The 57,671-nt window shown below is 46.9% G+C and carries 54 protein-coding genes (1 of these 54 only partly in view); 31 read left to right on the plus strand and 23 right to left on the minus strand.

The genetic code is table 11. The features are described 5' to 3' along the window. Together ispH and ICN37_RS04115 are read right to left on the minus strand one after the other, a co-directional pair. Positions 1–553 (minus strand): 4-hydroxy-3-methylbut-2-enyl diphosphate reductase (ispH, locus tag ICN37_RS11530; protein WP_255538460.1); only part of this gene is annotated, 553 nt, incomplete at its 3' end. A 3-nt stretch (positions 554–556) separates the two neighbouring features. Beyond that, positions 557–1,003, minus strand: coding sequence for a peptidylprolyl isomerase (locus tag ICN37_RS04115; RefSeq protein ID WP_215320866.1), 447 nt, complete (start codon positions 1,001–1,003; stop codon positions 557–559). A 3-nt stretch (positions 1,004–1,006) separates the two neighbouring features. Between ICN37_RS04115 and radC the strand changes: the two genes are divergently transcribed. From radC to rpmG, 3 genes are all read left to right on the plus strand, one after another. Beyond that, positions 1,007–1,729 (plus strand): DNA repair protein RadC, encoded by a 723-nt coding sequence (gene radC, locus ICN37_RS04120; RefSeq protein WP_215320869.1) that lies wholly within the window; start codon positions 1,007–1,009, stop codon positions 1,727–1,729. Positions 1,730–1,873: 144 nt separating this feature from the next. Then, positions 1,874–2,107, plus strand: coding sequence for a 50S ribosomal protein L28 (gene rpmB, locus ICN37_RS04125; protein ID WP_011903570.1), 234 nt, complete (start codon positions 1,874–1,876; stop codon positions 2,105–2,107). A gap of 11 nt (positions 2,108–2,118) precedes the next feature. Beyond that, positions 2,119–2,286, plus strand: a complete 168-nt coding sequence (rpmG, locus tag ICN37_RS04130) for a 50S ribosomal protein L33 (protein ID WP_015421876.1) — start codon at positions 2,119–2,121, stop codon at positions 2,284–2,286. 89 nt (positions 2,287–2,375) lie between these two features. Here rpmG and ICN37_RS04135 read toward each other — a convergent pair whose 3' ends face one another. Genes ICN37_RS04135 through purN form a run of 3 tightly spaced genes read right to left on the minus strand, consistent with a single transcriptional unit; the run spans position 2,376 to position 5,783 of the window. Then, on the minus strand, positions 2,376–3,569 hold the full coding sequence (locus ICN37_RS04135; RefSeq protein ID WP_216155099.1) for an acyl-CoA desaturase: 1,194 nt from the start codon (positions 3,567–3,569) through the stop codon (positions 2,376–2,378). Between the two features lie 28 nt (positions 3,570–3,597). After that, positions 3,598–5,157, minus strand: a complete 1,560-nt coding sequence (locus ICN37_RS04140; protein WP_216155101.1) for an RsmB/NOP family class I SAM-dependent RNA methyltransferase — start codon at positions 5,155–5,157, stop codon at positions 3,598–3,600. Then, positions 5,154–5,783: a phosphoribosylglycinamide formyltransferase gene (gene purN, locus ICN37_RS04145; RefSeq protein WP_215320875.1), complete on the minus strand. Its 630-nt coding sequence runs from the start codon at positions 5,781–5,783 to the stop codon at positions 5,154–5,156. The genes ICN37_RS04140 and purN overlap by 4 nt, the downstream gene beginning before the upstream one ends. 39 nt (positions 5,784–5,822) lie before the next feature. Between purN and ICN37_RS04150 the strand changes: the two genes are divergently transcribed. Genes ICN37_RS04150 through dut form a run of 5 tightly spaced genes read left to right on the plus strand, consistent with a single transcriptional unit; the run spans position 5,823 to position 11,821 of the window. Continuing rightward, a complete protein-coding gene (locus ICN37_RS04150; RefSeq protein ID WP_216155103.1) occupies positions 5,823–6,773 on the plus strand; it encodes a bifunctional riboflavin kinase/FAD synthetase in 951 nt (316 codons plus the stop codon). Next, positions 6,748–9,627, plus strand: coding sequence for an isoleucine--tRNA ligase (gene ileS, locus ICN37_RS04155; protein WP_370623814.1), 2,880 nt, complete (start codon positions 6,748–6,750; stop codon positions 9,625–9,627). The genes ICN37_RS04150 and ileS overlap by 26 nt, the downstream gene beginning before the upstream one ends. A gap of 11 nt (positions 9,628–9,638) precedes the next feature. Continuing rightward, complete coding sequence (lspA, locus tag ICN37_RS04160) at positions 9,639–10,130, plus strand: signal peptidase II (RefSeq protein WP_216155107.1); 492 nt, start codon at positions 9,639–9,641, stop codon at positions 10,128–10,130. 9 nt (positions 10,131–10,139) lie between these two features. After that, positions 10,140–11,351, plus strand: a complete 1,212-nt coding sequence (gene coaBC, locus ICN37_RS04165) for a bifunctional phosphopantothenoylcysteine decarboxylase/phosphopantothenate--cysteine ligase CoaBC (protein WP_216155109.1) — start codon at positions 10,140–10,142, stop codon at positions 11,349–11,351. 20 nt (positions 11,352–11,371) lie between these two features. Beyond that, a complete protein-coding gene (gene dut, locus ICN37_RS04170) occupies positions 11,372–11,821 on the plus strand; it encodes a dUTP diphosphatase (protein ID WP_216155111.1) in 450 nt (149 codons plus the stop codon). Positions 11,822–11,831: 10 nt separating this feature from the next. Here the strand turns inward: dut and ICN37_RS04175 are convergent, their stop codons facing one another. The 4 genes from ICN37_RS04175 to clpS form a co-directional block, all read right to left on the minus strand. After that, the gene (locus tag ICN37_RS04175; RefSeq protein ID WP_255538461.1) at positions 11,832–13,211 is read right to left on the minus strand and encodes an APC family permease; all 1,380 of its coding nucleotides are present in this window, start codon (positions 13,209–13,211) and stop codon (positions 11,832–11,834) included. 137 nt (positions 13,212–13,348) lie between these two features. Further along, the gene (locus ICN37_RS04180) at positions 13,349–13,582 is read right to left on the minus strand and encodes a hypothetical protein (protein WP_072582836.1); all 234 of its coding nucleotides are present in this window, start codon (positions 13,580–13,582) and stop codon (positions 13,349–13,351) included. Between the two features lie 42 nt (positions 13,583–13,624). Then, the gene (clpA, locus tag ICN37_RS04185; protein WP_215320888.1) at positions 13,625–15,931 is read right to left on the minus strand and encodes an ATP-dependent Clp protease ATP-binding subunit ClpA; all 2,307 of its coding nucleotides are present in this window, start codon (positions 15,929–15,931) and stop codon (positions 13,625–13,627) included. Next, positions 15,928–16,284, minus strand: a complete 357-nt coding sequence (clpS, locus tag ICN37_RS04190) for an ATP-dependent Clp protease adapter ClpS (protein ID WP_072582834.1) — start codon at positions 16,282–16,284, stop codon at positions 15,928–15,930. Before clpS ends, clpA begins: the two co-directional genes overlap by 4 nt. 276 nt (positions 16,285–16,560) lie before the next feature. Here clpS and ICN37_RS04195 point away from each other — a divergent pair, with 276 nt between their 5' ends. Continuing rightward, positions 16,561–16,764 carry a cold-shock protein gene (locus ICN37_RS04195; RefSeq protein WP_011903586.1) on the plus strand — a complete coding sequence of 68 codons (204 nt, stop codon included), beginning with the start codon at positions 16,561–16,563 and terminating at the stop codon, positions 16,762–16,764. Positions 16,765–16,848: 84 nt separating this feature from the next. Further along, positions 16,849–17,313: a DUF192 domain-containing protein gene (locus ICN37_RS04200; protein ID WP_215320890.1), complete on the plus strand. Its 465-nt coding sequence runs from the start codon at positions 16,849–16,851 to the stop codon at positions 17,311–17,313. 83 nt (positions 17,314–17,396) lie between these two features. Here the strand turns inward: ICN37_RS04200 and ICN37_RS04205 are convergent, their stop codons facing one another. The 3 genes from ICN37_RS04205 to argF form a co-directional block, all read right to left on the minus strand. After that, positions 17,397–17,702 carry a pyrimidine/purine nucleoside phosphorylase gene (locus tag ICN37_RS04205; RefSeq protein WP_216155113.1) on the minus strand — a complete coding sequence of 102 codons (306 nt, stop codon included), beginning with the start codon at positions 17,700–17,702 and terminating at the stop codon, positions 17,397–17,399. A gap of 53 nt (positions 17,703–17,755) precedes the next feature. Next, positions 17,756–18,988, minus strand: a complete 1,233-nt coding sequence (locus tag ICN37_RS04210) for an argininosuccinate synthase (protein ID WP_215320894.1) — start codon at positions 18,986–18,988, stop codon at positions 17,756–17,758. 79 nt (positions 18,989–19,067) lie between these two features. Beyond that, a complete protein-coding gene (gene argF / locus ICN37_RS04215; protein ID WP_215322353.1) occupies positions 19,068–20,015 on the minus strand; it encodes an ornithine carbamoyltransferase in 948 nt (315 codons plus the stop codon). A gap of 152 nt (positions 20,016–20,167) precedes the next feature. Here argF and ICN37_RS04220 point away from each other — a divergent pair, with 152 nt between their 5' ends. Then, positions 20,168–20,482: a DUF3579 domain-containing protein gene (locus ICN37_RS04220; RefSeq protein WP_215320896.1), complete on the plus strand. Its 315-nt coding sequence runs from the start codon at positions 20,168–20,170 to the stop codon at positions 20,480–20,482. A gap of 73 nt (positions 20,483–20,555) precedes the next feature. Here ICN37_RS04220 and rpsT read toward each other — a convergent pair whose 3' ends face one another. Next, complete coding sequence (gene rpsT, locus ICN37_RS04225) at positions 20,556–20,822, minus strand: 30S ribosomal protein S20 (RefSeq protein WP_071466054.1); 267 nt, start codon at positions 20,820–20,822, stop codon at positions 20,556–20,558. Positions 20,823–20,973: 151 nt separating this feature from the next. Here rpsT and murJ point away from each other — a divergent pair, with 151 nt between their 5' ends. Both murJ and ICN37_RS04235 read left to right on the plus strand, forming a co-directional pair. After that, complete coding sequence (gene murJ / locus ICN37_RS04230; RefSeq protein WP_216155115.1) at positions 20,974–22,527, plus strand: murein biosynthesis integral membrane protein MurJ; 1,554 nt, start codon at positions 20,974–20,976, stop codon at positions 22,525–22,527. 5 nt (positions 22,528–22,532) lie between these two features. Next, positions 22,533–23,375: a SirB1 family protein gene (locus tag ICN37_RS04235; protein WP_215320899.1), complete on the plus strand. Its 843-nt coding sequence runs from the start codon at positions 22,533–22,535 to the stop codon at positions 23,373–23,375. Between the two features lie 45 nt (positions 23,376–23,420). On the opposite strand, the gene ICN37_RS04240 is transcribed toward ICN37_RS04235, so the two are convergent. Beyond that, positions 23,421–24,065: a VTT domain-containing protein gene (locus ICN37_RS04240; protein WP_216155117.1), complete on the minus strand. Its 645-nt coding sequence runs from the start codon at positions 24,063–24,065 to the stop codon at positions 23,421–23,423. Between the two features lie 58 nt (positions 24,066–24,123). On the opposite strand from ICN37_RS04240, the gene miaA reads away from it, so the two are divergent. Next, complete coding sequence (gene miaA / locus ICN37_RS04245) at positions 24,124–25,131, plus strand: tRNA (adenosine(37)-N6)-dimethylallyltransferase MiaA (protein WP_216155119.1); 1,008 nt, start codon at positions 24,124–24,126, stop codon at positions 25,129–25,131. Positions 25,132–25,142: 11 nt separating this feature from the next. On the opposite strand, the gene purM is transcribed toward miaA, so the two are convergent. After that, positions 25,143–26,195: a phosphoribosylformylglycinamidine cyclo-ligase gene (gene purM / locus ICN37_RS04250; RefSeq protein ID WP_216155121.1), complete on the minus strand. Its 1,053-nt coding sequence runs from the start codon at positions 26,193–26,195 to the stop codon at positions 25,143–25,145. 72 nt (positions 26,196–26,267) lie between these two features. Here purM and ICN37_RS04255 point away from each other — a divergent pair, with 72 nt between their 5' ends. Genes ICN37_RS04255 through panB form a run of 6 tightly spaced genes read left to right on the plus strand, consistent with a single transcriptional unit; the run spans position 26,268 to position 31,533 of the window. Then, the gene (locus tag ICN37_RS04255; RefSeq protein WP_215320906.1) at positions 26,268–27,257 is read left to right on the plus strand and encodes an AI-2E family transporter; all 990 of its coding nucleotides are present in this window, start codon (positions 26,268–26,270) and stop codon (positions 27,255–27,257) included. An 11-nt stretch (positions 27,258–27,268) separates the two neighbouring features. Beyond that, a complete protein-coding gene (hda, locus tag ICN37_RS04260; protein WP_216155123.1) occupies positions 27,269–28,024 on the plus strand; it encodes a DnaA regulatory inactivator Hda in 756 nt (251 codons plus the stop codon). Positions 28,025–28,042: 18 nt separating this feature from the next. Next, entirely contained in the window at positions 28,043–28,723 is a 681-nt protein-coding gene (locus ICN37_RS04265) for an HAD family phosphatase (RefSeq protein ID WP_072582822.1), read from the plus strand. Further along, on the plus strand, positions 28,720–30,120 hold the full coding sequence (pcnB, locus tag ICN37_RS04270) for a polynucleotide adenylyltransferase PcnB (RefSeq protein WP_216155125.1): 1,401 nt from the start codon (positions 28,720–28,722) through the stop codon (positions 30,118–30,120). Before ICN37_RS04265 ends, pcnB begins: the two co-directional genes overlap by 4 nt. Positions 30,121–30,172: 52 nt before the next feature. Then, positions 30,173–30,700 (plus strand): 2-amino-4-hydroxy-6-hydroxymethyldihydropteridine diphosphokinase, encoded by a 528-nt coding sequence (gene folK / locus ICN37_RS04275; RefSeq protein WP_216155127.1) that lies wholly within the window; start codon positions 30,173–30,175, stop codon positions 30,698–30,700. Between the two features lie 17 nt (positions 30,701–30,717). After that, the gene (panB, locus tag ICN37_RS04280; protein ID WP_216155129.1) at positions 30,718–31,533 is read left to right on the plus strand and encodes a 3-methyl-2-oxobutanoate hydroxymethyltransferase; all 816 of its coding nucleotides are present in this window, start codon (positions 30,718–30,720) and stop codon (positions 31,531–31,533) included. A gap of 26 nt (positions 31,534–31,559) precedes the next feature. Here the strand turns inward: panB and dnaJ are convergent, their stop codons facing one another. The 5 genes from dnaJ to hrcA all read right to left on the minus strand — a co-directional run bounded on the left by dnaJ (position 31,560) and on the right by hrcA (position 37,671). Further along, positions 31,560–32,696 carry a molecular chaperone DnaJ gene (gene dnaJ / locus ICN37_RS04285; RefSeq protein ID WP_216120391.1) on the minus strand — a complete coding sequence of 379 codons (1,137 nt, stop codon included), beginning with the start codon at positions 32,694–32,696 and terminating at the stop codon, positions 31,560–31,562. A 100-nt stretch (positions 32,697–32,796) separates the two neighbouring features. After that, positions 32,797–34,734 (minus strand): molecular chaperone DnaK, encoded by a 1,938-nt coding sequence (gene dnaK / locus ICN37_RS04290; protein WP_216155131.1) that lies wholly within the window; start codon positions 34,732–34,734, stop codon positions 32,797–32,799. 165 nt (positions 34,735–34,899) lie between these two features. Beyond that, the gene (grpE, locus tag ICN37_RS04295) at positions 34,900–35,448 is read right to left on the minus strand and encodes a nucleotide exchange factor GrpE (RefSeq protein WP_216155133.1); all 549 of its coding nucleotides are present in this window, start codon (positions 35,446–35,448) and stop codon (positions 34,900–34,902) included. A gap of 66 nt (positions 35,449–35,514) precedes the next feature. Further along, positions 35,515–36,609, minus strand: coding sequence for a ferrochelatase (hemH, locus tag ICN37_RS04300; RefSeq protein ID WP_216155135.1), 1,095 nt, complete (start codon positions 36,607–36,609; stop codon positions 35,515–35,517). 51 nt (positions 36,610–36,660) lie between these two features. Continuing rightward, on the minus strand, positions 36,661–37,671 hold the full coding sequence (hrcA, locus tag ICN37_RS04305) for a heat-inducible transcriptional repressor HrcA (RefSeq protein WP_216155137.1): 1,011 nt from the start codon (positions 37,669–37,671) through the stop codon (positions 36,661–36,663). 37 nt (positions 37,672–37,708) lie between these two features. Here hrcA and ICN37_RS04310 point away from each other — a divergent pair, with 37 nt between their 5' ends. Together ICN37_RS04310 and recN are read left to right on the plus strand one after the other, a co-directional pair. Next, a complete protein-coding gene (locus tag ICN37_RS04310) occupies positions 37,709–38,614 on the plus strand; it encodes an NAD kinase (protein WP_215320928.1) in 906 nt (301 codons plus the stop codon). Positions 38,615–38,640: 26 nt separating this feature from the next. Beyond that, on the plus strand, positions 38,641–40,311 hold the full coding sequence (recN, locus tag ICN37_RS04315; RefSeq protein ID WP_216155140.1) for a DNA repair protein RecN: 1,671 nt from the start codon (positions 38,641–38,643) through the stop codon (positions 40,309–40,311). Positions 40,312–40,324: 13 nt separating this feature from the next. On the opposite strand, the gene glnE is transcribed toward recN, so the two are convergent. Further along, positions 40,325–43,138: a bifunctional [glutamate--ammonia ligase]-adenylyl-L-tyrosine phosphorylase/[glutamate--ammonia-ligase] adenylyltransferase gene (gene glnE / locus ICN37_RS04320; RefSeq protein ID WP_216155142.1), complete on the minus strand. Its 2,814-nt coding sequence runs from the start codon at positions 43,136–43,138 to the stop codon at positions 40,325–40,327. A gap of 77 nt (positions 43,139–43,215) precedes the next feature. On the opposite strand from glnE, the gene ICN37_RS04325 reads away from it, so the two are divergent. From ICN37_RS04325 to ICN37_RS04340, 4 genes are read left to right on the plus strand one after another with little or no spacing between them, the layout of a single operon-like run. Continuing rightward, positions 43,216–47,367, plus strand: coding sequence for a YhdP family protein (locus tag ICN37_RS04325; RefSeq protein WP_216860892.1), 4,152 nt, complete (start codon positions 43,216–43,218; stop codon positions 47,365–47,367). Between the two features lie 6 nt (positions 47,368–47,373). Further along, positions 47,374–48,207 (plus strand): carbon-nitrogen hydrolase family protein, encoded by an 834-nt coding sequence (locus ICN37_RS04330; protein WP_216155144.1) that lies wholly within the window; start codon positions 47,374–47,376, stop codon positions 48,205–48,207. Between the two features lie 20 nt (positions 48,208–48,227). Further along, positions 48,228–49,718, plus strand: coding sequence for a metalloprotease TldD (tldD, locus tag ICN37_RS04335; protein ID WP_255538464.1), 1,491 nt, complete (start codon positions 48,228–48,230; stop codon positions 49,716–49,718). 30 nt (positions 49,719–49,748) lie between these two features. Then, the gene (locus tag ICN37_RS04340) at positions 49,749–50,873 is read left to right on the plus strand and encodes a 3-deoxy-7-phosphoheptulonate synthase (protein WP_216155146.1); all 1,125 of its coding nucleotides are present in this window, start codon (positions 49,749–49,751) and stop codon (positions 50,871–50,873) included. 42 nt (positions 50,874–50,915) lie between these two features. Here the strand turns inward: ICN37_RS04340 and ICN37_RS04345 are convergent, their stop codons facing one another. Next, positions 50,916–51,485, minus strand: a complete 570-nt coding sequence (locus ICN37_RS04345) for a cob(I)yrinic acid a,c-diamide adenosyltransferase (protein ID WP_215320937.1) — start codon at positions 51,483–51,485, stop codon at positions 50,916–50,918. 42 nt (positions 51,486–51,527) lie between these two features. Between ICN37_RS04345 and ICN37_RS04350 the strand changes: the two genes are divergently transcribed. The 5 genes from ICN37_RS04350 to proC are packed head-to-tail and all read left to right on the plus strand — an operon-like array spanning position 51,528 to position 57,037. Next, positions 51,528–53,018: an FAD-linked oxidase C-terminal domain-containing protein gene (locus tag ICN37_RS04350; RefSeq protein WP_216155249.1), complete on the plus strand. Its 1,491-nt coding sequence runs from the start codon at positions 51,528–51,530 to the stop codon at positions 53,016–53,018. Continuing rightward, the gene (gene glcE / locus ICN37_RS04355; protein ID WP_216155148.1) at positions 53,018–54,163 is read left to right on the plus strand and encodes a glycolate oxidase subunit GlcE; all 1,146 of its coding nucleotides are present in this window, start codon (positions 53,018–53,020) and stop codon (positions 54,161–54,163) included. The genes ICN37_RS04350 and glcE overlap by 1 nt, the downstream gene beginning before the upstream one ends. An 8-nt stretch (positions 54,164–54,171) precedes the next feature. Beyond that, positions 54,172–55,449, plus strand: a complete 1,278-nt coding sequence (glcF, locus tag ICN37_RS04360) for a glycolate oxidase subunit GlcF (protein ID WP_215320941.1) — start codon at positions 54,172–54,174, stop codon at positions 55,447–55,449. Further along, positions 55,446–56,171, plus strand: a complete 726-nt coding sequence (locus tag ICN37_RS04365) for a YggS family pyridoxal phosphate-dependent enzyme (protein ID WP_216155149.1) — start codon at positions 55,446–55,448, stop codon at positions 56,169–56,171. The genes glcF and ICN37_RS04365 overlap by 4 nt, the downstream gene beginning before the upstream one ends. Further along, on the plus strand, positions 56,168–57,037 hold the full coding sequence (gene proC / locus ICN37_RS04370) for a pyrroline-5-carboxylate reductase (RefSeq protein WP_216155151.1): 870 nt from the start codon (positions 56,168–56,170) through the stop codon (positions 57,035–57,037). Before ICN37_RS04365 ends, proC begins: the two co-directional genes overlap by 4 nt. On the opposite strand, the gene ubiA is transcribed toward proC, so the two are convergent. Then, positions 57,034–57,671 carry the 3' portion of a 4-hydroxybenzoate octaprenyltransferase gene (gene ubiA, locus ICN37_RS04375; RefSeq protein ID WP_215320947.1) on the minus strand. 226 nt of this gene lie beyond the right edge of the window, so 638 of the gene's 864 nt are visible here — the last part of the coding sequence; the start codon falls outside the window, past its right edge; the stop codon is at positions 57,034–57,036. The two genes, proC and ubiA, sit on opposite strands and share 4 nt — an antisense overlap.

Consider the following 57,671-nt stretch of genomic DNA (forward strand, 5'->3'; position numbering starts at 1 on the left):
TTAGCGCATCGACAATTTCTTTTGTCTCATCTACTGAGAGTGTTGTCTGGGTAACAAATGCAATCTTTTCATCGGGCGGGAAAGGCAAAGAACCCACATCGCCAACTTTTTCGATTAAGAAAACGCCTTCTTTCACCTGCCCCATCGTTCCTTCAACTTCAGGATGTCCAGCATGACCAATCATCAATACCGTGAAGCCATCTTTACACATCTTGACAACCTCAAGGTGAACCTTGGTAACCAGCGGGCATGTAGCGTCATACACCTGCAAACCTCGCGCTTCAGCATCCCTACGAACTTCCTGAGAAACGCCATGAGCACTAAATACAACAATGCCCCCTTTGGGAACATCATGCAATTCATCTACGAATACCGCACCCTTCTCGCGCAACTCATTGACTACATAAGCGTTGTGCACAATTTCATGACGCACATATATTGGCGCGCCAAACCGAATGAGTGCCTCGTTGACGATATTGATAGCACGATCTACGCCCGCACAAAAACCACGCGGCTGAGCCATCAAAATTTCTGGGTTATTAAAGTCGCTCATGGTTTACAAAATCGCCACAATCTCTGCTTCAAAAGTTACCGGTCTGCCTGCCAATGGGTGATTAAAGTCAAACCAAGCGCCCTCTTCATTGATCGATTGCAGCACGCCTGCATATTGAGCGCCACCAGGCGCGTTGAACTCAATCACATCCCCCGGATTAAATTCCACGTCGTCATCGCGACCTTCTTTAAGCGCCTTCAAAGATACCCATTGCACTAAATCCTCTTTGCGCTCACCAAAACTTTCTTCCGGCGCTAGCAATGCACTTTTTTTCTCACCAATACCCAAGCCCAACAATACATTCTCAAAGCAAGGAGCAAATTGTCCAGACCCCATCAAAACCGTCGCAGGACGATCGACAAAAGTGTTGATGTAATCCTCCCCACTGGGCAAAGTGAGCCGATAGTTGAGGGTCAGATAGGAATTAGGCAAAACAGTAAGCTTAGTCATAAGGTGATTGTATCTAGGCCTGCGCTGGCTGTGCATTCCCCCATTACGGGCTGGCCAAAAAATGAGCAGCCTCGAGAAAAACTGCGCTTAAATGGCGCAGCGTCACTTTCTGATGCAGAACTACTTGCCATCTTTTTGCGGGTTGGGGTTAAGGGTAAAAGTGCTGTTGCACTAGCTAAAGATCTACTGCATCACTTTGGGAGCCTCCCTCGACTATTGGCCAGCACCCCCGAAGAATTCACGCGCCTACATGGCATGGGGCTTTCCAAATGGTCTCAAATTCAGGCGGCATATGAGCTAGTTAAGAGAAGTCTAGAGGATGGCTTGACCCATGACCCTATCTTTTCATCGCCCAACCATGTCAGGGAGTTCTTGCAGGCCAAAATTGGCCGTCTCCCCCATGAGGTCTTTCTGTGTCTCTACTTAGACTCCCGGCTTCACCTGATTGAGTGTGATGAGCTTTTTAGGGGGTCTATTACCCAAACAGCCATCTACCCCCGTGAAATCCTAAAAGAAGCCCTTGCTAAAAATGCTAGCGCCCTCATCGTGGCCCACAACCACCCCAGTGGCAATCCATTACCGAGCGAAGCAGATCAAAAACTCACCAAAGTATTAGCAAATGCCTTGCAACTGGTAGATATTCAGCTCTTGGATCACTGTATTGTGAGTGGCAGCGGTTTTTTCTCTTTTTCTGACTCTGGGCTTATGGATATTGGTCTTAAATGATAGTAAATGCTAACTTGATAGGTAATTTTCTACCTAGATACCCCCTTTATACTGAATTCCCCCCAAACAAAGCCATTTAGGGCTAGCCGAAAATAGGCTGAGGCTGATACAATCTTCTTTTTTCGCAATTAATGGAGTTATGTCATGGCAAAAGTTTGCCAAGTCACTGGGAAGAAGCCGATGGTTGGCAACAATGTATCCCATGCAAACAATAAAACGAAGCGTCGCTTTTTGCCGAATTTGCAAAATCGTCGTTTCTGGGTTGAATCTGAAAACCGTTGGATTAGCTTGCGCTTAACCAATGCTGGTTTGCGCGTTATCGACAAGAACGGCATCGATGCTGTGTTGTCTGATCTTCGTGCACGTGGCGAAATTTAAGGAGCGCACAAATGGCTAAAGGCGGCAGAGAAAAAATCAAGTTAGAGTCATCAGCAGGTACTGGTCACTTCTATACAACTTCAAAAAACAAGCGTACAAAGCCTGAGAAAATGGAGATCATGAAATTCGATCCAACTATTCGCAAGCACGTTGCTTACAAAGAAACAAAGCTGAAGTAATTTTTACTTCAAGCAATAAAAAACCCGCTGAAGTAGCGGGTTTTTTATTGCCTAGAAATTCTTCCAAGCGCTTGGTTTGCAATTTATCTTTAGGCGTAACGACGCAATCTCAAAGAGAACTCACGCAGACTTGTTAAGCCACTGTCTTCAGCGCGCTGACACCAAGCATGCAGCTGAGAAAGCAATTGCTCTTTAGTGGCGTTAGAGCGACCCCAGATAGCCTGTAGCTCACGACGCATCTCAATCATTTTGCGTAGCTGAGCATTACTCGCCATGAGCTCTTCAAGCTTTGCTTTCTCTTGCTCAGTTAAACGAGATTCATCCTTAGCTAGCCAAGTACGCGCATCACTTAAATGCGTTGCCAAGACTTGCATGTGCTGCACTTCATTGCCAAAGAAGTTACGCAATGTCTTGCTATAACGAGCCATGATTTCATAACGGTTTGCAATGATAGCCTCTAGGGTGCTTTGATCAGCAGGACGCAAATCGCTTAGTACCGGCTTAGGCGGCGTCTTCTTCACAGTAGCCAAGCCAACTGCGCTCATGATCTGAATATACATCCAACCAATATCGAACTCATACCACTTGTTCGACAGCTTCGCACTCGTTGCAAAGGTGTGATGATTATTGTGCAGCTCTTCGCCACCAATCAAAATACCCCAAGGCACAATGTTTCGGGAAGCATCTTCGCAATCAAAATTACGATAGCCCCAGAAGTGACCAACACCATTAATGATGCCGGCTGCGGTAATTGGAATCCAGAGCATTTGCACTGCCCAAACTGTTAGGCCAACCGCGCCAAACAAAAACACATCGATGATGAGCATGATGGCAACGCCCTGCCAAGAAAACTTAGAGTAGATGTTGTGCTCGATCCAGTCATCTGGAGTACCGTGACCAAATTTATTCAAGGTCTCTTGATTGGCCGCTTCTTTTTTATAGAGCTCAGCGCCACGAGAGAGCACTGTATTGATACCCAAAACCTGTGGGCTATGAGGATCATCAACTGTTTCACATTTAGCGTGATGTTTGCGATGGATGGCCGCCCACTCTTTGGTAACCATGCCGGTTGTTAGCCAAAGCCACAAACGGAAGAAGTGAGAAACAATGGGATGCAGATCCAAAGCCCGGTGGGCTTGGCAGCGGTGCAAGAAAATCGTTACCGCAGCAATCGTGATGTGCGTAACGATTAAGGTGAAAACAACTATCTTCCACCAAGACCAATCCAAATATCCATTAGCAAGCCAATGGAGGAACAAATCAAAACCTGAAGCTGTATTCAAAAGGGAATCCCTAAAGAGGTCTAAAACTTTATTTTAGTTCTTTAGGGGCCTTCTTGTTTTTGACCTTAGTCTCTTTTTGAGGGTCTTTTTCTGACTCGGCAACTGGGGCAGCAGCTTTTTTCTGGAATACAGCCCCAAAAAAGCCATCGGTTCCATGAATATGGGGCCATAACTGCCACCAAGGATTATCCGAGCTACAACCTACTGGTAATTTATCCTTAGGAAACAATGGCTTAAGAACTTCAGCTGCCGGAACAGCCTCAAATTGAGGATGTTTTGCCAGAAAATCTTCGGCAATAGCTTGATTCTCCTGGGGTAACAGGCTGCAGGTGGCATAAACCAAGCGTCCGCCTGGTTTTAGCAAGCGCGCAGCAGAGGCCATGATATTCATCTGCTTCTGATTGAGCTCCAAGACTCCAGCGGGGGTCTGGCGCCATTTCAGGTCGGGATTGCGGCGCAAGGTACCCATGCCACTACAAGGGGCATCCACTAGGACACGATCAATCTTGCCGGCCAAGCGTTTGATCTTGGCGTCATTCTCACTATCAATCCACACTGGATGCACATTAGAAAGGCCACTACGGGCCTGCCTTGGCTTCAAATTCGCTAAACGACGCTCTGATGTATCTAAAGCATACAAACGCCCTGTAGAGCGCATGATCGCCCCAATCGCCAAAGTCTTGCCGCCAGCTCCAGCGCAAAAGTCAACAACCATCTCACCACGTTTAGGTGCAAGTAAGTAAGCCAAAAGCTGACTACCCTCATCTTGAACTTCAAACATACCGGCTTTAAAACCAGCAGTATTTTGCAGAGCAGGTTTGCCCATAATGCGCACGCCATCAGGCGCGTAAGGAGTTGGAATTGCTTGATAGCGACCGCCCAATGCATTCATCTGCACAAGCAGTTCTTCGCGATTGGTTTTCATGGTGTTCGCACGTAAATCTAACAGTGCTGGATGCATTAATGACTTAGCCAACTCTTCACGAGTCTCTTCACCAGGATATTTTCCAAATGCATCCCATAACCACTCTGGCAAATTGTTGCGCACGAGAGGATTTAATGCCGAAGGATCAACCGTTGCAAAACGTTGCAGCCACTCATATTCACCAGGCTTAAGAACGTGTGCCAAGTCGGCGATAGCGCTCTCTGCACGATTAGCAGAACCCAATCCACCCTCCGACAGAGCAGACAGCAAACCCAATAGGGCTAAGCGTCTAGGCTGAGAGCCTTCGCCGCTCGAAGCAAATTGAGAGAACTCATTTTTACGACGCAAAATGGCGAACGCACTCTCAGCAATCAAAGCACGATCGCGATTTCCTAGTTGTTTTTCTTCTCTGAAATAACGACTGACTACTCGGTCAGCTGGCTGTTCAAAACTCAGCAATTCGGGAAGTAAGCGCTCAAGATGAATTGCATGCTGCGGCAATGCTTTTGCATTGGAAAAATTCTTTTGGCCTTCTGGCGCAATTAAATTACCACTGGCATTGCGACGCTCAGGACGACGCAGCGGATCTTTCGATTTCGTTGCATAACTTTTATGGGGGGCTAGTCTGCTGCCAGATCTGCGGGGTGGACGTTCTGCACTCATAATTTAAAAAATTGCGACTCCGGGGGTTGTAACTTCACTTGATTACCTTCTATGCGCAATCGTCCATCGAGGAACCATTTTACGGCCCGCGGGTAAATTTGATGCTCAGCAGCTAAAACACGAGCGGCCAAGGTGTCTGCATCGTCACTTTCCAGCACTGGAACTGAGGCCTGACAAATTATCGGACCCTCATCCACACCCTCATTCACGAAGTGAACGGTGGCGCCATGCTCCTTCACGCCAGCCTCCAGAGCCCGCTCGTGGGTATGTAAACCAGGGAAGGCAGGCAATAAAGCTGGGTGGATATTGATCAAGCGGCCCTCAAAATGGCGAATAAAGCCTGGAGTCAAAATTCTCATAAAGCCTGCAAGAACCACCAAATCAGCCCCTAAGGCATCAATCTGCGCAATTAAGGCAGCATCAAAGGATTCACGGGTCGCGTGCTCTTTATGCTCAATGGTAAAGGCCGGAATACCCTGCGAGCGAGCAAAATCAAGGCCCTTAGCCGCCGAGTGATTCGCTATAACCCCAGCAAAAGTGACTGGCCATTGCTCTTTTTGAGCTATTTTGACGATGGCCTCGAAATTAGATCCGCGGCCGGAGATTAAGGTGACGATAGAAGGCATGCCCACAATATAATTGATGGCTACCCTGAAAGCGATTTTGTGAACGTATTCCGTGGCCCCACCCAGTTTTCTGCAGGACCTGCTTGTGCCCTAACCATCGGTAATTTCGATGGCGTGCACAGGGGTCATCGCGCCCTGCTCAAGGAGTTGGTTGATGGCGCCAAGGATCAAGGTCTGGTCAGTTGCGTAATGACCTTTGAGCCACATCCAAAAGAATTCTTTTCACCCGAACAAGCCCCTCCCCGCATTCTGAATTTGCGAGACAAATTAGCCGCACTTGCCGAACTTGGTATGGATCGTGTTGTTGTAGAGCACTTCAACTCTGCTTTTGCCAAACTGTCGCCCGAAGAATTTGTTTCAGAAATTATTGTCAAACGGCTGAACGCTAAATGGATTTTGATTGGTGATGATTTTTGCTATGGCGCAAAACGTGCAGGGAACTTTGCCAGCTTGAAAGCTGCTGGTGAAAAATATGGCTTTAAAGTCTCTAGCATCCAAACCATTCAAGAAAATGGTGAGCGTATTTCTAGTTCTGCACTACGCACTGCGCTAGCTTGTGGTGATATGCAGTTAGCGGAAAAATTGTTAGGTCGTCCTTATGGAATTTCTGGCCACGTGATTCATGGTCAACAGCTTGGACGTCAGCTTGGATTCCCCACTTTGAATTTAGCAGTTGCCAATCATCTCCACCATCGCAAGCCAGCAACCACTGGGATATTTACTGCACAGGTTTTAGGTCTAACCGATAACCCCCTTCCAGCAGTGGCTAGCCTGGGCGTCAGACCAACAGTAGAAGATGAAGGCAGAGTGTTGCTGGAAACTCACATCTTTGATTACAACGCGGATGTTTACGGAAAAATTATCACCGTAGAGCTATTAGAAAAAATCCGTGATGAGGCGAAGTACCCAGACCTCGAAACCCTTACACAAGCGATTGCAGCAGATGCAGCGCATGCCAGAAATTATTTCCAGAAAAAAGCTTATGTCTGAAAAAGAAAACTCTTATCCCGTTAATCTTCTAGATACCTCCTTCCCAATGCGAGGAGATTTAGCTAAGCGCGAACCACAATGGGTCGCTGGCTGGCAAAAGAATAAGCTCTACGAAAAGATTCGTGCGGCCCATGCCAATCAACCAAAGTTCATCTTACATGATGGCCCTCCTTATGCAAATGGCGATATTCATATCGGACACGCAGTAAACAAGATTTTGAAAGACATGATTGTCAAGTCACGCTGGCTCATGGGCTTTGACTCTGTTTATGTACCCGGCTGGGATTGTCATGGCATGCCGATTGAAATTCAGATTGAAAAAGAATTTGGCAAGAACTTACCAACCGCTGAAGTGCAAGCTAAAGCGCGTGCCTATGCTCATGTTCAAGTTGAAAAACAGAAGAAAGATTTTGAACGCTTAGGTGTATTAGGTGATTGGAATAACCCCTACCTCACTATGAACTTCCGCAATGAGGCTGATGAAATTCGTGCCCTTGGGAAAATCTGGGAAAAAGGATATGTCTTCCGTGGCTTGAAACCAGTGAACTGGTGCTTTGATTGTGGCTCCGCACTAGCTGAAGCCGAAGTAGAGTACCAAGATAAAACCGATCCCACGGTGGATGTAGGTTTTGCCTTTGATGATGCGCAGCGCCCACAGCTGGCAAAAGTATTTGGACTTGCCGAGCTATCAAATAAACCAGGTCAAATTGTCATCTGGACAACAACCCCTTGGACCATTCCCGCCAACCAAGCAATGAATGTCCACCCAGAACTAACTTACGCTTTAGTAGATGTTGGAAACAAGTTATTAATTCTGGCAAAGGACCGAGTTGAGATTTGTTTGCAAGACTATGGCCTAGAGGGCGAAGTGATTGCCACTTGCCAGGGTGCTCAATTGGCAAACATTTCTTTCTGGCATCCGCTAGCACCATTACACGAAGGCTATAAAAGACTCTCACCAATTTATCCCGCAGAGTACGTTACGCTCGATACGGGTACCGGCATTGTTCACTCAGCGCCCGCCTATGGTGAGGAAGACTTTAAATCCTGCAAAGCCAATAAGCTTGCCGATAAAGACATTCTGAATCCAGTCATGGGCAATGGAGTGTACGCATCATGGTTGCCGCTATTCGCCAATGAATACATCTGGAAAGCAAACCCGAAGATTGTTGAAGCAATGCGCGAAGCAGGCAGCCTTCTGCGTGATAAAACGTATACCCACTCTTATATGCATTGCTGGCGTCATAAATCCCCAATTATTTATCGCGCAACCTCACAATGGTTTGCAAGCATGGATAAGAAGCCGTCTGATGGCAAAGCCAGTTTGCGCGAGACTGCATTAGCAGGGATCGATAGCACTGAGTTCTTCCCAGCATGGGGCAAACAACGCTTAAGCAGCATGATTGCCAATCGCCCTGATTGGACTTTGTCACGTCAGCGCCAATGGGGCGTGCCAATGGCGTTCTTTGTACACAAGGAAAGTGGTGAGCCACATCCACGCACTGTTGAACTGCTCGAAGAAATCGCTAAGCGCGTGGAAAAAGAAGGTATTGAAGCCTGGCAAAAATTGGAAGTTGCCGAGCTTCTGGGCGAAGAAGCTGCACAGTATGAAAAGAACCGTGACACCCTAGATGTCTGGTTTGATTCTGGAACAACCCATTGGCATGTCATTCGTGGATCGCACCGTGATGAGTTATTAACCGCTGACGCAGAAACACCCAACGGTCGCTTGGCTGATTTATATCTCGAGGGTTCAGACCAACATCGCGGCTGGTTCCACTCCTCCTTGTTAACGGGCGCCATGCTCGATGGCAAACCACCATATAAAGCACTCCTTACGCATGGCTTTACCGTCGATGGTCAAGGCCGTAAGATGAGTAAATCGGTGGGTAATGTCATTGCGCCCCAACAAGTTGCCGACAAGCTTGGTGCTGAGATTATTCGCCTCTGGGTTGCCTCTACAGACTACTCTGGCGAAATGACGATCTCAGACGAGATTCTCAAACGCGTTACCGAGAGCTATCGTCGTATTCGCAATACTTTGCGCTTCTTATTGGCTAACCTATCAGATTTTGATCCTAGCAAGCACACGATGCCTTCTGGGCAGTGGCTTGAGATTGATCGCTACGCAGTTGCTCTTGCCAATCAATTGCAGAGCGATACTGAAGCGCATTACAAAGCATATGAATTCCAACCAGCAGTAGCTCGCATACTATCCTTCTGCTCCGAGGATTTGGGCGGCTTTTATTTGGATATTCTGAAGGACCGCCTCTACACGAACGCACCCGACTCTCCTGACCGCCGCGCTGCTCAGAACGCCCTATTCCATATCACCCGCAATCTCTTAAAATGGCTATCACCATTCCTCTCCTTCACCGCAGAGGAAGCCTGGAAAGACTTCCCCCATGGTTCAGGCAGCAAGCCTGCAGAATCAATCTTTATGGAAGAGTTTGGCAAGCTCCCTGAGATTGCTCATGCTGAGGAATTGCTTGCCAAGTGGAATCGTATACGTGAAATTCGCTCCGAAGTGACTAAGGCAATTGAGCTTGAGCGCGAAGCAGGTAATGTAGGCTCATCATTGCAAGCTGAACTCACGATCAAAGTCAGTGATGTTGATTTCGCTATCCTGCACTCATTAGAGGATGATTTACGCTTTGTAACCATCACCTCTGGCGCCAATATAGAACTAAATAATGAGGGGTTAGAAGTTTTGGTACGTGGTAGCCAATATAAAAAATGTGGGCGCTGCTGGCATCACACCAAAGAAGTAGGAAGCAATGCCGATCACCCAGAATTATGTGGTCGCTGCATTAGCAACTTGTTTGGTGATGGCAATCATCGCCTCTTCGCTTGAGTAGTAACTATATGAAAAGTCTTGCACTACCTCGTTATCTAGCAATTGCTGTCATCATGCTATTGCTAGATCAACTTAGCAAGTGGTCGGCGCTCATTAATTTGCAAATGGGCACTCCTGAACCGGTTCTTCCTTTTCTAAACTGGTTGCTTCTCTTTAATCCTGGCGCAGCATTTTCATTTCTGTCGCAAGGCTCTGGTTGGCAGCGCTGGTTCTTCACCATTCTTGGGCTAGCGGCATCCGTTTACATTATTTGGATGCTATATAAAAACCAAAGCGATAAGCTACTCTGCATAGCCTTAAGCTTCATTCTGGGTGGCGCACTTGGTAATGTCTTAGATCGCGTGATGTATGGTGCTGTAGTCGACTTTATTGACTTACATTATGGCAATTGGCATTGGCCCGCATTTAATGTGGCCGATAGCGCCATCTGTATCGGTGCAACCCTCATTATTTGGGGTGAATTACGCAAGTCATTTGGCAAATCTGCCCAATCCCATTAAGCTGGCGCCATGCAATCACTTATTAATAAGAAGATCGTTCTCGGAATCTCTGGTGGGATAGCGGCCTATAAAGCCCCTGAGCTTGCACGTCAACTCATGCAAGAAGGCGCATCCGTACAAGTAGTGATGACCGAGGCTGCACAGCAATTTGTGACCCCTGTAACTATGCAAGCCCTCACAGGTAATCCGGTTTACTTGAGTCAATGGGATAGCACCATTCCAAACAATATGGCGCACATTGAGTTATCACGTTCTGCAGATGCCATTCTGATTGCCCCTGCAAGCGCTGATCTCATGGCCAAGCTTTCTCTGGGCTTAGCTGATGACTTATTGACCACCTTATGCCTTGCAAGAGATTGCTCTCTATTGCTCACGCCGGCCATGAACAAGCAGATGTGGGAGCATGCGGCCACCCAAAGAAGCGTCAAACGACTTGCAGACGATGGCGTTATCCTTCTTGGGCCTGCCAACGGCTTCCAAGCTTGTGGCGAAGTGGGCATGGGCAGAATGCTTGAGCCTACAGAAATCACTGAGCAAGTCATTGCCTTCTTTCAGAAAAAAGTATTGGCCGGCAAAAAAGTATTAATTACTGCAGGCCCCACATTTGAAGCAATTGATCCAGTGCGCGGCATTACCAATCACAGCTCGGGCAAGATGGGTTTTGCTATTGCAAGAGCTGCTGTTGAGGCTGGTGCCCAAGTCCATTTAATTGCTGGACCGTGTGACATCAATACTCCGCTTGAAGCTACTGGAAAAATTACCCGTACCAATGTCGTTAGCGCCAAAGAAATGCATGCAGCCACTCTGAACGCAGCTGACTGCGATATTTTCTTTGCAGTCGCCGCCGTCGCTGACTGGGGTATTGCCAAGCCTGCCAAAGAAAAGATGAAACGCCAAGGTAACCAAGCACCTCATTTAGAGTTTTCAGCTAACCCAGACATTCTGCTTGATGTTGCTAAGACAGTGAAAACTAAAGGTGGTAAGCCATACCCCTATTGCGTAGGCTTTGCAGCAGAGTCAACGGATCTAGAAAAGCATGCCGATGAGAAGCGTCAGCGCAAAGGTATTCCGATGATTGTTGGCAACATCGGTCCCGATACATTCGGCAGCGACCTCAATCAATTGCTCGTGATTGACACCAGCGGCAGCAAAAAAATTGCTAAAGCAGAAAAGCTTCGGCTCGCACGCCAACTCATTGCGCTAGTTGCCAAGAAAATTTAAATCCCCGTTTTAGGAACATCATGCAATCTCTCCAAGTCAAAATTCTCGATGAACGTATGCGCGATCAGTTGCCAAGCTATGGCACCCTTGGCAGCGCTGGATTAGATCTGCGCGCCTGTATTGACGAAGCGATTGAAATTGCCCCTGGTCAAACAGTGCTTGTGCCTACTGGATTGGCGATCTATGTTGAAGATCCGCGCTATGCGGCCTTTATTCTGCCGCGCTCTGGCTTAGGCCATAAGCACGGCATTGTGCTCGGTAACTTAGTGGGTTTAATTGACTCAGATTATCAAGGCCAGCTAATGGTGAGCACTTGGAATCGCGGCTCCACCACATTCAAGCTCGAGCCGATGGAGCGTTTGGCTCAGTTGGTTGTCATGCCAGTACAACAAGTAGAGCTCAAGGTAGTTGAAGAGTTCACCGAGAGCAGTCGTGGCGCCGGTGGCTTTGGTAGCACAGGACGCGCCTAATTAAAATACTCTAACGAGTAGTAGCGGGCGCTCTTTTGCGACTAAGCGCTAAGGGCAGAAAACCCAGAAGCAAACCTCCAACTCCCATCATGATAGTAAATGCATCAAAAGTGGGGATGCTGTAAATTCCAACGAATACCATGAATGCGCCTGAGAACCCAGGCCATAAAACATATGCCATCGCTGACCCGAAGCCAGCGTTGAGTTTTTTCCTGTAATGCCAAGCACAAGCAAAACCAGTCAAACTCATATAAAAACAAATCTGAAATCCAATTGCCAAAATAGAGCTGGTTAAGATTGCTTTCACTGAAGGCATAAAGGATGAGGAAAAAAGCAACACCACCCCTAAAAACCAAATAACAAAAGTAGCTACCCAAGGGGTCTTATATTGGTCATGCACTTTTGCGTAGACGGGATGCAACATACCATCTCGCGCCATTGCAAACATGCTGCGACTGAACTGCAAAATTTGAGTCTCTATCGTTCCGACCGTGCTAAATATGGTGCAAAAGACTGCAAGATAACTCCAGGGTGCCGGGAATAATTTATTGGCAATTGCAAAAAGGACATTGGTACCAGAGTTGGCAATTTCACGATCAGTTAAGACCATTAAAACCACAACCATCATCAGCACAAAGAAAAGCATCATATTCAGTACCGACCAAAATGCCCCCTTACCTGCAGCCCCATCTGTGTTTTTTTGTCCACCCTTACTCTCCTCGCTTAAGTTCATAGTGACATCCCAGCCCCAGAAGAAAAAGATGGCTGTAAGCGCACCCGTAGCAAATAGTTGCGGAGAAAATGAGAGCGGAGAAATCCATACAAAGGAAGGTGGGTGCGCCGGATTTGACCAGTAACTCATCAGTCCACCAGCAATCAGGACGAATAAAATTACAGACTCAAAAAGAGTGAGCGCGATTTGCATAAAACTGGAATGCTTTATGCCCCGCCCAACAATTAATGAAACCACCGTCAACCAGACGGCAGCTATTGCGGAAATGAGTTGGGTGTTTTCAGCTTGATCGGGAGCGATAAGCAGCAAGGTCGAACTGGCCGCAGGAATGGTTGCTGAAACCATGAAAAAAATAGAGGCAATCAATAAACCCCAGCCAGCAAAGAATCCCCAAGCAGGTCCAAAAACATGGCCCACCCAAGCATAGGCAGCACCAGCATTAGGCTGAATCTTGCTCAAATGAATGAAAGCTAGGGTGATCCCAAACATGATGAGACCGCAATACAAAATGCTCCCTACAGATAAAACACCGACCGAGGCAACAATAGCGGCGCTAGTTACGGCAACACTAAAGGCAGGTGCAGTCCCCGCAATACCCATAATGATTGACTCAAATACGCCTAGTGAATTTTTTGCCAAACCATCGGATGAGCTCATATGTAGAAATATTGCTTAAATTGCCTAAAGAAGAGATTCTATTCTTAAATAACCTGAGCGACGAACTTCAGCACATTGCTTGCAAACAAGCAGTAAAAAAGCCACCCGAAGGTGGCTCTTCTTAGATTACAAATTACTTACTTGCGAATATGGGCCTTACGAGCCGCATCTTGTGACATGCCTGCACCAGCGCCTTCACGAGATTCTTTTTCAGCAGTAATTTCTTTACGGCGCTCTTTGCAAGAACCAGCAATCTCCTGCAAAGCCTTACGAGCACGTGCTGCAGAAGCTTTAATACCTTTGCCTTGAAACTTTTCATTCTCAGCTTTGTAGTTTTCAAAAGCTTCTAGTAATTTATCGTGATGAGACATATCTTCCTTTTTTGGGTGGTTTTTATTTAAAAAATTAGCGAATTAAATTTCTTCAGCAGGCGCTACATCAGCCTTAGAACGTTTTCCTGGTAATACTGGAGCATCAAAGTTCAATAGGACTTTGCCATCAGCATCAATATCAACATCCACATGACCGCCTTGAGCTAACTTACCAAACAGTAGCTCATCAGCAAGTGCCTTACGCACAGTATCTTGAATGATGCGCTGCATCGGACGAGCGCCCATTAAAGGATCGAAGCCATGCTTTGCCAAATGAGCTCGCAAGGCAGGGCTAAAGGTTGCATCCACCTTCTTCTCATGGAGTTGCTCCTCTAACTGCATCAAGAACTTATCAACCACGCGCATGATGATCGACTCATCAAGAGCTTTGAAGGAAACAATGGCATCCAAGCGATTGCGGAACTCTGGCGTAAAGAACTTCTTGATATCAGCCATCTCATCACCAGACTCACGCGCATTGGTAAAGCCAATGGTTGATTTCTGCATTGCCTCAGCGCCGGCATTAGTAGTCATGATGATGATCACGTTACGGAAATCAGTCTTACGGCCATTGTTATCCGTCAAAGTGCCATGATCCATCACCTGCAAGAGAATATTGAAAATATCTGGGTGAGCTTTTTCAATTTCATCAAGCAAGAGCACGCAATGTGGTTTCTTATTTACGGCCTCAGTGAGTAAACCGCCCTGATCAAATCCTACATAACCTGGAGGCGCGCCAATCAAACGACTCACTGCATGACGTTCCATGTACTCGGACATATCAAAACGGAGCAACTCAATACCCAAAATATAGGCAAGCTGTTTAGCAACCTCAGTCTTACCAACACCAGTTGGTCCGGAGAACAAGAATGAACCAATAGGACGATCGATCTTGCCTAGACCAGCACGAGTCATTTTGATAGCACTAGCCAAGGCCTCGATTGCAGGATCTTGACCAAAGACCACACTCTTAATGTCACGATCCAGAGTTTGCAACTTACTACGGTCATCGACTGTGACTGATTGTGGCGGTATGCGCGCAATCTTTGCCACAATTTCCTCAATCTCTGGGCGACCAATAGTTTTCTTCTGCTTGGACTTGGGCAAAATACGTTGAGCGGCACCGGCTTCATCGATGACGTCAATCGCCTTATCTGGCAAATGACGATCATTGATATAGCGAGCAGAAAGTTCTGCAGCAGCGACTAGAGCGCCAGCCGCATACTTCACGCTGTGATGCTCTTCAAAGCGAGACTTTAAGCCGCGTAAGATTTGTACTGTTTGATCTACGGTTGGCTCTACAACATCTACCTTCTGGAAACGACGTGATAAAGCTGCATCCTTTTCAAAGATGCCACGGTATTCCGTAAAGGTGGTTGCACCAATACATTTCAGCTGGCCATTAGACAAAGCAGGCTTCAATAAATTGCTTGCATCCAATGTGCCACCAGAAGCTGCGCCTGCTCCAATCAGCGTATGAATCTCATCAATAAATAAAACACCATGAGTGTGATCTTTGAGTGACTTGAGAACACTCTTCAAGCGTTGCTCAAAATCACCACGATATTTAGTGCCCGCTAAAAGAGCACCCATGTCTAAAGAGTAAACAGTCGCGTTAGCCAAAATATCCGGCACGTCGCCCTTCACAATTCTCCAGGCTAAGCCCTCAGCAATTGCTGTCTTACCTACGCCAGCCTCGCCCACCAATAGCGGATTATTTTTGCGACGACGGCAGAGCACTTGAATCACGCGCTCTACCTCGCTCTCGCGCCCAATTAATGGGTCAATCTTGCCTTGACGGGCCATCACATTGAGGTTCTGGGTGTATTGCTCAAGAGGGCTTTCTTTACCAGAAGATGCAGATTCCTCAGTCTCCTGCGAAGGCTCAACGGGCTTTACATGCTCTGACTGATCTTTACGCACACCATGACTGATGAAGTTCACGACATCTAAACGGGTAACGCCCTGCTGTTGCAAGAAATAAACCGCATGCGAATCCTTTTCACCGAAGATAGCAACTAGCACATTTGCGCCGGTCACCTCTTTCTTGCCATTTGATGTTGACTGCACGTGCATGATGGCGCGTTGAATCACACGCTGAAATCCCAGCGTGGGTTGCGTATCCACCTCATCATTCCCTGGTACTACAGGTGTGTTGTCGTTAATAAAGTTTTTGAGTTGAGCGCGTAGCTCCGCGATATTGACTGCGCATGCCTTTAAGACCTCTACCGCAGTAGCGTTATCTAACAAGGCCGCAAGCAAATGCTCGACCGTAATGAACTCATGTCGCGATGCCCTTGCGTCAACAAACGCCATGTGCAAACTCACTTCTAATTCTTGGGCAATCATGCTTCCTCCATAGTGCACTGTAGTGGGTGACCCGCTTCACGGGAGAGTTCGATAACTTGATGCACTTTCGTAGCGGCAACATCGCGGGTAAATACTCCGCAAACACCCTTGCCAACTAAATGTACTTGCAACATGATGCGTGTAGCTGTTTCATGATCCTTATTAAAATACTCCTGAATCACCATCACCACAAATTCCATTGGCGTGTAATCGTCATTCATTAATAAAACTTTATACATCGAAGGCGCCTTAACTTGCTCAATTTGCTTTTCGAGCAGAAGGGTATCTTCAACGTACGGATTGCTGGGGTTGCCAGTGGTGGGATTTTTGGGGGCGCGACTCATGAGAAACATTCTAAACACAGATATCCAAACTTTAATTTACAGGGGTCATGTTGCGAAAAACACGCAAAAACCCCTCTTAAACCCATATTGGGGCATTTTTCGATAAAAAAAGGGGTAATTACTAGGGGGTAGGGGCATATAACTCCTTGACACCCCTCCAAAAAGGGCAAACAATCGGGGGGTAGGCTTCAAGAGAGGTTCTATTTAGGCGTGTTGTGGATTGAGACTGATTAAAAAGTATTTACCCTCATCACGGTTGTTTTAAGTTTATGTAATGGAGTTCGCATGGCGACCGGAATTGTTAAGTGGTTCAATGATGCAAAAGGTTTTGGCTTTATCAAACCTGATGATGGTGAAGAAGAGTTGTTCGCGCATTTCAGCGCAATTACTATGCCTGGGTTCAAAACCCTCAAGGAAAACCAAAAGGTAACGTTTGACATTACCCAAGGCCCTAAAGGCAAGCAAGCTACCAATATCCAAGCGGCTTAATAGTCCTTAGATCATTATTAAAAACCCAGGATTCGTTCCTGGGTTTTTTTTCGTCTGCAATTTGTCTCACTTAAAATACAAAGCATGTCTATATCAATCTCCAGTACCTCACAATCATTGCGCCAAGTATTTTCTACTGCGCTCTTTCTTTACTCCACCCTAACGCTCGCCCAGGTTAACGTCGGTCTACCCACCATTGAATTAAAGACGGGCATCTACCGTATTCAGGCTGAGCTTGCCGATACACCAAAGGCTAGAGAGGTTGGTCTCATGAACCGCACCAGCATGCCAAGCAATTCTGGAATGTTATTTATATTCGAACAAAAAGCTGGTCACTGCTTTTGGATGAATAACACTAAGATTCCACTCTCGATTGCGTTCATTGCGGATGATGGCAAGATTGTGAACATTGAAGAGATGCAGGCTGAAACCACCAATAACCACTGCCCTAAAGCAGCTGTGCGCTATGCGTTGGAGATGAATAAGCAGTGGTTCTCTGAGCGTGTGATCGTCCCAGGGACAGTTGTTACGGGTTTGCCGAGAAATTAATTCAACAACACTCAAATCCATTGATGTTGGGCCAATAAAAAACGCAGACCGAGGTCTGCGTTTTGCTTGTGGGCACCTTTGATTTATTCAAAATGGCAAACGTAGTGCACTGGTTGCTCAGCACGAATAATGAAGTAACCACCCTTTTCCACTTCCCAGCTTTGACCGGCCTTGAACTCTTGCTCAGGGGCACCATTGATGCTGACGAAAGCACTGCCATCAACCACTTCCATAATCTCGCTAGTGCTTAAGTCAAAACGCAAGGTGCTTGGCAGTACCACACCGACTGACTTACGCACGCCATTAGGCAAGGTCACAGTATGAGAAACACACTTGCCATCAAAAAATACATTGGCCTTCTTGCCTACGGAAACTTGATCAAATTGCATGCCGATTCTTTCTATTCTGTTAGGTTCTAATAGTTTGCTTGTTTTATTGTTTTTTATTTCTTGGCGCGCTTACGTCTAGCTGTTTCGGCAATACGCATACGTAATGCATTGAGCTTAATGAAGCCGCCAGCATCCGCTTGGTTGTATGCGCCACCATCATCATCAAAGGTTGCAATATTTTGATCAAACAAAGTATTGGCAGAGTCACGTGAAATCACAGAGACGGAACCTTTGTAGAGTTTGAGGCGAACTACGCCGTTAACAGCCTGCTGCGTATGGTCAATCAAGGTTTGGAGTGCGAGACGCTCTGGCGCCCACCACAAACCGTTGTAGATCAAGCTTGCATAACGAGGCATCAAATCATCCTTTAAGTGGGCTACTTCACGGTCCAAGGTGATACTTTCGATACCACGATGAGCCTTTAGAAGAATGGTGCCACCAGGCGTTTCATAACAGCCACGGCTCTTCATGCCAACAAAGCGGTTTTCCACTAAGTCGAGGCGACCAATGCCATGTTTGCCACCAAGACGATTTAATTCAGCTAACAACTCGTGTGGCTTATAGGCTTTGCCATCAATTGCTACTGGGTCGCCAGCCTTGAATTCGATTTCGATAATTTCTGGGGCATCTGGGGCCTTTTCAGGAGAAACGGTCCAACGCCACATAGACTCCTCTGCCTCTGCGTTTGGATTCTCAAGGTGACGACCTTCATAGCTAATGTGCAAGAGGTTCGCGTCCATTGAGTACGGTGAACCGCCTTGCTTATGCTTCATCTCAACCGGAATGCCATGCTTTTCTGCGTAAGCCATCAACTTCTCACGTGAAAGAAGATCCCATTCACGCCAAGGAGCAATTACCTTGATTCCCGGTTCAAGGGCGTAGTAACCTAATTCAAAGCGAACTTGGTCATTCCCTTTGCCGGTCGCGCCATGCGATACAGAGTCAGCACCAGTTAAGCGAGCAATTTCAATTTGGCGCTTAGCGATTAATGGCCGCGCAATAGAGGTGCCCAATAAATACTCGCCTTCGTAAATCGTATTCGCACGGAACATTGGGAACACAAAGTCACGAACAAACTCTTCGCGCAAGTCATCAATAAAAATGTTTTCAGGCTTGATGCCAAATTGCAAAGCCTTAGCACGTGCTGGTTCCAGCTCTTCGCCCTGACCTAAGTCAGCGGTAAAAGTCACGATCTCGCAGCCATAAGTATCTTGCAGCCACTTCAAGATCACGCTGGTATCTAGACCGCCGGAATATGCTAAGACTACTTTTTTAATATCGGACATATTTTTCTTATTTAATCAAAATTAATGAAAACGAATTACTTATTCTTTGCTAACTATTTTATTGCTGAAGTTTTATTACTTAATCTAAACGACCACAGAGTAAATACTCCATTAGGGCTTTTTGGACATGCAAACGGTTTTCGGCCTCTTCCCAAACAATACTTTGAGGCCCATCAATCACTCCTGCTGAAACTTCTTCACCGCGATGTGCTGGCAAGCAGTGCATAAATAGTGCGTCAGGCTTAGCCAAGGACATCAGCTCTTCATCCACCATCCAGTCTTGGAAAGCATTCATACGTAAAGTATTTTCGTCTTCATAACCCATACTGGTCCAGACGTCGGTACTCACTAGGTCAGCACCTTTGCAGGCTTCTTTAGGATCGGCACAAATCGTCAAATGCTTTACAGCTTGCGGCGATAAACGTGTTGCTTCTAACTGATAACCTTCTGGCGCAGAGAAGCGCAACTGAAAATCTAAACATTCAGCTGCTTGTATCCAGGTGTAGGCCATATTATTGGCATCACCTACCCAAGCTACCGTCTTTCCTTGAATCGGGCCACGGGCCTCTACAAACGTGAAGATATCGGCCAATACTTGGCAAGGGTGAAATTCGTTAGTCAGGCCATTAATTACCGGCACTCGTGAATTAGCAGCAAAGCGCTCAATAATGTCTTGGCCAAAGGTGCGAATCATGATGATGTCCGTCATACGTGAAATAACCTGAGCAGCGTCCTCTACAGGCTCGCCACGACCCAACTGAGTATCTCGGGTGTTCAGGTATACCGCATGACCACCAAGCTGATGGATGCCTGCCTCGAAGGAGAGGCGAGTCCGGGTGGAATGCTTCTCAAAAATCATGGCCAAAGTGCGGTCATGCAGTGGATGCCAGGTTTCATAGCTCTTGAATTTGGCCTTAAGCCACGCCGAACGCTTGAGTAAATAATCGTACTCCTCACGAGTCAGATCAGAAAACTGCAGGTAGTGCTTTACCTTACCGGGCACTTGAGGCTTTGCCAGCGATGTCATAGTTGAGCTTTCTACTAAAGTTTTGGCTTGCATTTTTTTCTTCAAACATTCGGCTGCACGAAAATAGACCCTAAAGCCATCTTACGGCCAACTTGGGCTGTTAAGCTAGAGGACTTAGTAATTCCATTTCTTACAACCATCATTACGCGAACTTGAACCACAAAAAGCTTTTCATTCAAGGCATTACCACTTCTGGCAAACCATTTCGGCCCAGCGATTGGGCGGAGCGTCTGTGCGGGGTGATGGCTACTTTTCGCCCCCCGGGTGACTCCGGGGACCCTCGCTTCACTTATTCGCCCTATGTCAGACCAGTGCTTATTGCAAAAGTGAAATGCGTTGTTATTGATACTCGACTGAGGGACCTAGATCCTCGAGCGCTAGACTTTGTCATGAACTTTGCCAAAGACAATAGCCTACCAATCGAAGAGGCGTGTGAGTTCAACCCAACAACCCCAACCCAGCCTTAAAAACAAAAACCCGCTCTGATGAGGAGCGGGCTTAGGTCGAAACTACTTCGACCAGCCTAAAACTAAAACTGTATTACGCTGCCATCGCCTTGATAGCTGCAGACAAACGTGACTTCTGACGAGCTGCAGTGTTTTTGTGAGCAATCTTTTTGTCAGCAATCTTGTCGATTGTTGCTTGGGTTGCCGCGAAAACTTTCGCAGCAGAAGCTTTGTCACCAGTTTCAATCGCTTTACGAACTGCCTTAATGGAAGTGCGGAGCTTTGAACGCAAACTGGAGTTATGTTCGTTTTGTTTTACTGCTTGGCGTGCACGCTTGCGCGCTTGTGCTGTATTGGCCATCTTTAAACCTTGCCTCTATAAAATGCAAAATGCGATTAGTTAAAAATCTTGCGGACTTGCCAAAATCATAAGCAAGCTCGCCAAAACCCAAGATTTTACCTTAAAGGGGCAAAAAAGCCCAGCCGACCGATAAATAGGTGAAAATCGCCTCATGAATCTGCTTTCTGCCGCTGCCAAGGTCAGCTCCCTAACCATGCTGTCCCGTATTACGGGCCTGCTCCGGGAGACCCTCATTGCCCGTAGTTTTGGGGCCTCCGAGTGGACAGATGCCTTTAATGTTGCTTTTAGGCTACCCAATTTGCTACGTCGGCTATTTGCCGAAGGAGCCTTTTCTCAAGCTTTTGTGCCGATTTTGGGCGAAATTGCCACAAACGAAGATCAAACTAAGGCCAAAATCCTCATAAATGCGGTCGCCACGCTCTTATTTTGGGCTTTGCTGCTCACGGTACTGCTAGGAGTCATTGGTGCCCCAGTACTCATTCTGGTGATTGCTACCGGGTTTAAAGGTGGTCCAGCCTATGACGCCAGCGTCGTTATGACCCAAATCATGTTCCCCTATATTGGACTGATTTCTATGGTCTCTCTCTCAGCAGGGATCTTGAACACTTATCACCGCTTTGCAATTCCGGCATTTACGCCTGTCTTGCTCAACCTTGCTTTAATCGGTAGCGCCATCTTTTTGGCTCCCCACTTAGAGCAGCCAATTTATGCCTTAAGTATTGGTGTTTTGCTTGGCGGAATACTCCAGCTTGCCCTTCAAGTTCCAACGCTTGCTCGACTCGGCCTATTGCCTCGTATTGGTTTGTTACCTGGCGCCATTAAATCAGCCGTCACCAACCCGGAAGCTAGGCGCGTCATGAAATTAATGGGCCCAGCAGTTTTTGCAGTCTCTGTTGCGCAAATCTCTCTGATCATTAATACGAATATTGCTTCGCGTCTGCAGGCAGGAAGTGTGTCATGGTTATCTTACGCAGATCGCTTGATGGAATTTCCAACAGCATTACTGGGTGTTGCCTTGGGAACCGTTCTTTTACCAAGTCTCAGTAAGGCCAACGCCAAAAATGATTTAGTACATGCTGGTGAGTTACTCATCTGGGGATTGCAGCTCACCTTCCTGCTAGCTGCACCTTGCGCAATTGCACTCTTTATCTTTGGCGAGCCTTTAGCGGCGGTCTTGTATCACTACGGCAAATTCAGTGCGCTTGATGTCTTGATGACGCAACGTGCATTAGCGGCTTATGGGGTTGGCCTCATTGGTTTGATTCTGGTGAAAATTTTGGCGCCTGGATTTTATTCACGTCAAGATATCCGCACACCCGTGAAGATTGGGCTACTCGTTTTAGTAGCCACTCAGTTAGCCAATCTAGTATTCGTACCTTGGCTTGGTCATGCTGGCCTTGCCCTTTCAGTTGGCACTGGTGCTTGTCTGAATGCCGCCTTGCTCTGGGTTGGACTGCATCGACGCGGAGCCCTGCCGAATTCAGGCTGGATCAAGTATCTCGGTCAGCTATTTCTAGCGCTCATCCCCTTCGCAGCAGTGCTTTTTTATGCTGCTGGCACACACAATTGGATTGCCCTCCAAACTGAGCCATGGCTGCGCATTGGCTTGGTGGGAACATGGCTAGGTCTTGCCGCCATTGTTTACTTCGCATCCCTGGGCTTGGTTGGAATTCGCTGGCAAAAATTCTTGCGTCATGCAAAATAGCCAGTATGCCAACACAACAACTCGACTATTTCACCTCCCTAGTTGCTGAAGACGAACATCTGCCACTAACGGAAGCAGCAATTGCTGTCGCACAGCACGCCTATCCTGATCTTGATGTTCAAGGGGTACTCGATCAAATTGATGAGATGGGTAACAAACTCAAAACTCGCATCACGCCGGATACCTCACCCGTTCAGCGCTTACAAATTTTGAAGCATTTCTTTTATACCGAGTTGGGTTTTGGCCCAAATCCAAATGATTTTTATGCTCCCGAGAATTCGTACTTGCATTACATTCTCGAAAATCGCAGAGGGATCCCCATCTCATTAGCGATTTTGATGATGGAATTAGGCAATCAAATTGGTTTGAAAATTCGGGGGGTTTCATTTCCAAATCACTTCATGATGCGCATCTCTTTGCAGCAGGGTGAAGTCATCATGGATCCCTTGACTGGTGAATCGTTATCAAAGACTCAGTTACAAGAAATGCTCGATCCCTACTTAGACGCTAAAGGCTATCGGGGTGACTTGAGTCTGCCGCTCAATATATTCCTGCGCGCCTCTAGCTCGAGAGAGATTCTGTCGCGCTTTCTAAGAAATCTCAAAATGATTTACTCGGAACATGAGCGCTGGGAGCGTTTACTAGGCATTCAAGAGCGCTTGGTGATCCTGTTACCAGACTCTATTGAAGAGATTCGGGACAGGGGTTTGATTTTTGCGCAACTTGAGTACTTACGTCCCGCATTGGCGGATATGCATCGCTATCTCAGCGAAGTTCCAGAAGCTGAGGATGCTGGCGACATCCGCGAGCACATTGCCACACTTGAAAGTCAAACCAAGCTGCACTAAAGCCGATTGGGCGTTAGTGTTAGTGCTTTGGTTTTTAAACCTCTGTTAGTTTTTATTGCGCTGAAAAATTTTATAGCCTGCTGCAAATAACACTGGCACAGCAGCTGCACCCACGCCAACCAGCACGATCACATTGAGGTTCTGACGGATAACGGGAATATTGCCAAAGAAATAGCCAGCAACTAACAACCCAAAGACCCACAACGCCGCACCAGTGATATTGAATAACTGGAAGCGTGAGAAGTTCATCTCGGATACGCCGGCAATAAAAGGTGCAAAGGTACGAATAATTGGCAAGAAGCGGGCAAGGATGATTGTTTTGCCACCATGCTTTTCATAAAACGCGTGGGTTTTTAATAAAGCGCCTTGATCAATCCAGCGCGATTGACTACTGAACACCCTTTTACCAATCCAACGACCAATGAAGTAGTTCACCGTATTACCCGCGACTGCAGCAATCAATAAACCCATACACAAGGTCCAGATATTGAAATGCTCGGTAGCGCAATAGGCACCTGCAATGAATAAGAGTGAGTCTCCAGGCAAGAAAGGTGCAACCACTAAGCCTGTTTCTGCAAAAACAATAGTAAATAGGAGGCCATAGGCCCAAGGACCGTATTGCTGAATCACCATATCTAGATGTTTATCAATATGCAGCAATAAATCACTGATTTGCAAAAGGGTATCCATCAACTCGCTCTCTAACTTATGGGTTGTTGCGGATATTAACAGGCTCTTATAATCAGGTATGCCAACTGAACCCTACATTCAGCCTATGCATGCTCCCGATGAAGTCTCAACGCTTTGTATTGTTGGGCCCACTGGAGCAGGCAAAACCCATCTCGCCATGTCTTTGGCTGCGTATGCTAAATCCATTGGCCTAACGATTGAACTTATCAGTATGGATTCTGCTTTGGTCTATCGGGGTCTAGATATCGGGAGTGCCAAACCAACTAAGTCAGAACAAGAAGCGGTTATTCATCATCTGATTGACATAATCGATCCTACTGAAGTGTATTCAGCGGCCCGTTTTGCTAATGATGCAAAACGTCTTTGCACCGAGATTCGCGCGCGAGGCAATACTCCAGTGGTGGTTGGCGGAACGATGTTGTATTGGCGGGCATGGGCGCATGGCCTCTCCTCGCTCCCTCCAGCAAATCCAGAAATTCGTGCTCGCTTGGATGAAGAGGGTAAAGCCATTGGCTGGCCAGCAATGCACGACAAGCTTGCCAAGATTGATCCTGAAACTGCAGCACGCTTAAAGCCAAATGATTCTCAGCGAGTGCAGCGCGCTCTAGAAGTTTATGAAATTACTGGCAAACCGATGTCTATATTACTGGCCGACTCACCCAGTGAAGATGGCAGAGAAGGCTCAGCGATTCCGTCATGGATTAAGTTAGTTTCACTTGAACCAAGCGATCGTAAGCGATTACATCTGAACTTAGAAAGGCGTTTTGATGAAATGCTTGCCGCTGGATTTATGGATGAAGTCAAAACTCTGCGTACCAATACTGGATTGCATGCGGATCTTCCAGCGATACGTTCGGTTGGTTATCGCCAAGCTTGGGAGTTTCTCAATGGTGAAATTGATGCTGAAGAAATGCGCTACAAAGCATTGGCAGCCACGCGCCAACTTGGTAAGCGTCAACTGACTTGGCTGCGTGCAATAGATGGAAGAAGCACATTTGACCCCTTCAACCCGGAAGAACTGAAGGCGGCATTAGATTACTGCAAAAGCAATCTCATCCAAAAATAAAAATAGATCGTTTAGATAACGATGGTTTGTGGCGCATCTTTTGGACGCTCCACCACCTCACCAACTGTCCAAGCCTTAAGACCTTGCGCAGTTAATGATTTGATTGCTGTATCTACTTGATCAGGCGCAACAATCACAACCATACCGATGCCGCAGTTAAATACGCGCACCATTTCTACATCAGCAACGCCGCCCTTCATTTGCAACCAGCGGAAAAGGTCTGGCATTTGCCAGCTATCGCGATGTAAAACAGCTTGAGTATTTTCTGGAAGTACACGTGGCACGTTATCCACCAAACCCCCGCCAGTGATATGCGCCATTCCTTTTACATTAATTTCAGCAATCAATTTGAGAAGTGGCTTCACATAAATCTCAGTTGGCGCCATCACGACATCACCCAATGAACGACCACCTAAATCATCCGTTGGCTTTGCACCAGCACGCTCAATAATCTTACGGACTAATGAGTAGCCATTTGAATGCGCGCCACTAGAGCCAATTGCTAATACCGCATCACCAGGAACAATGGTTGCGCCAGTAATGATTTTGGATTTTTCAACTGCACCCACTGCAAATCCAGCTAAGTCATATTCACCTGGAGGGTACATGCCTGGCATTTCTGCAGTTTCGCCACCGATTAATGCGCAGCCAGATAATTCACAACCCTTGGCAATACCACCAACAACCGTAGCCGCTGTATCGACAGTCAACTTGCCGCATGCAAAGTAGTCCAAGAAGAAAAGGGGTTCTGCGCCCTGAACTAGGATGTCATTTACACTCATCGCGACCAAGTCTTGACCAATGGTTTCATGACGATTCCACTCAAAAGCAAGCCTTAGCTTGGTACCAACGCCATCGGTACCAGATACCAAAACTGGCTCTTTAAAGCGCTTAGGCACCTCAAAAAGGGCTCCAAAGCCACCAATTCCAGCCAAAACACCCTCGCGCATGGTTTTCTTGGCAAGCGGCTTAATGCGGTCAACCAAGGCATCCCCAGCATCAATATCGACACCAGCGTCACGGTAGGAAAGGCCTTTTGAGGAAGAATTAGTAGATGAGGTCATGTCAGCGCTGGAATATTAGTAAAAAATGCTACTAGGTCAGTAGAATCATTGAATTCTAGAGGATTACTCGTCATGGCTGAAATTTTTACCCCTTTTCTGGCTGCATTCATCCTTGCCTACATCCTGAGGCCTGCTTTTCTATGGCTGGAAAGAAGGCGCTTAGCCGCATCTTTGGCCGCAGCCCTCACCGTAGTTCTGGGTCTGACAGTCGTAATTGCGATTGTGAGCCTATTTATTGGCCTCCTCAAAACAGAAATTCCCCTAATAAAAGCCCAGCTACCAACATGGATAGCAAATACGCAAGCATGGCTAGGCCCAAAATTAGCTGATTTTCATATTGATGTTGATTGGGGCAGCCTAAAAAGCACCGCCTCTCAAAAAATTTCGGAACACATTAGCGACAATGCTGACTCTCTGATGAGTACTACGATAGATACCGTACTCATGTCGGGTAGCTCAGTAATTACTGGCTTTGTAAATTCCGTATTAATTCTATTTGTGATGTTTTATTTATTGATCGATTGGAATCAATTTTTTCAGTACGTCAAAAATTTAGTGCCTAAGCGCGCCCAAGAAACCGTACATCATCTTGCAATGCATACCGATGGACTGCTCTCGCAGTATCTCAATGGCATGGTGATTGTTGTCTCCATCATGTCCGCTTTTTATAGTATTAGCTTAAGTTTAATCGGCATTAGAGGTGCCGTTGCCTTGGGTGTATTTACAGCATTAATGATTGTGATTCCCTATATTGGTATCGCACTAGGATTCACGCTTGCTATAGTTTCGGCCCTTCTTCAATTTGGTCCGGGCTCAGAAATCATCGGCGTACTGGTCATCTATGGAATTGGGCAATTTTTAGAAGGCTTCTTCTTGACGCCCCGCCTAGTGGGCGAGCGTATTGGCTTGCATCCCGTTGCCGTTCTGTTTGCCTTGCTTTTTTTTGGCAAGCTATTTGGCTTCTTTGGTGTATTACTCGCCCTGCCAATTAGTGCGGTCAGCTTAGTCTTGGTCCAGTACTTATGGTCTATTTATACGCAAAGCTCTTGGTATCAAAAATAAATTTGGTAGTAATGAATACACCCCCGCTTCCAAAACAATTTGCGCTAGACATTAGCCACTCACCCATAGCTAGTTTAGAAAACTATCTTCCCGGGAAAGATCTCGCCTTAATTTCTGCTCTGCAAAATATTGAAAAATCTTGGGGCAAGGTCAGCGCTCCAAGCTCTGATAACCCACTCAATCAACGTTGGATTTATTGGTGGGGGCCAGAGGGTTCAGGTCGCACCCACCTACTCAACGCCATTGAAAATGCAGCCAAGCGTGCTGGTTTGTTATACATTACCCTCTCTCCCCTCGAGCCTACTGCTTGGGTTCGCTTAGAAGAAAAGATGAATGTAATGACTGAAAGTGATACCCCTTCAGTCATCACCGTTGATGATGTTGACCAGCTAGATGATCGTCTTGTTGGCTCCTTATTTCGGATCCTGAATGGCGTTCAAGGAAGCAAAGCGATTCATATTTTTATGGCCGGAAACGCTGCTCCAGCCAATCTCAAGCTTCGAGAAGACCTGCGAACCCGTCTGGGCTGGGGCTTAATCTTTCAAACGCAGCTTTTGGATGATGATGAGAAAATACAAGCACTAGAGGAAGCGGCCAAAGAGCGAGGGCTTGTTTTATCCCCCGATGTGTTGCCCTGGCTGTTAAGTCGCTTTTATCGCGATATGCCCAGCTTGATGGCATTGATGGATGCTTTAGACGCTTACTCCCTTGAAACAAAACGTGCTGTAACCTTACCCCTTGTTCGCGAGCTCTTGCAGCCCAAATAATTTATTAAATATCAATTCGTGACTCAGCTAGCCCTTTTCGATTTAGACCACACCCTTTTGCCTTGCGATAGCGATTACGAATGGGGCCAATTTTTGGCTCGCATTGGTGTTGTAGACAGCGAATACTATGCACGACAAAACGAGCGCTTTTATCAAGACTATAAAGAAGGCAATCTGGATATTCATGAGTTTCTGCGTTTTGCTCTTAAGCCACTCTCAGAACATTCACGCGCGCAACTCAAAGAGTGGCACGACGCGTTTATGAAAGAAGTTATTAATGGCCAACTCCGACAACAAGCAATCGATCTAGTAAAACGTCACCAAGATGCTGGTGATCTTTGCTGCGTGATTACTGCCACCAACAGCTTTGTGACACGCCCTATTGTTGAAAGCTTTGGCATTGAGCACCTGATTGCCACAGAGCCAGCCACCGCAGACAACCATCCATTAGGTAACTACACTGGGGAAGTCAAAGGCATTCCCAATTTCCGCGAAGGTAAGATTCAAAATCTACACGACTGGTTAGCATCGCAAAAACTGTCTCTAGATGCTTTACCTTATAGTTATTTTTATTCTGACTCGATGAACGATCTTCCTTTACTCGAAAAAGTAAGTCATCCTGTTGCCACCAATCCAGATGATCGTCTTCGCAACGAAGCTAAGCAGCGCAACTGGCCCATTCTTGAATTGTTTGCATGATCACTAAATTTATTAAACGTATTTTGCGGCGTGACCCGATGGTCAAGCATACGCAGGCCAACAATACTGGCGCCCCAAAGCGCATCCCTAAAAAAGCACATCGAATTGATCCGCATTTGCTTTCTAAGAATGCAGTCAAGGTAACGCACACATTGCAGCAGGCAGGATTTGAGGCATTTATTGTCGGTGGCGCTGTTAGAGATCTTGCTCTAGGTATCAGTCCAAAAGATTTTGACGTGGCAACCAATGCAACACCAGATCAAGTGCAAAGACTCTTTCGCAAAGCGCGCCTAATTGGTCGCCGCTTTCAAATTGTGCACGTGACTTTTTTTGGCAAAGGCCACCCTGAAATCATTGAGGTATCCACCTTCAGGGCCCTATTAGATAACGCTGGAGATCACGTAGCTGAGAGCGGCCGGATCCTGCGCGATAACGTCTGGGGCTCGCAAGGTGAGGATGCTGCAAGACGCGATTTCACAATCAACGCAATGTATTACGACCCTTCGTCCGAAACTGTTTTGGACTATCACGGCGGCATGGCAGATATGCAAAAGAAAACTTTGCGCATGATTGGCGATCCAGCAAAGCGCTATCGCGAAGATCCTGTTCGCATGCTCAGGGCAGTACGCTTCGCAGCAAAGACTGGCTTTGAATTAGATGGTGCTACACGCGCGCCCATCGCAAAGCTAGGCAAATTATTAAACGACGTCCCCTCTGCGAGGCTCTTTGATGAAATTTTGAAGCTCTTGATGTCCGGCTACTCTTGGGCAGCAATCCAAGGGCTCAAAGATGCTGGATTGCATCATGGTCTTCTCCCGCTCTTAGACCACATTCTGGATACAGGCGCAGACTCCAAGGGGGCCAATGATTTTGTAAAGCTGGCTTTGGCCAATACTGACGAACGCATTCAATCCGGTAAAAGCGTTTCTGCTGGATTTTTATTTGCCACCCTACTCTGGCCTGATCTACTAAAGAATTGGAAGGCCAACTCCGCTAAAGGAATGGCTAATATTCCTGCCTTGCATGATGCGATGGACGACACGATTGCCACTCAAAGTAGCGGCATGACGATTCAACGACGCTTCGAAAGCGATATGCGCGAAATTTGGTCTATGCAACCCCGCTTTGAGAGACGCGTGGGGCGCTACCCTTATCGCCTCATCGAATCCCCACGTTTTAGAGCGGGTTATGACTTTATGTTGCTCCGCTGCGCCACCGAGGAATTAAACCCAGCAATCGGGCAGTGGTGGGCAGACTTCATTGCAACCGACGTCACAGGGCAAGATAAGCTGATGGCTGGCGTCAAAAATGAATCTGGTAGCAGTCCAAGTCCTGCCAAAAGACGGCGTCGAAGAAAGCCAAAAGCGGCATTGCCCCCAGAGAGTGCAGCAAGCTAAGCAGACTTAGAGAAATTTCAGTAAAGTAGTTTCATCTCTAGTTTGGAAACCTATGGCACGGGCATATATCGGATTTGGCGGCAACATCGGCGACACGCGTCAGCTTATTACTGATGCCATTGTTTGCTTGGCATTGCGGTCCGAACTTCAAATCTTGGCAAAAAGCTGCTTTTATCAAAGTGCACCCGTTGAGGCTGCGGGCGGCGACTACATTAATGCCGTCATTGAGGTTGAGACTGAATTAAGTCCATATGGCCTATTACACGTTTGCCAAACCATTGAACAAGAATTTGGTCGTGAGCGCCCATATGCAAATGCCCCCCGGACTCTTGACCTAGACATCCTTTCGTTTGAAGGGGTTACTCAAAGCGAAACAGAATTGATGTTGCCGCATCCTAGAATTATCGAGCGCTCATTTGTGCTCCTACCCCTGCTGGAAATCGCTCCCGATATCTTTTTGCCTAACTGGGGCGAACTCAAGGCCTACCTACCCAACGTGGCACACCAAAGAATTGAAAAACTCCCCTGCAGGAACTGTAATTGCGGGGAAAAAGACGTTTATAGCCAAACGGCGCATTAATTCATTAAACTCTCGCCATGGGTTACTTACAAGGCGATAAGCCAATCACAATTACTAAGCTCCTCGCAATGCATGCTGAGGGTGAAAAAATTGCCATGCTCACAGCATACGACTCAACTATGTCAGCCCTTCTCAATCGCTGCGCTGTTGAAACGATCTTGATTGGTGACTCTCTTGGGAATGTCGTTCAAGGACACTCCAGCACTACACCAGTGACCATTAAACAAATGGCGTATCACACCGAATGTGTAGCCCGTGCTAATACCCATGCATTTGTCATTGCCGATTTACCCTTTGCTAGTTATGGCGATCCTATTCAAGCTTTAGATTCAGCGGCAACACTCATGCGTGCAGGTGCCGATATGGTGAAGTTGGAAGGCGGCGATTGGCAAGTAGACATCATTCGATATTTGGTTGAACGCAGTGTTCCTGTTTGTGCTCACTTAGGATTACTACCTCAATCAGTTCATGTCTTGGGCGGCTACAAAGTGCAGGGCAAATCTAAAGATGCGGCCAGCGTCATGCTTGAGCAAGCACTTGCCTGCCAAGAAGCTGGGGCGCAAATGGTAGTGTTGGAAGCAATTCCCTCTTCATTGGGTAAAAAGATTACTGCCGAGCTTCATATTCCCACTATCGGAATTGGTGCTGGTCCAGATTGCTCTGGTCAAGTATTGGTTCTGCAGGATATGTTGGGCATCAGCCCCGGTAAGCCGCCGAAGTTTGTCAAAAACTTTATGGATGGCCATCACTCCGTTGAAGCCGCCATCAAGACTTATGTGCGCGAAGTAAAGTCCGGGAAATTCCCCGGACCCGAGCATGGCTTTGCTGGCTAATTGGCAGCTTGGCTGCCAATTAGTTACTAGCTAAAGAAACTCTTTACACCATCAAACCAACCCTTTTGTTGAGGGCTGTGTTTGTCGCCAGCAGATTTCAGACTGTCGTCAAACTGCTGTAGTAATTTCTTTTGCTCTTCAGTAAGCTTAATCGGAGTTTCTACCAGAACGTGGACAAAGAGATCGCCCACCATGGTTGAGCGCAATCCTTTGATGCCTTTATTTCGCAAGCGGAAAGTCTTACCCGTCTGAGTTCCCTCAGGGATTGGAAACTCCACGCGACCAGAGAGTGTTGGCACTTCGATTTCACCACCGATAGTAGCTGTCGCAAAAGAGATTGGCATTTGTACATGCAAATCACTACCATCACGCTCAAAGACTTTATGCGGCTTAACACGCACCTCTACATAAAGATCGCCGGATGGTCCACCATTGACACCTGGTTCACCGTTACCCACTGAGCGGACACGCATTCCATCATCAATGCCTGCCGGTATTTTGATCTCAAGTGTTTTTTGTTCTTTGTGTTTTCCACTGCCGTGGCAAGTTTTACATGGCTTAGGAATGTACTCGCCAGTGCCGCGGCACTTAGGGCAAGTTTGCTGCATGGAGAAGAAGCCTTGCTGCACACGCACTTGACCATGACCATTACAGGTTGTGCATGTCTCAGCCTTAGATCCTGGCTCTGCGCCGGTACCATGACAAGGCTTGCAATTACTCCAGCTAGGTACACGAATTTGGGTTGTATAGCCTTCAGCCGCTTGCTCAAGCGTAATGTCCATGTTGTAGCGTAAATCTGCGCCTTTATAAACTTGAGGGCCAGAGTGACGGCCGCCGCCTTGACCGAAGATATCACCAAAGATATCCCCAAACGCATCAGAAAATCCACCGCCCCCGAAACCGCCACCGCCAAATCCGCCACCCATAGATGGGTCGACGCCAGCATGACCATATTGGTCGTAAGCCGCGCGCTTATTGGGGTCGGTTAAGGTTTCGTAAGCTTCTTTAACTTCTTTAAATTGGGCTTCAGCCGTTTTGCTATCGGGATTGCGATCAGGGTGATGTTTCATCGCCATCTTGCGATAAGCCTTTTTTAGCTCATCGTCACTGGCACCTTTTGCTACACCAAGCACTTCATAAAAATCGCGTTTACTTTTAGGCACGGCCTATTCCTCTCAACAACCTGAATGACACAAGTCGGCACGAGGCCGACTTGTTATTTAAGTACATCAAAACTACGTTAATGAATGTCTGATTACAGAATTACTTCTTGTCATCAACCTCTTTAAAGTCAGCATCAACAACATCTGCATCAGGGGCAGCGCCAGGGGCTGCGCCACCAGGAGCTGCGCCAGGTGCGGCACCACCAGCTTTAGCTTGCTCAGCCGCCATAACTTTTTCGCCTAACTTCTGACTTGCTTTACCTAAAGCCTCAGTTTTAGCTTCAATAACCTCTTTGTCGCTACCTTTAATAGCTTCGTCCAAGTCTTTTAAGGCTGCTTCAATCGCTTCTTTTTCGGAAGCCTCTAAGCTAGCACCATGCTCCTCCAAAGCCTTCTTGGTTGAGTGAGCCAAGGCATCTGCAGTATTGCGAGCAGTTACCAACTCAAGCGCTTTCTTATCTTCAGCAGCATTGGCTTCAGCATCCTTCACCATGCGTTGAATTTCTTCTTCAGTCAAACCAGAGTTTGCCTTGATGGTGATCTTGTTCTCTTTGCCAGTGGTCTTGTCTTTTGCTGTTACATGCAAAATACCGTTAGCATCGATGTCAAAAGTCACTTCAATTTGTGGCATACCGCGTTGCGCAGGAGCAATACCCTCAAGGTTAAATTCCCCTAGCAACTTGTTTGCAGCAGCCATCTCGCGCTCACCTTGGAAGCACTTAATGGTTACAGCAGGCTGATTGTCTTCTGCAGTGGAGTAAACCTGTGAATGCTTGGTAGGGATCGTGGTGTTCTTAGGAATCATCTTGGTCATGACGCCACCAAGAGTTTCGATACCCAATGACAACGGGGTAACGTCCAAGAGCAATACGTCCTTACGATCGCCAGACAATACAGAACCCTGAATAGCGGCGCCAACAGCAACGGCTTCATCTGGGTTAACGTCTTTGCGGGGTTCTTTACCAAAGATTTCTTTTACTTTGTCTTGAACCGCAGGCATACGGGTTTGACCGCCGACTAAAATCACGTCGTCAATGTCAGCCACGTTTACACCAGCGTCTTTAATGGCAGTTAAGCAAGGACCAGCTGTACGGCTGATCAACTCTTCAACCAAAGACTCCAACTTGGCACGAGTCAACTTCAAGTTCAAGTGCTTAGGACCGCTAGCGTCAGCTGTTATGTATGGCAAATTGATTTCAGTTTGCTGTGCAGATGACAATTCGATCTTAGCTTTTTCAGCGGCGTCTTTCAAGCGTTGCAATGCCAATACGTCTTTGCTCAAATCAACGCCTTGTTCTTTCTTGAACTCAGCAATGATCCAATCAATGATGCGTTGGTCAAAGTCTTCGCCACCCAAGAAGGTGTCGCCGTTAGTGGAGAGCACTTCAAACTGCTTCTCACCGTCAACGTTAGCAATCTCAATAATGGATACGTCGAATGTACCGCCACCCAAGTCATACACAGCGATCTTGCGATCCACTTTATCTTGCTTGTCCAAGCCAAATGCTAATGCAGCAGCAGTTGGCTCGTTAATGATGCGCTTCACATCTAAACCAGCAATACGGCCAGCATCTTTAGTTGCCTGACGTTGACTATCATTAAAGTAAGCAGGAACAGTAATCACCGCTTCAGTCACTTCTTCACCGAGGTAGTCTTCTGCAGTTTTCTTCATCTTGCGCAAGATTTCAGCAGACACTTGTTGTGGCGCCATTTTCTTGTCGCGTGCTGATACCCAGGCATCGCCGTTATCAGCGGCAATAATTGAATAAGGCATCAAGCCGATGTCTTTTTGCACTTCAGGATCGGTAAATTTACGGCCCATCAAACGCTTCACTGCGTAGATGGTATTTTTAGGATTTGTCACTGACTGACGTTTTGCTGGTGCACCAACCAATACTTCGCCATCTTCAACGTAAGCGATGATGGATGGAGTTGTGCGACCGCCTTCAGCGTTCTCAACAACTTTAGGTGCATTGTTTTCAACGACTGAAACGCATGAATTCGTGGTTCCTAAGTCGATTCCGATAATCTTTCCCATAATTGCTCCAAAAAATTAAATTGTTTGTTGTACTGATAAATATTTCGATACCCAGTAAATGGGGTCTAAAAAAGGGATTTCAAGGGGATAAAGAGCAAAAAAGGCAGAAATCTGCCTTTTTCTACCTTTTTTATGCCTTTTTTAGGGTTTTAGCCCTTATTTAGCTTATTTTGGGGCGCTGACCATCACTAAAGCAGGTCTGAGAACCCTATCAGCAACGGTATAGCCCCGTTGCAATACAGAAACCACCGTATTGGACTCCTGCTCGGAGGGTACCGAAGCAATTGCCTGATGGTGATGCGGGTCAAACTTGTCCCCAACCGCAGGATTAATTTCTGTCATGCGGCCTTTTTCAAAGGCAGATAGTAGCTGCTTAAGAGTAATTTCCAACCCCTCTTTGAAGGCTTTGGCATCACCAGCATCAGTACCTAATGCAGCATAAAGACTGTCAGTCACGGGCACCAAATGCTCTGCAAAACTTTCAATCGCAAATTTATGTGCCTTCGCAATATCTTCCACAGCACGACGACGAATATTTTCTCCTTCCGCCTTAGCGCGCAAGAAGTTGTCTTGCAACTCACTAATCTTTTGATTGAGTTCGGAAATTTCCTGTTCAGGCGTTTTTACAGACGGAATTTCAGCTACAGTTTCGCTAACTGGCTCTGTTGCAGGATTCTCTTGCTCTGGGGATGGGTGTTGGTTTTCTTGTGTCATGGACGCTATTTTACTTTTCTATAGAGATGGTTCTTACTTTGCAATATGGGGCTGATTGTTGCAATTTCAAGACTTCATTCTTTCAGCCAGCTCAGCCCTTTCATTGCGCTTCGCTAATTCAGCATCAGACTCCACGCCTAAAGACCAGCCTTGAAGATGATGATGGGCAATATCGCTCAGAGCCTCTATCCACTTGGGGCTACTGTTTAGACAGGGAATGTAGCGATAGTCTTTACCGCCATGCTCTAGGAAGATTTCGCGGGCTTCCATGGCGATCTCTTCTAGTGTTTCTAGGCAATCTGCCGGAAATCCAGGGCAAAAAATATCGATGCGCTGACAACCTTCTTTAGCCAACTTTTCAATTGTTGGAGCTGTATAGGGCTTTAACCATTCCGCCTTACCAAAGCGCGACTGGAAGGTCACAATATATTGTCCAGACTCTAAACCCAGAGACTCGCCCAGCAAGCGACCTGTTTTCAGACACTCGCAATGATAGGGGTCACCCTTCATTAAATTACGCTTTGGCAAACCATGGAAAGACATTACAAAACGATCGCCTTTTGCAAAATCTGGACGGCCATCTTTATCCCAGCTCGATAACACTTGATCACGCAATGCGGCAATATAAGCAGGGTTGTCGTGATAGTGCTTTACTGAACGCAGCTCAGGTTGATCGCGCCAAGTACTCAGAACACGAAAGACTTCATCAAAGCTAGACGCCGTGGTTGTAGCGGAGTATTGAGGGTACAAAGGCAATAACAATAAACGCTCCATACCTTGTGCCTTCAGGCTCTCCAGGACGACCTGTGTAGAGGGCTGGCCATAGCGCATTGCCAAATCCACTAAAACTGCATGGCCCTCATTGGCAAATTTCTCGCCCAATTCTTTCGCCTGCAAGCGTGAGTAATGCATTAAGGGAGAGCCTAACTTTGGCAACCAAATAGAGGCATATTTTTTCGCAGAAGCACTACTGCGAATTGGCAAAATAATGCCATTCAAAATGCACCACCAAATAATGTGCGGAATTTCTACTACGCGTGGATCTGATAGAAATTCTTTTAAATAGGCGCGCACTGCTTTAGATGTTGGGGCGGATGGTGTCCCCAAGTTCAAAAGCAACACTGCGGTTTTGGAAGCACGTAGATGCGGATTCGGATTCAAGATGTTCTGTCTCTGGTAATGAGTTTTAAAAATAAAAAGTTAGGCCTGCACTCAGGAGCTTAAGGCACCTGATAGTAATTTTGAGGTGATATCCACAATCGGAATCACTCGGTCATATGCCATCCGTGTTGGCCCAATCACCCCCAGCGTTCCCACTATTTGACCGTCCACGCTATATGGGGCACTGATCACAGCGAGGTCCTCATAAGGCAATAGATCACTTTCACCGCCAATAAATATTTGAATACCGTCCGCATGACTTGATACGTCGAGCAATTGCATGAGTACCGATTTTTGCTCCAACATGTCAAACATCTTGCGTAATTTATCGAGGTTGGAACTTAAATCCCCAACATTCAGTAAGCGACGCTCACCAGACAAAACCATGTCGCCTCGCCCCATGTCGTAATCAGCAACACCGGTTTGCAAGGCCAAAGCCATTAACCCAGCAATATCTGTACGTAAATTATCTAAGTCGGATTTCAGATGCATCTGCACCTGATCAAAACTTTTGCCGGCAAACTGGGCGTTAATAAAGTTACCCGCTTCAATAAGTTGGCTCGGCGTGTAATCCTGAGTAGTTGGCAATATGCGATTTTGCACATCTCCCTCTGGCGTAACCATGATAAGTAATATCTTGCCTTCACCCAAGCGCAAGAACTCAATATGTTTAAAAACCTGGGCTCGCTTGGGCGTCATGACCACCCCAGCAAAATGAGTCAAATTCGACAAAATCTGCGCTGCTGAGTTCAGGACCCTTTGTGGAGAATCCGGTAGAAGGCCTTTTTCAACCTCTCTAGCAGCCATCGCCTCCAAAGGGCGCACCGTCACCATGGTGTCTACAAACAGGCGATAACCCCGGGGGGTTGGAATACGGCCAGCTGAAGTATGGGGGCTGGTAACAAGTCCCATTTCCTCCAAATCCGCCATCACGTTACGAATAGTGGCAGCAGAGAGGTCCAAACCCGAAAATCTAGACAGTGTGCGCGAGCCAATAGGCTGTCCCTCCTCGATATAGCGCTCGATGAGAGTTTTTAGTAAGGCGCGGGAACGTTCATCCATGGTGGAAGGGATTTTATGCCTATGGTTTAATCGTTATATGTTAAGCCCATCCCCAAATTCCAGCAAAAAGGCATTTAGCCGGGTTGCGCTTGTCGGCAAATTTCATGCTGATGGCATTGAAGAGCACCTAAAAGACCTAGCCAAAGTGGTCTCAGGATTGGGTTGTGAGGTCTTTATTGAGTCTGAGACAGCCAATCACCTTGGCTTGAAAAGCTACCCCACAAAAACTGCGCAAGCCTTTGCAGGAGCAATCGACCTTGTTGTCGTTTTGGGAGGCGATGGCACCATGCTGGGCATTGCACGTCAATTAGCGGGCAGCAATGTTCCGCTCGTTGGAATCAATATGGGTCGTCTTGGTTATATGACTGATATTCCAATTCAGTCGGTTCAGACAACGCTACCCAAAATTATTTCCGGGGAATACGAAGCCGATACGCGCACATTGCTCGATGCCGTAGTTCTTCGTAATGGCAAAGAAATTAATCGCGCATTAGCGCTCAATGATGTTGTCGTGAATCGCTCTGGCATTTCAGGAATGGTCGAATTGGCAGTTCACGTCAATGGCTCATTTATGTATAACCAACGATCTGATGGCTTGATCGTATCGACCCCTACCGGCTCAACTGCATATGCGCTCTCAGCCGGCGGACCTATTTTGCATCCACATGTGGCGGGTATATTGCTTGTCCCGATTGCGCCACACTCACTTTCTAATAGGCCAATTGTTTTGCCACAAGATAGTGTCACGGTGATTGAGGTGGTCAATGGACTTGAAGTCATTGTCAATTTCGACATGCAATCACAAACCAATCTACAAAGCGGCGACAAGATTGAAGTGCGTCAGTCTGATAAAACTATTGATCTATTACACCCCAGCAATCACAGCGACTACAAGACTTTGCGTGAGAAATTGCACTGGAATGAATACCCATCGACTTTCTGATGTCGAGTTTTTTGCTACGCTAATACATGCTTCAAACCATCTCACTCCGTGACTTTGTCATCGTTGATCAGCTAGAGCTAGATTTCTCAAGCGGGTTTACTGTGCTCACCGGCGAAACCGGTGCAGGCAAATCAATACTGCTAGACGCCCTTGGCTTAGTGCTGGGTGAGCGTGCTGATAGCAGCCAAATACGTGAAGGCAGTAACCGCGCAGAAATCTCATCCCTCTTTCGGATTGAGCCAGAGTTAGTGCAATCGTTTAGTCAGTGGCTTGATGAGCAAGGATTCCCCATTGAGGATGAGGGCCAAAGCTTATTACTCAAAAGAACCGTAGAAAGTAATGGCCGCAGTCGTGCCTTTATTAATGGCAGCGTTGCGACGCTAGCGCAATTGCGTGAGGCCGGTGATCAGCTAGTGGACATTCACGGGCAACATGCCCACCAACTCTTATTAAAGGGTGGCGCTCAACGCGAACTTCTCGATCGCCACGCTGGCTTGTTGCCACTCTCTGCAGAAGTAGCCCAAACCTTCAAAACACTGGCCAATTCTCGTCGCCGTCTTGAGCAAGCAGAAAACGCAGGCCAAGACGTTGAACGCGAACGTGAGCGCCTTGAGTGGCAACTGGAAGAACTCACCGAACTCTCCCCGCAAGAAGGTGAATGGGTCAATATTCAAAGTGAGCACGCCCGCTTAGCAAATGGTGCAAAGTTAATTGGTAGTTGCCAAGAAGCAATTGAAGTATTGAGTGATGCCGATAATTCTCTGGAATCCACCTTGTCGAAGGTATGCGCCAATGTAGGCGCCCTCGCGGAGCATGACCCAGCCTTAGGCGAGATCAATCAAGCACTAGAGTCAGCCAGCATTCAGCTAGATGAAGCCATTCATGGTCTCAATCGTTACCTGCAAAAGATTGATTTAGATCCCGCTCGACTTTCCGAAGTTGAGGAACGCATGCAGGCATTGCATGGTACGGCTCGCAAATACCGCGCAGAGGTTGACGAACTACCAAAACTTCTTTTGGAGACATCAGAGCGACTTGATGCCTTAACCGCATCCCAAAATATTGAAGCACTCCGAGAGCAAGTTCAACAAGAAGAAGTTGTTTACTTAAAGCTCGCAAAACAGCTTTCACAAAAACGCAGCAAGGCCGCCAAAGAGCTAGGCGATTTAGTGACTAATGCCATGCAAGATTTATCAATGGCAGGAGGGCGCCTAGAGATCGCCTTGGCACCCCTTAGCGAAGGCGGATCCCATGGTCTTGAGCAAATTGAATTTTTAGTAGCCGGTCATGCTGGTAGCACTCCTCGCTCACTTGCTAAGGTAGCCTCAGGTGGAGAGCTAGCCCGCATTAGCCTAGCAATTAGCGTTATTACAAGCAAAGCCTCATTCACCCCCACACTCATCTTTGATGAGGTAGATGCAGGTATTGGTGGCGCAGTTGCTGAAACAGTAGGCAAACTATTGCACCAATTGGGTCAATCTCACCAGATCTTATGTGTAACCCATTTGCCACAGGTAGCAGCTCAAGGCAATCATCACCTCAAAGTCAGCAAATCTCAAAACAGCGAGAAGACGGTATCGCAAGTACAGATTTTGGGTAGGGCTGAACGGGTTGAAGAAGTGGCCCGCATGCTTGGTGGCGCTACTATTACCGATACCACTCGCCGTCATGCCCGTGAGTTGCTAGAGCAAAACTAAAGCTGTATTGCCTCTAGCCAATACTTGAAGGTGCTTTGAATATCTCCAGCCAAAGTGCTTGAACTGCATCTCTTGCCGCAATGAGCTCAAGCTCATTTTCTAAATTAATGCGGATTTTCTCAACACCATCCAAACGCAATCGATGTTGACGGGCTCGCAACAATCGATACGCATCGCCCACAGTGAGTGCAGCCTCTTGGGTAATTAAGCCCACATCACCAGCAATGCGCAACAAAGCAATGTTACCTAGATTACCAATGAGTTGAGCATGCTGATGGGCATAAGCCAAGACCAAGAACTGCACAATAAATTCAATATCCACCATACCGCCAGAATCATGCTTTAAGTCAAAATCGGCCTTGGTATTGGGATGACCTGCGTGAACCTTGCGGCGCATTTCTAAAATTTCTGTCCTGAGCTGCTCAATATTTCGTTTCTGACTTAACACCTCGGAACGAACTGAGTCAAAAAATTTGCCCACGCCCGGATTACCAGCCGAACAACGAGCTCGCGTAAGGGCCTGATGCTCCCACACCCAAGCCGCATTATCACCTTCTCGAAGTTGGTATTTTTTAAAGGCATCCGCGTTCGTTACTAAGAATCCAGCAGAGCCATTAGGACGAAGACGCGTATCGATTTCAAATAAGCTACCAGTAGAAGTAAATGCAGTTAACCAATTAATCATGCGCTTTGCTAGCAAGGCATAAATTTCTTGAGCCGCATAGTCTGAGTCTTCAGCTTGATACAAAAAAATAATGTCTAAATCAGAGGCATAGCCTAATTCTTTGCCACCCAATTTGCCATAAGAAATAATTGCAAATGGAGGGCTAGCCTCAAGAGGTAAATCAAACTTTTGAGCCACACTAGGCCAAACCCGCTCAAATGTCGTCTGCAAAATTAAATCCGCTAAAGCAGATAAGTGGTCACTAACCCGCTCCACCGGCAGCGCTTTTTGCACGCCAATACCTAGATCAGTCAATAGCGTGATGAAGGTTTCGTTGTGATGGGTGACTCGCAGGATATCCATCGCCTGCTCAGAGCCATCACCATCGACCATAACATCATCGAGCCGCATATTGAGATTGGCTCGCACCTCGCTCCAATATCTTTCTGGATCCTCGATTAAAGCCCTCTCGGTTTGTGAGTTCAATAAGTGATCCAGCAAATGTGGGTGACGCGTTAGATATTGCGCACCCCATTGCGACGCCTTGAGCAAGTCAAGCACATTAGATAATGCCCTAGGATACTCAGCCAAAATAGAAAGATAGGCACTACGCCTTGCAATTGCCTCAAGCAAATCGAACAAACGCAACAGTGTTTGGTCGGCATGTGCCGAGGTGGCAGCTTCAATCTGCAAACTCTCGGCCGCCTTGCACATCAAGTTATCGAAAATTAAACGACTTTTTTTCGGTAATAATTTTTGTTTTGGGCTATCAATCCACGACTGCCAACGAATATAGGAATCAGGGAAAAATATTGGGTCAGGCGCCCAGTCCTGGGCTAAGGGCGCAATCTCAAGACGCGAGCCATCATCCAGTAAAAATGCTTTTTCAAAAAGCTGGGCAACCTTATTTTGATGCCGCTCCAGTTCAGCCATAAAAGCGCTTACTTCTGCTTCTTGACCTTGCATTGAAATCGCCAAACGTGACCGTACTTCAGCATCATCAGGCAGATAGTGGGTTTGCTGGTCATCCCATACCTGAATACGATGCTCCAAGCGTCTCAAGAAAACATAGGCCGCCTGTAACGCATCTACCTCATCGGCGGGGAGGATGCCGCATTGTTTAATGAGATCTAAGGCCTCCAAGCTTGGGCGGAGTCTAAAGCGAGGATCTGTACCGCCCCGCATGAGTTGAAACATTTGCGCTAAAAACTCAATCTCTCGAATACCGCCGCGCCCCAACTTAATATCGCGTGAACGCCCTTGATGACCCGAAGAGCGCTTTTCTGCTTCTGCCTGAATTTGTGCATGCAAATCCCGAATGGAGGCAATCACACCGTAATCCAAATGTCGACGATATACAAAGGGCCGAATCAGCTGGTCAAGCTCTCTTTGGCAGCGAGAGAAATCAGGGGTTCCTGGTAGAGGCGCAATTAACCTACCTTTAATCCAGGCGTAGCGCTCCCACTCTCGCCCCTGAACCAATAGATATTCTTCTAACATATCCAAACTACACACCAGAGGTCCTGAGTCTCCATTGGGACGAAGACGCATGTCTACCCTAAAAACAAACCCATTAGCGTCGTGCTCAGCAAGCAGCTTAATTAAGCGTTTGCCCAATCTCGTGAACCATTCCTGGTTGGATAAATTCTTAGGCCCACCAGTAGTTTCACCCTCATGCTCATAGAGAAAAATCAAATCGATATCTGATGACAGATTGAGTTCAAGGCCGCCCAATTTACCCATGCCGACAACCATGAGCGGCATCTCTGATTGCGTTGCATTACTCCAAGGCAAGCCGAAACGGGCTTTGAGGTCCTCCCTAATAAAGGCAATCGATGCGGAAACTGCTAATTCAGCAAAATGGCTCAGCGCCTGAGTCACTTCTTGCAAGGCGGCCATGCCATTTAAATCTCGAAATGCAACCCAGAGCATCAAACGCTGCCTGGCCAAGCGCAAATTGGTCATCCATAGGGCCTCGTCTTGCGCATCAGCCCGCTCATCGACACCACAGTCTTTTAGCAAGGCCTTGATGCTCTGTATATCGACTTTTTTCTGCCCTTGAATACGGAGCCACTCAAGCCATTCAGGGTGAGCAGTTAGCCAACGTCGCGCATAAGTCGAGTGTTGCTCTAAAAAATCGATTTGCCGGGAAAAATCATCCATTCCCCCATCTTAATCCGACCCCAAGGCCCAAGCCAGAAGCTTGTCGATCAGGCTGGGGCTGAAGGATAATGGAGCTCATGCTGCAAAACATCATCCCGCCTCGCCTCAAGAGCGTGCTTGCTAAACGTCCTCAAGGTTCGAACGGGGCTTGGCGTAAGCGTGCCCTCATCTTAACGGGCGTTGTTTTGGCTCTTTGTGTACTGGTGCATGTGGGCGTGCGGTTTGTTCTGTGGCCGCAAATTGAGAAATCTAAAGCCTCGGTTGAGAGGCTCATTAGCGCTCGCATTGGTGCAGATGTATCTATGGACTCTCTACAAGTTTCATGGACGGGCATGAGACCTAATTTTGAAATTGAAGGTTTGCGCTTCAACGCGCCCGATAAAGCGAAACCGCTCTTATTCATTCAGAAAATTGATGGGCAACTCAGTTGGGCAACTTTTTATCACCTAGCCCCATTCTTTCATGAGCTCAATATCGAGGGTGCTGAAATTTATGGGCAACGTAATGGCAAAGGCGTCATTACAGTTGCCGGCATCCCCATAGACGGAAAATCCAATGATTACTCCGCTGAGAATTGGCTCTTTGCTCAAAATGAGATTCGTGTCAGCGATGTCAAATTATTTTGGGATGATCAACTCAAAAAGAAAGCCATTACTTCAATAGATATTCAAAACCTTTCTCTTGGCAATGGCATTCGTAGCCATCAAGGCTCGCTGAGCGTCATTACCCCCTGGACCAAAGGACCAGTCTCGCTTGATATTGATCTTGTGCACCATATCGGTGGCCAAGCGGGCAATTGGCGCGATTGGATCGGGACTATCTCTTGGAATTTAAATGAACTCCAGCTCACTCAAATAGCAAATGAATTTGCCCTCCCTCTAAATACGCTTGAGGGAGTGGTGAACTCCAATGGAAAATTAAAAATTGACAACGGCAAACCTGATGGTGGAGAAATTTATCTTGCCGCCGATCGTTTAACTATTCAACTATCTAAAGGTGAAGATGCCATTGCTCTTGGAAGGCTAGAAACCAACCTGGTTCAAGAAACTGATAATGGCTTGATATCCGTTACTACCAAGACATTTTCCTGGCGAGATATTGAGAGTCCAGCATCTACCCCCCTCGAGAATTTAAGCCCAATGACTTTCCGCTGGAGACCACCAGCGGGAGACGGGGAAATTAAAGAATTTGGTTTTTCATCGCCAAAGATTTCGGTTGAGGATGTTGCCTTATTTGCCCTCAACCTGCCTTTATCTAAAAAAGTTCATCAGTGGATTAAAGCCTCACAAGCTGATGGTGAGTTACAAGATCTCGATATCAATTGGTCTGAAAGTAAATCACCCTTATCTGCCCTCAATATTCCTGGCGGATGGTTTAAGTCGAACAAAGTAGACTTTACTGTGAGTGGAAAACTGATCGACCTCAGCTTTGTTGGCATCAATAAAGCGATGCCTTCAGTATCCAAACTGTCCGGCTTCCTCTCGGCCGACCAAAACAAGGGCAGCCTCTCGATTAAATCAAGCGATCTAGAGCTTGAGGTTAACGATCTATTGGTTGATCCAAAAATCAAGCTTGATCAAGCCAATGGTCAAATTTCTTGGGCAAAACAAAAAGGGAATTGGGTCATTAATGCAAAGCAGTTAGCACTTAGTAATTCTGAGATTTCAACCACGCTCAATCTCAATTACATCATTGGTGAAGGTAAAAATCCTGACTTTATGAACCTGGACATAAATTTTGCTCAGGCTGATCTCAAAACCGCCTATCGTTATTTGCCTGTTGGCATGGGTAGCGATGCCAAATCCTATCTAAGCAAAGCCTTTGACGCAGGCATCATCAAAAATGGTAGCTTGCATATCAAAGGTGATCCCAATGAAGTACCCTTCCCTAAAGTAGGCTCAGGAGAATTCACACTCAAGCTACCGATTAATGGCGCCACTTTCAGCCCAGTGCCAAGCTCATCAATCGCACAAGGTGTTTGGCCCCCATTTAATAGGGTAAACGGCTTGATCAATATGCAGAATGCTAACTTCACGGTAGATATTGATCAAGCAAGCTACAAACAAGTTGCACTGAGTAAATTTCACGCAGAAATTCCTAGTGTGAGCGCAAAGCTATTACTTCTGACGGTGAATGGTGAGGCTGAAGGTGATGCCCCACAACTACTCGAATATCTATTTGCCTCACCTGTTGGTAAAAAGCAAATTGCACTTGAGCGCAATCTAAAGGTTACAGGACCAACCAAGCTCAGCTTGGCCCTTAGCGTTCCCCTATCCGGTAACGGGGACACCAAAACTGACATTCAACTCAATTTTCCTGGCAACAGGGTCCAGTGGGACGACTTGCCGCCTCTGGATAACCTCAAAGGAAAGATTCGTATAACTGAGATCAATCCTGAATTCGAAGATATCACCGCTAATTTCCTTGGTGGCGCTATTAAGATTTCAAGTAAAACGCCAAATCAAGGGGGCCCGAGCTACAACATCTCAGGCGATATTAGCGCTAGCTTTATTAAAAACTACTTTGCAAAAGATTCATCAGTTCAGGTACTTCCGATTTTGCAAGCAATAAGCGGCGTTGCGAGATATGAGGGCGCCATTCATTTCAATAAAGGCAATAGCGAAACCAATCTCAAGATCGATATGCGTGATTGGGCTAGTTCAGCACCAGCCCCCGCGAAAAAGCAGATGGGGACACCCATGTCAGGCCAATTAACCCTGAAATCCTTTGCGAAATCACCCTCCACATCCAGTCGATTTACATGGGATGGAAAAATTGGTGACACCTACTTTATTCAAGGTGAGCTTGGCAGTGATGACGCTCTTCGTCATGCGGTAGGAATCGGCACTGGCGCAGCACTCCCGAACCAAGGCTTTCAGCTTAATCTTGCCACTTCAGAGCTGAATCTCGATGTATGGCAAGATTTTTTAGAAAGCCAAAAGAAGAAAGGTTCTTCTAAAGCGGAAGAAAATAATCCAAGCAATATTCAAATTGCTGCCCAAGTAAAAAAAGTCATTTTGTTTGAGCGCAATTGGCAGGATATGAATTTTTCAGCAAGCAATAAAAATGCCGCTTGGCAAATGCGCATTAATTCACCCTCCATCGCCGGTCAACTGCAATATACAGAACCCAATAAGTCACAACTAAGCGGTTTGATTAGTGGGCGCTTAGCGCGACTCAAGTTTCCCGAGAAAGTCAGCACTCCAATTGAGGTCAAAAAGCCAGCCTCAAAAAATCTTCCTGCCAAAACTGCGATTAATCCTGACTCCATTCCTAGTATTGATTTAGCTATTGATGACTTCAGCTGGGGTAAGGCTCAGCTTGGTCAGATGAAAATTAAAACCAGGACAAATAACAACGTCCTCAATGTGGATTCCATCCAATTTAATAATCCCCAAGGCAGCTCTGCTTTAACTGGGCGCTGGGTTGGTGCCACCCAGAATCAAGCTGAACACACAACGGTGAATGTTGATTTAGACATTAAGGATGCTGGTCAAATTATTGGGCATTGGACCAGCCAAAAATCAGTGGAAGGCGGCCAAGGCAAATTGACCAGTAACGTGGAGTGGGATGGCACTCCTTTCGTACCTCAATTCGATACCCTAGCCGGTAAGGTAACCTTGAATCTTGAAAAAGGTCGATTGTTAGAGGTGAATACCAGCGGCGCCAAGCTGCTTGACGTACTCAGCCTACAAAGTTTATTTAGATTTGCTACTCTGGACCTCCAGGGAAGCTTGGGCAATATTGTGACCAAGGGAACGCCATTTAATTCCATTGATGCTTCTTTTGATATTAGCTCCGGAGTTGCTCAAACGAAGCAATTCACAATGGGTTTAGACCAAGCACGGGTTGCCATGAATGGGCAAATCAATATCCCCAAACAAACGCAAGATTTACGTGTCACCATATTTCCAACAATTGATGCAACAGCCGGCTCATTGGCTGCCTTCGCCATTAATCCTATCGTAGGTCTGGGCGCATTGGTTGGGCAGTATTTAATTACCAGTCAAATCAATCGTAATCTCCAATCAGACTATCTGGTCCAAGGCTCTTGGGATGATCCAGAAGTGATCCCCCTTGACCAAAAGGGTCAGCCAATTGACTCGAAAACTTTAGATACTATTCGCAGTAAAGAGTTGTTGAAAGAGCAAAGCAAGCCGAATAATAGTAACTCTGGGCCACAAAGCACTCCGAGTAATTTAGGTAGCCCCAATAAAATTGCTAACTAAATCATCATGAACTCATCAGTAAATAGCGCAGACCTCAAGATTGCCTCCATTCAGATGGTCTCCACACCTGATTTGCGGGAGAACTTATCTACAGCAAGCAGACTCGTCGTCGCAGCTGCAGCCGAAGGCGCACAACTTGCTGTCTTACCAGAGTATTTTTGCTTAATGGGCCTCAAGGACACCGATAAAGTTCGGGCCCGCGAAAGCATTGGTAGTGGGCCCATCCAAGAGCAACTTTCGGATATTGCACAACAAAATAATATTTACCTAGTGGCAGGTACTATTCCACTGGAAGCAAAAGATTCTAATAAAGTACTTAATACAAGCATTGTTTTTAATCCTGCTGGCGAGCAAATTTCTCGTTACGACAAAATTCATTTATTTGGTTTTCAAACAGCAACTGAGCGTTATCAAGAATCCGAAACAATTGAGGCTGGCAATGCGCCGGGCCTCTTAAAAATTTCAATTGGCGGAAATGATTGGACCTTTGGTTTGAGTATTTGCTATGACCTGCGCTTCCCAGAGCTCTATCGCGCCCTTGGACAGGTAGATTGCCATATCATCCCAGCCGCCTTTACCTATACAACTGGCAAGGATCATTGGGAAATTCTCTTACGCGCTCGCGCTATCGAAAACCAATGTTACGTGTTAGCCTCCGCCCAAGGCGGCATTCATCAAAATCAACGACGTACTTGGGGCAATAGTATGTTGATTGATCCTTGGGGCAGCATCTTGGCCAACCTCCCCGAGGGTGAAGGCTTTATTTCTGGGGTTTTGTGCAAAGATAAATTAAACGAGGTACGCTCTAAGTTACCCGCACTTGCGCATCGCAAGCTTTAAAGAAAGATTTGCTGAATCACATGAATGCACCAGAAGCACTATTCCCTGCCAATTGGACGAAAGCCAAAAAGCAAGCAGACCTTATCAAGTTAGCCAAATCTATTTTGCTCGAACCAACCGGCTTATCCGAGCAAGACTTACATGGTACCTTTGGCAATCTATTTGCCCATCGCCTTGATGATGCAGATCTCTACTTCCAACATACTCGGAGTGAGAGCTGGAGTCTTGAAGAAGGCATTGTTAAGTCCGGCAGCTTTAATATTGATCAAGGCGTTGGTGTGCGCGCTATTTATGGCGATAAGACAGCTTTCGCTTATTCAGATGAAATTAATTTAGAAGCTTTAAATAAAGCAGCCAAAGCTACTCGAGTGATTGGGCCCGAGGGTGGTAAGCAGGCGGTTGCCAGCAAACTTTTTAATCCCATATCCAATAAGCTCTACTCGGATGTCAATCCTTTAGATTCTCTTCAGCCCAAAGAAAAAATTGCCCTTCTGGAAAGCATAGAACGTCGCGCTAAAGCACGTGACCCACGGATCATCCAGGTTATGGCCAGTCTGGCCGGGGAGTTTGATGTTGTATTGGTTGTGCGTGCGGATGGCTTGTTGGCGGCAGATGTACGCCCGTTAGTGCGCGTTTCGGTACACGTTATTGCAGAACAGAATGGTCGGCGTGAATCAGGCTCCTCTGGCGGCGGCGCACGTCATGACTACCTCTACTTCAATACTGATTTGATTAATCGCTATGTTGATGAAGCTGTTGACGGAGCCCTATTAAATCTCGAATCGCGCCCAGCACCTGCTGGCCCAATGACAGTGGTCATGGGGCCGGGCTGGCCAGGCGTTCTATTACATGAGGCAGTTGGTCATGGTCTCGAGGGCGACTTTAATCGCAAAGGATCCTCTGCTTTTGCTGGTCGCATTGGACAGCGCGTTGCAGCTAAAGGTGTCACCGTTGTGGATGATGGAACCTTATCTGGACGTAGAGGCTCTTTAAATATTGATGACGAAGGAACTCCCACTCAATGCACCACCTTAATTGAAGACGGCATTTTGAAGGGCTATATTCAGGATAGCCTGAATGCCCGACTCATGAATATGCCCCTCACTGGCAATGGTCGGCGTGAAAGTTTTGCCTCACTACCAATGCCGCGCATGACAAATACCTACATGTTGGCCGGTAAAGATGATCCTCAAGAAATTGTCGCCAGCATCAAGCGCGGTTTATACGCAGTGAACTTTGGCGGCGGTCAGGTTGACATCACTAGCGGCAAATTTGTATTTTCTGCTTCAGAGGCCTATTGGGTTGAGAACGGCAAAATTCAATACCCCGTCAAAGGCGCGACCATTATTGGTAGCGGGCCAGAATCCCTAAAACAGGTTTCTATGATCGGAAATGACCTAAAACTAGACGGTGGGGTTGGGGTTTGTGGCAAGGAAGGGCAAAGTGTTCCAGTCGGGGTTGGGCAGCCTACCCTGAGGATTGATAGCCTGACTGTGGGTGGGACTACCTAATATTGGCTAATTACGGCTTAAAATAGCCAGATGAGCCAACAAAATACGAATCCCGCTAATTGGTACTCTGCTGTCGACAAGACCTCAGATACTGACGATCAACGCATTGACAACATTTCTGTTCTGCCTCCGCCAGAGCATTTAATTCGCTTCTTTCCGATTTCTGGAACGCCTACTGAAGCTTTGATCAGCAACACTCGCAAAAAGATCCGCGACATTATTCATGGCAAGGATGACCGCTTACTCGTGATCATCGGACCATGCTCCATTCATGACCCAAAAGCAGCGTTGGAATATTGCCAACGCCTCTTAGTTGAGCGCGAGCGTTTTGCTGGTGAATTAGAAATTGTGATGCGCGTATATTTTGAAAAGCCACGCACTACTGTTGGCTGGAAGGGTTTGATTAACGACCCGTATCTGGATGAAAGCTATCGCATCGAAGAAGGTCTACGCCTTGCGCGCCAAGTACTGATGGAAATCAATCGCCTTGGCATGCCAGCTGGTAGCGAATTCTTGGATGTGATTTCTCCGCAATATATTGCGGATCTGATTTCATGGGGTGCTATTGGTGCGCGTACTACTGAAAGCCAAGTTCACCGCGAACTTGCATCTGGCTTGTCTGCACCTATCGGATTTAAGAACGGTACTGATGGCAACATCAAAATTGCTACCGATGCGATTCAAGCAGCAGGTCGCCCACATCATTTCTTATCCGTTCATAAAAATGGTCAAGTATCGGTTGTGGAAACTAAAGGCAATAAAGATTGCCATGTGATTTTGCGTGGCGGCAAAGAGCCAAATTACGAGGCTCAATTTGTGCAAGCAGCCTGCTCTGAGCTTGAAGCGGCCAAGCTTCCAGCCAGTTTGATGGTTGATTTATCCCATGCCAATTCAAGCAAAAAGCATGAGCGTCAGATTGTGGTTGCCGACGATGTAGCTCAGCAAATTGAGTCTGGCTCACACCAGATTTTTGGCGTGATGGTTGAGAGTCATTTAAATGATGGCGCCCAGAAATTTACACCCGGAAAAGATGACCCAAGTAAATTGGAATACGGCAAGAGTATTACTGATGCCTGCATCAACTGGGATGACTCTGTGAAGGTACTAGAGCGTCTAGCTACAGCCGTTAAGAAACGCAGAAGCAAGAAGAAGTAATACTGCAGTATTTTTTAAGCGCTGGTGATAAAAGAGACTAATTTATTTAGTCTCTTTTTTTTCATGCTTCCACAATACATCTGCGCCACCAGCCGCACGATTCAAAATACGCGCAAGCACAAAGAGTAAATCAGATAGGCGGTTGACATATTGACGAGGGGAGTCATATAAAGGCTCTTCCCAACCCAAGCGAACAATCGAACGTTCGGCCCTGCGACATACAGTGCGACAAACATGGGCTTGCGCAGCAGCGCGAGTACCACCCGGCAAAATGAATTCAGTCAAAGGGGGTAATTGTTTGTTGTATTTTTCGAGCCAAACATCTAGCTGCACTACATGCTCAGGATTGAGTAGTTTGTAATTAGGGATGCAAAGTTCACCCCCTAAATCAAATAAATCATGCTGCACCTGCAGAAAAAGCTCCTGTAATTCAGCAGAAATGCTTGCTGGGATGTCCTCGGTCATTAAAACCCCGATTTCAGAGTTCAACTCATCGATATCGCCCATGGCGCAGACCCGTAGGTGATCCTTCTCTACGCGACTTCCGTCACCCAAGCCCGTCATTCCTGCGTCACCGGTTCTAGTGGCGATTTTTGATAGTCGATTTCCCATAAGCTTAATTATAGGTAAATGGCTAAAATGATTCTTATGAATATGGTGACCCCACCCCCCGAATTAGCCGCTATTAGCGCCCTTCAGTCCAAATTGGTTGCGGCCTTACGCCCAATCCTGCCGGAACATGCCCTTTTATGGGAGCCAGAAGACACTATTCCCTATGAATGTGATGGTCTGGCCGCCTACCGTCGGATGCCTTTGGCAGTAGCTCTGCCAGAAACAGAAGAGCAAGTTGCCCAAATTCTGAAGATTTGCTACGCGATGCAAATCCCCGTAGTGCCTCGCGGATCAGGAACCGGCCTCTCGGGTGGCGCAATGCCTCTTTCTCAGGGATTGGTGCTGTCACTAGCAAAGCTCAAGAAAATTATTAGCATCGATCCATTTACCCGCACTGCAGTCGTTCAGCCTGGTGTTCGCAATCTTGCTATTTCTGAAGCAGTTGCCCACCTCGGTTTGTATTACGCTCCGGACCCCTCCTCTCAGATTGCCTGTTCGATTGGCGGCAACGTCAACGAAAACTCTGGTGGCGTGCACTGTCTTAAATACGGCCTCACTCTGCACAACGTTCTGCGTGTGCGCGGAATACTCATGAATGGTGAGATCATTGAATTTGGCGGCTTAGCACCAGATGCACCTGGACTCGATCTTCTCGCCATCATGATGGGTAGCGAAGGCATGCTCGCAGTGGTTACTGAAGTTACAGTCAAGTTAGTGGCGAAACCAAAATTGGCTCGCGTGATTATGGCAAGTTTTGATGATATTGAAAAAGGTGGTAACGCAGTTGCTGCCATCATTGCAGCCGGCATTATTCCCGCTGGTTTGGAGATGATGGATAAAGCTACCACTCGCGCTGTAGAAGAATTTGTGCACGCAGGCTATGACTTAGACGCTGCAGCTATTTTGCTCTGCGAGTCTGATGGCACTCCAGAAGAAGTTGCCGAAGAAATTGAGCGCATGACCAAAGTACTTGAAGAAGCTGGTGCAAGCGGAATACAGATTTCTAAAGATGAAGGTGAACGCTTGAAGTTTTGGAGTGGTCGTAAGAACGCTTTCCCAGCTGCGGGTCGCTTGGCCCCAGACTACTATTGCATGGATGGTACTATCCCTCGTCGCCATATTGCTACGCTCCTCAAGCGCATTCAGGGCATGGAAGAAAAGTATGGTCTTGGCTGCCTAAACGTTTTCCATGCGGGTGATGGCAATATGCATCCCCTGATTTTATTTAATGGTGCCGACCAAGCAGAATGGCATCGTGCAGAAGAGTTCGGCACTGAAATATTAGAAGCCTGCGTAGAACTCGGTGGCACGATCACTGGTGAGCATGGTGTTGGTATCGAAAAAATTAATTCGATGTGTGTTCAGTTTGGTGAAGGTGAGCGCGAATCTTTCTGGGGTGTGAAAAGCGCCTTTGATCCAGAAAAATTACTCAACCCAGATAAAGCCATCCCAACTTTAAGTCGCTGCGCAGAATATGGTCGTATGCGCATTAGCGGCGGTCAATTGCCTCACCCAGAATTGGAGCGCTTCTAATGAGCCACTCCCATCCGCAAATCAATGCATTCCGCGAGCAAATTCTCAATGCAGCTAAAAATAAAACCCCGCTCTCGTTTGAAGGCGGTGGCACCAAATCTTGGTACGGCAATCCGAATAGCTATACCAAACTAGATACACGTACTTACTCCGGTATTTTGGAGTACCAGCCAGAAGAATTAGTCATCACCGCTTGTGCTGGCACTCCACTAAAAGAAATTGAAGCAGCTCTCAAAGAAAAGAATCAGGTGCTTGCTTTTGAACCACCACACTTTGGTGAGAATGCAACTTTTGGCGGCGCTATTGCTGCTGGGCTTGCTGGTCCAGGGCGTATTACCGTTGGTAACTTTCGTGACTTTGTATTAGGCGCTCGCATTATCGATGGCAAAGGCCAAGATCTTTCCTTTGGCGGGAAGGTAATGAAGAACGTAGCGGGATATGACGTCTCTCGTTTGCTGCCTGGCTCTTTAGGAACGCTTGCTCTTTTGTTAGAAGCCTCAGTCAAGGTCTTACCTAAACCTGCGGCGACCGCAACCTTACGTTGCCAAATCTCCCAAGAGAAAGCGCTCAAAATATTGAATGAATGGGCTGGACAGCCACTACCTTTATCTGCAAGCTGCTGGATTGGTTCCACTACGGGTGGTGATGGAGAGCTAACTTTCCGTCTCGCTGGTGCGGCAGCGGCTGTAAAGGCTGCAATTCCTCTCATGAGCTCTTTGGTTATGGCCACTGAGGTTAATCCTGAAACTGCAGAACATTTCTGGAATGATTTACGTGAGCAATATCTTTCTGCATTTGCTAATCTAGGTGCTGATCAAACACTTTATCGTTTAGCGCTACCTGCAGCCTGTGGGCCACTTACTATCACTGGCGCCTCAGATAAAATTGTTCTGGAGTGGCACGGTCAACAACGTTGGATTACAGCGCCTGGCGATGAAGCTACCTTTAAAGCCATCAAGGCCATTGCCAATTCCCATGGCGGACATGCAACTCGCTTTAGACAAGGTGCCAATGTAGACCCTAGCAATCAGCGCTTTACTTTGTTATCAGAGCAAGCCCACTCCTTTGCCCTTGAGGCAGTGCAAGAACGCCTGAGATCAGCTTTTGATCCCGCAGGTGTTTTCGCCACTAAACGTCTTCCATAAGTCTTTCTATGCAAACTCAACTCGCCCCTCAATTTGTCAACACTCCGGAAGGAATCGAGGCAGCCCGCATTCTGGGTAAATGTGTTCACTGCGGCTTTTGTACAGCCACCTGCCCTACCTATCAAATACTGGGTGATGAGTTAGATGGTCCTCGCGGACGTATCTATCTCATTAAGCAGATCGCCGAAGGTCAAGCGCCCACCGAAAAGACTCGCCTGCATTTGGATCGCTGCTTAACTTGTCGTAATTGTGAGAGCACCTGTCCGAGTGGTGTGCAATACGGCAACCTAATAGACATTGGTCGCAAGTGGGCAGAAGAAAATACGCCTGAGCGCCCAATCGGCCAACGCCTGACTCGTTGGGCCCTAAAAGAAGGTTTAACTAAGCCCGCTTTATTTAATACAGCAATGACTCTGGGTCGTTTAATTCGCCCATTGATGCCAAGCGGTATCAAACGCAAGATTCCACTGACTGTAAATAAGGCATTGGCCAATACCACTAATGCTTATGCAAGACCTACTGCAGCTCATCAGCGCAAAATGGTTTTGCTAGAGGGTTGCGTACAACCTGGAATGCTCCCAAATATCAATTCAGCAACAGCGCGCGTTCTTAATGCGTTAAAGATACAAATGATTAGCGCGCCCAATGCCACTTGTTGCGGAGCGCTACGCTATCACCTCAATGATCAAGCTGGAGGCTTGGGTAATGCCAAGCAAAATATTGATGCGTGGTGGCCTTTAGTTGAAAGTGGCGTGGAAGCTATTGTCATGACCGCATCTGGTTGCGGTGTGATGGTGAAGGACTATGGCCACCTGTTTGCCAATGATCCTGTCTATGCAACCAAAGCGAAGAAGATTTCAGATCTGACTAAAGATATCTCTGAAATACTACCTTCCCTACAAAATGAGCTGATGCAGCTGGTAGGCACCGATCCAAAGCCAGGCGTCGTATATCACCCACCTTGCACCTTGCAACACGGCCAACAAATTCGTGGCAAGGTTGAGGGATTGCTTTCTAGTATTGGTATTGGTGTGCGTTTATGTGCCGACAGCCATCTTTGCTGCGGCTCTGCAGGCACTTACTCCGTTACTCAACCAGAACTCTCTGAGCAACTTCGTAAAAACAAGTTAACTCACCTAAATACTGCCTGCGAGGAATCAGGCGCAGAGGTCATTGTGTCTGGAAACATTGGCTGCATTACCCACCTGCAGCAAGAAGACACTCCAGTAGTGCATTGGATTGAAATCGTAGACCAATTACTTAGCAAATCTTCTAAGGTCTCATGAACTCCATTGTTGTCAATTTGATGCAAGTCAGAACAAGAATTGAGCTTGCTGCCCTAGCAGCAAAGCGTGAGCCCGAAGAAATCGAGCTTCTGGCAGTGAGCAAGACTTTTCCTGCTGCTGCCGTTGAAGAAGCTATGCATGCTGGACAATCAGCTTTTGGTGAAAACTATGTGCAAGAGGCCGTTGAAAAAATTGAGAAGTTAGCCAAACTACGCCCTTGGTTGACCTGGCATTTTATTGGCCCTTTACAGAGCAATAAAACCAGAGAAGTAGCGCAACACTTCGATTGGGTTCACAGTGTGGACCGCCTCAAAATTGCAGAACGCCTATCCGCTCAACGCGGCGAGTTTCCAGATTTACCGCCATTGATGGTTTGCGTACAAATCAATGTTAGCGAGGAGGAGAGCAAAAGCGGCATTTCCCTAGTTGAAGTTGAAGAGCTTTGCAATGCCATCACCTCCTTGCCAAACTTAGTTCTGAGGGGTTTGATGGCTATTCCAGCGCCTAATTCAGACCACATCTTGCAACGCCAAGCGTTTGCAGCAGTGCAAGATTGCTTCAAAAGAATACAGGCCAGCCATTTCACTGAGCTCGGCTACCAGTTCTTTGATACCCTTTCGATGGGCATGTCCGATGATTTAGAGGCTGCTATTGCTGAGGGCAGCACTATAGTTCGTGTTGGTACAGCCATTTTCGGGAAGCGCGATAAGATTAGCAAATGAGCACAAACAAAATCGCACAAAACAATAGCAACGCGCACATCACCTTTGTTGGCGGTGGCAATATGGGGCGTGCCCTTATCAGCGGCCTTCTTGCTAGTGGATTCGAACCTAATCAAATCTCTGTTGTAGAAGCAAATGCTGCAACTGCCCTAAAGTTACATGAAGATTTTGGTGTTCAGGGCATTGGCGCTCTGGAGCACATCGCTTTTGATTTCTCTAGAAATAATGTGCTTGTCATGGCGATCAAACCACAAGACTTTAATGTCGTTGCCAAAGGTTTAGCGTCTAAGTTAAAGCATGCGAGCGCGCCCGGTCCACTCATTCTGAGTATCGCTGCGGGTATTCGCCTAAAAGATATGAGTCGCTGGCTTGATCACACACGCTGTGTACGCGCTATGCCAAATACTCCAGCCTTAATTGGTAAAGGGATTACCGGTCTTTTTGCAGATACCGCTGTAGATCAATCTGATCGTGCCTTAGCTGAAACCATTTGTAATGCGGTAGGTCAAACCGTTTGGGTAAAAGAAGAAAAATTGATGGATGCAGTAACTGCTGTTTCTGGTAGTGGTCCAGCCTATGTCTTTGCATTTTTAGAGGCAATGCAATCTGCTGGAGAGAAGCTCGGTCTTGATTCAGAGACAGCGCGCAAGCTGGCTTATGCCACTCTTGAGGGCGCTACACAGCTTGCCCATGACTCTGATGAACACGCTGGCGTTCTCCGCGCGAGAGTCACTTCAAAGGGTGGAACCACTGCTGCTGCTCTAGATGTCATGAAACAACAAGGTTGGCATGAAATTTTAGAAAAAGCGATTGATGCAGCCAGTCAGCGCGGTAAAACGATGGGCGATGAACTCGGCCAGAGTTAGTTAATACCTATACCCAGCACAATTCCCAGAAATAAAAATCCGCCTAACCAGTTGTTATGGCGGAATGCTTTAAAACAATTTTCTCTATTGCGTGTTGAAACCAACTTTAAGTGATAGATCGCACAAGCCAATGCTGCGAACCAACCCACTAAAAAATAATTGCTTAAGTTAGCCAATTGCGCCACCCATAACTGACTCAGAAAAAGCATCCCATAGCTTATTGCTATAGCGACGACATCGTACTGACCAAAAGTAATGGCCGATGTTCTCAACCCTAGGCGCAGATCATCATCGCGATCAACCATGGCATAGGCTGTGTCATAAGCGATCGCCCAAAAAATGTTTCCAATAAATAAGAACCAGGCCTCTAGGGGGATAGAATCCAAAATAGCCGCATACGCCATCGGAATGCCAAAGCCAAAGGCAATGCCTAAGACAGCTTGGGGCATGGCAAAAAAGCGTTTGGTAAAGGGATAGAGGAAGGCTACTAGCAAAGCAAGCACGGATAGTTGTTTTGTAAATACATTCAGGGGCTGAATGAATAAAAACGCAATCAAGGCCAATACTCCAGCCACAGCTATGGCCTCTTTGCCCGAGATTTTTCCACTTGTGACTGGGCGATCTTGGGTACGGT

It is taken from the genome of Polynucleobacter sp. P1-05-14 (genome assembly GCF_018881675.1).
GTDB lineage: Bacteria > Pseudomonadota > Gammaproteobacteria > Burkholderiales > Burkholderiaceae > Polynucleobacter.

What these genes read in the sequence shown, in the direction of transcription:
- ICN37_RS04115 (WP_215320866.1), bottom strand. Translation starts at nt 1,003, where the DNA reads ATGACTAAGCTTACTGTTTTGCCTAATTCCTATCTGACCCTCAACTAT.
- rpmB (WP_011903570.1), top strand. Translation starts at nt 1,874, where the DNA reads ATGGCAAAAGTTTGCCAAGTCACTGGGAAGAAGCCGATGGTTGGCAAC.
- rpmG (WP_015421876.1), top strand. Translation starts at nt 2,119, where the DNA reads ATGGCTAAAGGCGGCAGAGAAAAAATCAAGTTAGAGTCATCAGCAGGT.
- ICN37_RS04140 (WP_216155101.1), bottom strand. Translation starts at nt 5,157, where the DNA reads ATGAGTGCAGAACGTCCACCCCGCAGATCTGGCAGCAGACTAGCCCCC.
- purN (WP_215320875.1), bottom strand. Translation starts at nt 5,783, where the DNA reads ATGCCTTCTATCGTCACCTTAATCTCCGGCCGCGGATCTAATTTCGAG.
- lspA (WP_216155107.1), top strand. Translation starts at nt 9,639, where the DNA reads ATGAAAAGTCTTGCACTACCTCGTTATCTAGCAATTGCTGTCATCATG.
- coaBC (WP_216155109.1), top strand. Translation starts at nt 10,140, where the DNA reads ATGCAATCACTTATTAATAAGAAGATCGTTCTCGGAATCTCTGGTGGG.
- dut (WP_216155111.1), top strand. Translation starts at nt 11,372, where the DNA reads ATGCAATCTCTCCAAGTCAAAATTCTCGATGAACGTATGCGCGATCAG.
- ICN37_RS04175 (WP_255538461.1), bottom strand. Translation starts at nt 13,211, where the DNA reads ATGAGCTCATCCGATGGTTTGGCAAAAAATTCACTAGGCGTATTTGAG.
- ICN37_RS04180 (WP_072582836.1), bottom strand. Translation starts at nt 13,582, where the DNA reads ATGTCTCATCACGATAAATTACTAGAAGCTTTTGAAAACTACAAAGCT.
- clpA (WP_215320888.1), bottom strand. Translation starts at nt 15,931, where the DNA reads ATGATTGCCCAAGAATTAGAAGTGAGTTTGCACATGGCGTTTGTTGAC.
- clpS (WP_072582834.1), bottom strand. Translation starts at nt 16,284, where the DNA reads ATGTTTCTCATGAGTCGCGCCCCCAAAAATCCCACCACTGGCAACCCC.
- ICN37_RS04195 (WP_011903586.1), top strand. Translation starts at nt 16,561, where the DNA reads ATGGCGACCGGAATTGTTAAGTGGTTCAATGATGCAAAAGGTTTTGGC.
- ICN37_RS04200 (WP_215320890.1), top strand. Translation starts at nt 16,849, where the DNA reads ATGTCTATATCAATCTCCAGTACCTCACAATCATTGCGCCAAGTATTT.
- ICN37_RS04205 (WP_216155113.1), bottom strand. Translation starts at nt 17,702, where the DNA reads ATGCAATTTGATCAAGTTTCCGTAGGCAAGAAGGCCAATGTATTTTTT.
- ICN37_RS04210 (WP_215320894.1), bottom strand. Translation starts at nt 18,988, where the DNA reads ATGTCCGATATTAAAAAAGTAGTCTTAGCATATTCCGGCGGTCTAGAT.
- argF (WP_215322353.1), bottom strand. Translation starts at nt 20,015, where the DNA reads ATGACATCGCTGGCAAAGCCTCAAGTGCCCGGTAAGGTAAAGCACTAC.
- rpsT (WP_071466054.1), bottom strand. Translation starts at nt 20,822, where the DNA reads ATGGCCAATACAGCACAAGCGCGCAAGCGTGCACGCCAAGCAGTAAAA.
- murJ (WP_216155115.1), top strand. Translation starts at nt 20,974, where the DNA reads ATGAATCTGCTTTCTGCCGCTGCCAAGGTCAGCTCCCTAACCATGCTG.
- ICN37_RS04235 (WP_215320899.1), top strand. Translation starts at nt 22,533, where the DNA reads ATGCCAACACAACAACTCGACTATTTCACCTCCCTAGTTGCTGAAGAC.
- ICN37_RS04240 (WP_216155117.1), bottom strand. Translation starts at nt 24,065, where the DNA reads ATGGATACCCTTTTGCAAATCAGTGATTTATTGCTGCATATTGATAAA.
- miaA (WP_216155119.1), top strand. Translation starts at nt 24,124, where the DNA reads ATGCCAACTGAACCCTACATTCAGCCTATGCATGCTCCCGATGAAGTC.
- purM (WP_216155121.1), bottom strand. Translation starts at nt 26,195, where the DNA reads ATGACCTCATCTACTAATTCTTCCTCAAAAGGCCTTTCCTACCGTGAC.
- ICN37_RS04255 (WP_215320906.1), top strand. Translation starts at nt 26,268, where the DNA reads ATGGCTGAAATTTTTACCCCTTTTCTGGCTGCATTCATCCTTGCCTAC.
- hda (WP_216155123.1), top strand. Translation starts at nt 27,269, where the DNA reads ATGAATACACCCCCGCTTCCAAAACAATTTGCGCTAGACATTAGCCAC.
- pcnB (WP_216155125.1), top strand. Translation starts at nt 28,720, where the DNA reads ATGATCACTAAATTTATTAAACGTATTTTGCGGCGTGACCCGATGGTC.
- folK (WP_216155127.1), top strand. Translation starts at nt 30,173, where the DNA reads ATGGCACGGGCATATATCGGATTTGGCGGCAACATCGGCGACACGCGT.
- panB (WP_216155129.1), top strand. Translation starts at nt 30,718, where the DNA reads ATGGGTTACTTACAAGGCGATAAGCCAATCACAATTACTAAGCTCCTC.
- dnaK (WP_216155131.1), bottom strand. Translation starts at nt 34,734, where the DNA reads ATGGGAAAGATTATCGGAATCGACTTAGGAACCACGAATTCATGCGTT.
- grpE (WP_216155133.1), bottom strand. Translation starts at nt 35,448, where the DNA reads ATGACACAAGAAAACCAACACCCATCCCCAGAGCAAGAGAATCCTGCA.
- hrcA (WP_216155137.1), bottom strand. Translation starts at nt 37,671, where the DNA reads ATGGATGAACGTTCCCGCGCCTTACTAAAAACTCTCATCGAGCGCTAT.
- ICN37_RS04310 (WP_215320928.1), top strand. Translation starts at nt 37,709, where the DNA reads ATGTTAAGCCCATCCCCAAATTCCAGCAAAAAGGCATTTAGCCGGGTT.
- recN (WP_216155140.1), top strand. Translation starts at nt 38,641, where the DNA reads ATGCTTCAAACCATCTCACTCCGTGACTTTGTCATCGTTGATCAGCTA.
- glnE (WP_216155142.1), bottom strand. Translation starts at nt 43,138, where the DNA reads ATGGATGATTTTTCCCGGCAAATCGATTTTTTAGAGCAACACTCGACT.
- ICN37_RS04325 (WP_216860892.1), top strand. Translation starts at nt 43,216, where the DNA reads ATGCTGCAAAACATCATCCCGCCTCGCCTCAAGAGCGTGCTTGCTAAA.
- ICN37_RS04330 (WP_216155144.1), top strand. Translation starts at nt 47,374, where the DNA reads ATGAACTCATCAGTAAATAGCGCAGACCTCAAGATTGCCTCCATTCAG.
- tldD (WP_255538464.1), top strand. Translation starts at nt 48,228, where the DNA reads ATGAATGCACCAGAAGCACTATTCCCTGCCAATTGGACGAAAGCCAAA.
- ICN37_RS04340 (WP_216155146.1), top strand. Translation starts at nt 49,749, where the DNA reads ATGAGCCAACAAAATACGAATCCCGCTAATTGGTACTCTGCTGTCGAC.
- ICN37_RS04345 (WP_215320937.1), bottom strand. Translation starts at nt 51,485, where the DNA reads ATGGGAAATCGACTATCAAAAATCGCCACTAGAACCGGTGACGCAGGA.
- ICN37_RS04350 (WP_216155249.1), top strand. Translation starts at nt 51,528, where the DNA reads ATGGTGACCCCACCCCCCGAATTAGCCGCTATTAGCGCCCTTCAGTCC.
- glcE (WP_216155148.1), top strand. Translation starts at nt 53,018, where the DNA reads ATGAGCCACTCCCATCCGCAAATCAATGCATTCCGCGAGCAAATTCTC.
- glcF (WP_215320941.1), top strand. Translation starts at nt 54,172, where the DNA reads ATGCAAACTCAACTCGCCCCTCAATTTGTCAACACTCCGGAAGGAATC.
- ICN37_RS04365 (WP_216155149.1), top strand. Translation starts at nt 55,446, where the DNA reads ATGAACTCCATTGTTGTCAATTTGATGCAAGTCAGAACAAGAATTGAG.
- proC (WP_216155151.1), top strand. Translation starts at nt 56,168, where the DNA reads ATGAGCACAAACAAAATCGCACAAAACAATAGCAACGCGCACATCACC.